We start from the raw sequence: 56,448 nt of genomic DNA on the forward strand, positions 1-56,448 counted from the left end.
GGTCGGCTACTTCTACGACGGCCTGTCGGACACCCGTCGCGAGACGACCAGCGAGTCGGCCGAGGGCGGCGAGATGTTCGCCCGCAAGGAAACCCTCGACCTGATCCGGGCCTACTACCTGCTGGGCGAGCGTCCGCGCCGTCGCCTGCTGGATCTGGCCAAGTCGCTGAATGGCGGCGCCGAACACGCCGACGCTTAAAGTCGGCGAACGCGGACAGTCACTGGTAGCGTACCTGCGGCGGGGAGGTTACATCCCCGCCCATGACGCTCTCCGCTGACCGGCTCGCGGCGCTTGACGCCTTCATTCTCGACCTCAATCGGGCTTCCGCCGAGGTCATCCTGCCGCTGTTCCGGGCCGACCACGGCCTTGAGGACAAGGGGGCGGGCAAGAACCTGCCGCGCGACACCCACGCCGCCTTCGATCCGGTCACCGAAGCCGATCGCGGGGCTGAGGCCGCTATCCGCGCGTTGATCGCCGAGCGCTTCCCCGACCATGGCGTGATCGGTGAGGAGTACGGTGAGGATCGCCCCGACGCCGAGTTCGTCTGGGTGCTCGATCCGATCGACGGCACGCGCGCGTTCATCGCCGGCCTGCCGCTTTGGACCACCCTGATCGGGCTGCGCCACCAGGGTCGTCCCGTGCTGGGTTCGATCGGCCAGCCGTTCATCGACGAGGTCTTTGTCGGCCACGCCGGCGGGTCGCGTCTTGTCGCTGGCGGCCAAGAGCGCGCGATCCGCGTTCGCGAGTGCGCCAACATCAATGACGCCGTCATCGCCACCACAGATCCCGACGCCTGTTTCGACGGCGCCGAGCGCGGCGCCTGGCTGCAGGTCCGCGCCGCCGCCAAGTTGGCGCGCCTGGGCTGCGACGCCTACGCCTACGCCATGGTCGCCATGGGCAAGATGGATATGGTCATCGAGGCCGGCCTGAAATCCTGGGACATCGAGGCCGCCATCCCCGTGGTCGAAGGCGCCGGCGGCCTGGTCACCAACTGGCGCGGCGAGGCTGTCGGCCCCAACGGCGGCCAGATGGTGATCTCTGGCGACCGCCGCCCGTTGGACGAGGCGCTGGTCAGTCTGAGACGTTCGGCGAAATAAGCGGCTCGCGCGGCGTCAGCGGATCGACGGTCTCGTTGAACGCCTGCCAGAACAGCGCGCGGCGCGCGTCGGTCTCGACCAGGATCTCGTGGAACGCGCCCGGGACCTCGATATAGCGGCCTTTGGGAATGCGGGCCGCGATGGATTGGGAGTCGCCGTTCAAAACCCGGTTGTCTAGCTCAGCGCCCAGGATGACCACCGGGATGGCGATCTTCTCGACCGCCCGGGTCCCCCGCAGCCAGGCGCAAGCCGAGATGGCGAAATCGGCCCAACCCCAGGTCATGCCGCCAAGCGCGATCTCGGGATGGGCGCGCAGTTGCGCCTGATAGCGATCGTAGCGCGTCTCATCGTGGGTCAGGCCGTCGCCCTGGAAGGTCTGGGTCAGCGGATCGTATGGCGTTTGCACATACTCGCCCGCCAGCCCGATCCGCGACATGACGAAGGCCAGGGGCCGCGCGAGCCATGGCGGCACGCCGGCGGTGTTCAGCCCCAGCATCGGCGCGGACAGCACGGCGGCGGCGAAACGTGTCTCACCGTGGGCCAAGGCCAACATCGTCAGGCACCCGCCCATCGAGTGGCTGACCGCTATCCAGGGCTTTGGCATCCGCGCCTCGAACGTGTCGAGCAGCGCCTTGTGATCGTAGACGAATGTCCTGAAGCCTCGGGCGTGGCCCTTCAGGCGGTCCGGCAAGGCGCGGGCCGACAGCCCCTGCCCTCGCCAATCGTGTAGCAGCACGGCGAAGCCGCGCGCCAGGAGGTCCTGGACGACCTCGAAATACTTCTCCAGCGGCTCGCTGCGTCCGGGGCTCAGCACCACCGTCCCGCGCGCGGGCCCATCCGGGAAAAACGTCGCGGCGCGGAGGGTCACCCCATCCGCGCCGCGGAACCATTCGGCCTTGCCGCTGTCGGGAACCGGAGCCTCGGGAATCGAGAACAGAGGCGCCGGTCCCGCCATGGCTTAGCGGAGCTTGGCGAACAGCGCGCCCATCTTGGGCTGCAGGCCCATGGCCACGCCCATGTCCGACAGCTTCAGCTTGCCGGTCATGACGGCCATCGTCGGGTCCAGCTTGCCCTCGCCCATGGCGACCAGGTCGTCCAGCGCCAGGGTCATGGTCAGGTCGGCGGGCTTGTCTTCATTGGTGACCGAACCGCCGTCGATGTGGATGACACCGGCGTCCTTCAGGTCGAACTTCAGGGACTTGCCCAGGCCGCTGTCGTCGCCGACGGCGGTTTTGATCTTGTCGGTGAGTTCCTGGATGGTGGCCATGGCGCGATCTCCCTCTGCGCTTGTGAGTTGGCGAATAGCTAGACCGGCTGACGCGGGTAAGTAAACACCGTTCAGACGACTAAAATCATTTCTTCTTGCTGTTGAAGTCGGGGGCCGAAGGCGCCTTCGCAAGGCGAACCTTCACCGCGCCCTTGAGTTGATCAGGACGGAAAACAGGCATGCCGTCCGAAAGCGGTAAAGGCTGGGTGCGGCCGTCTCCAAAGATGGCCACGCCGGACTCAGACTTCGGGAACTCGATGCCCGTCATCTTGGGCGCCGCCATGGCCAGTACACCGGCCGCTTTGCCCATGACCCTGTTACCCTCCTCGACAACGCCGACGAGTTCTGAAGCATCGTAATCGGTGGCTGAACGCAGAACTGGCATGTAGCTCATGCCCAAGCTGAACTTGGAGCCCTTGGGCGCCCTCAACTCGACCGAAGACTTAGCCTGCAACTGAGCAAGGGTCGGAACGCGGGTGATCAACCCACCATCGTCGATCGGCAGGGGCGTTCTCGCGCCGCTAGGCTCGACGAGCGTGGCTTGGACGCCGCCCGCCCCATCGCCGCGAAGACGATAGATGAGCTTGACCTTGCGGCGCTCGTTAGGCGGCACCTTCAGAAACATCTCAAGATAAGGAAACAGCTTAGCTGCAGGAATGATCTTGGCTTCCTGCGCTTGGGCTTGGGAGGCGGCCGCGACAACGGTCATGGCGGCGACGATAGCAACGGGAGGGTGACGTAAGCTCATTTCGGCTTCGCGAATTTCAAGGTCATGCGGTCGCTCTCCCCGATCGCGTCGTACTTGGAATGATCAAAACCCGGCTCGGCCGGTTCGCCGCGCGGCGCCGAGAGGCGCGTCGGCGGCAGCGTCCAGACGCCGAAGGGGTGGTCCTTGGTGTCCTTGGGATTGGCGTTGATTTCGCTAGTCCCGATCAGGATGAAGCCGGCTTCCTTGGCCATCTGGATCACGTAGTCCTGCTGGACGTAGCCGTCCTCAGCCAGGACGTCCTGCACCCGCCCGGGTTGCCCGCGATGCTCTTCGATGCCGAGGATCCCGCCGGGCTTGAGCGCCGCCAAGGCGTCCTTGAACGCCTTCTCGGCGATGCCGCCGGCCATCCAGTTATGCAGGTTGCGAAGGAACAGCACCAGGTCGGCGCTGCCGTCTGGCGCGACAGGCCCGCTGGTGGGGCCAAAGGCCGTGAAGGCGACCTCGCCATAGACCTTTTTCTTTTCCGCCAGCTTGCGCTGGAAGCCCTCGACAATCCCGGCCGCCGCAGGATCGGCGGGTCCGGTGGTCTCGAGCATGGCTTCGTAGAGCTTGCCGCGCGTATCGGCCAAGAACGGCGCCAGGATGTCGGTGTACCAGCCCGCGCCGGGCCAGAACTCGACGACGGTCTGCCCCGGCTTGAGCTCCCAGAACTTCAGGCTCTCGACCGGATGGCGCCAAACGTCGCGAGCGCGGTCAGCCGGCAGGCGCCAGCCGCCCGCCACCGCCGCCTCGATCGTGTTCGGCCCAGCCTTGGTGGCGGCCTTGACCTCCGCCTTCGCCGGGTCGTCCTTTTTTCCGCACGACGCCAGGGTCAGAGCCCCCGCGCCGGCCAGCAAGCTTCGCCGCGACCAGAATTGAACTGGAACCATCATTTCCCCACTGCGCGGGTCAGCTTGCCGGCGGACCTTGGCGAAAGTCAGGCCGGCTTGCGGAAGCGCAGGGTCATGCGGTCGCTTTCACCGATCGCGTCGTACTTGCTGCGGTCAAAGTTGGGATCGGCGGGCTGGCCGCCCGGCGCCGTGCGCTTTACTGGCGGCAGGGTCCAGACGCCGAACGGGTGGTCCTTGGTGTCCTTCGGGTTGGCGTTGATTTCCGACTGGGCGTCCAGCTTGAAGCCCGCCTTCTCCGCGATGGCGATCACCGTGGCGGTGTTCAGGTAGCCGTCAGCGCCAGCGGCCTTTTCAGAACGGGGATCGGCGCGATGCTCTTCGACGGCCAGCACGCCGCCGGGCTTCAGCACGGCGAAGAAGTCGGCGAACACCTTGTCGGCGACGCCCGGCTGTACGGTCCAGTTATGGACGTTGCGGGCCGTCAGCACGATGTCGGCCGAACCCGGCGCGCCGAGCGGGCCCGACACCGGGCCGAAGTTGGCGAACTGCGGCTTGCCGTACTTGGACGCGTCGGAAAAACGCGCCTCGAAATCGGCCCGTCCCTTGCGCGCGCCCTCCGAGATCTTCGGATTAGCCAGGTCTGCGACCCCGGCCACATACGTGCCGCCCGTGGCCTTGGCGTAAGGCACCAGGATTTCGGTCCAGTAGCCGCCGCCGGGCGAGACCTCGATCACGGTCTGCTTAGGCTTCAGTCCCCAGAAGATCAGGCTCTCATAGGGGTGGCGAGCGCCGTCGCGGGCCACGTCGGCGGCGGGACGGGTCGGCGAGGCGATCGCGGCCTTCAAGGCGGCGTCGGTCGCGGCGAAAGCGGCGGGCGCGGACAGGGTGAAGGCGGCGGCCAGGAGCAGAACTTGGCGACGAAGCGGCATGGGGAAGTGTCCTTCGGTCAAATTTGAGCGGCGACCTTAACCGTGCTTGTCGGCGCGTCAAACGATTCACGTTCGACGAGTTGGAGCCCCCTTGAACTGAAAAATCCGCTCACCAACTAGTTCAACGAAGGCGCTGGATGACCGGGCCTTCCGGACCGCTGGCGACGCCGATCTCGGGTCGCCGAAGGGACGAAACCTATAGACCTTGCTTGATAAGAAGGATCTGACCCTATGCGTACGATCGACCTTTCGCCCCTGTACCGCTCGCTCGTCGGCTTTGACCGCCTCGCCGACCAGCTGGACGCCGCCGCGCGCAACGAAGCGGCCTCGGGCTATCCCCCCTACAACATCGAACGCACCGGCGAGAACGAGTACCGCATCGAGATCGCGGTGGCGGGCTTCAAGCCGGACGAGCTGAACGTCGAGGTGAAGGAAAACCTGCTGACCGTCACCGGCCGTAAGGCCGCCAATGACGAGGCCAAGCAGTACCTGCATCGCGGCCTGGCCGAGCGTAACTTCGAGCGCAAGTTCCAGCTGACCGACTACCTGGTGGTGGTCGACGCCGATCTGTCGAACGGCCTGCTGTCGATCGCGCTGAAGCGCGAACTGCCCGAAGCCCTGAAGCCCCGCACGGTGGAGATCAAGACGGCTCCCGCCTCGACCCTGATCGAAGGCGAAAAGGCCGCTTAACGCGCGGCCCTGTTTCTGTCTCCCAATCCCCTCTGAACTTGGGCGGCGTCGAAAGGCGCCGCCTTTTTCATGGGATCAGTCCGGCATCGACAGATCCAAACCCTGGACCTGGCTAAGATCGACATCGCGGAAGCTGGCCTTGACCACCCTGGCTCCAGTGAAGTCGGCCCCGCGAACGTCCGCGCCGTCGAGGACCGCCTCACTGAGATCGGCCGTTTGCAGCATAGCATACCGCAGGCGCGCGGCCTGCAGGCTCGCCGCGGTCCGACGATCCGGGCCCAGCGGCAGCGGTGACAGATGAGCCTGCCGCAGGTCGGCTTTGGTCAGATTGGCCCCGGCGAGCTTGGCTCCCCGCAGATCAGCGCCGCGCAGATTGGCCGCGCGAAGATCGGCGTTCTGAAGATTTGCGCCCTGTAGCTGAGCGCCCGAGAGATCCAGGCCCACCATGCAGGCCCCCTTGGCGCTCATCGCCGTCAGCCGAAGCCCCTTGAGCTTGTCGCCCAGCGGGCGCAGGTCTTCGCCGTCTAGGCGGGCGGGCGAACCCTCTTTGCCGCCGGTTTGACACCAGCTTTGATTGCCCGCGCAGCGGCGCAGCAATTCATCGACGCGCGCCAAAGCCTCGCGGCTCGCGGCCTGGAGGGTCCCGTTCATATGAGCCCCGGCGACCCGCGCGGTTGACGTGTCGACCCCAGCCATGACCGCGCCCGAGAGGTTGGCCCCCTCAAGGTTGGCCCCCTTCACGTCGGCGCCGTCCAGGATCGCGCCCGACAGGTTCGCTTCCTTGAGGTTCGCCCCCGAAAGCTTAGCGCCCTTCAAGGAGCAGTCGCTGAAGTCGGCCTTGAAGGCCGACACGCCCTCGAACTGTGAGCCGTCCAGCGTGGCGCCGGAGAAGTTGACTTCGTCGACCTCGCCTTGGCGCGTCTCGTGACGCAAGGTCTCAAGGCCTTTACGGGGATGGGGAATGGCGATCTGGCCTTCCCGGAAGTCGGCCTGGGTCAGGTCGGCCTGAGCGAGGTTGGCGCCGCGCAGGCACGCGCCGCGCAGATCGGCGCGGACCAACGAGGCCTGACGCATGTCGGTCTTCCGCAGATCGCAGCCGAACAGGCTCGCCCGATCCAGCTTGGTGCGAACCATGCGGCAGCCGTCGAGCGCCGAAGCGGAAAGATCCGCATCGACGAGATTCCGAAACGACAGATCAAGGCCCGACAGCTGAACGAAACGAAGCGAAGCCCGCTTACCGCCCTGCTTGCCGGTAACGAATTTCTCGTGCGCCGTTACGATCATGTCGAGCTCGGCTTGGCTTAGGCGACGACGCCCAGCCACGCTCTGCGCGGCGTTCATAACGAAATTCCCCGTATGAGTTTTTCTCTTGGTTACGCGAACTCTAACGGCGACTGACGAGCGAAGCGTTAAGGCTGCGTCGGATTGTCGCAAAATATTTCTCAGATGACATCATCCAGGCCGCGCGCCGCCAGACGGATGGCCCCGGTCAGGTCCACGTCCCGCAGCTGGGCGCTGGTGAAGTTTGCGCGCGAGACGTCGGAACCCGCCATACGAGCCTGCCTGAGGTCGGCGCGCGCGAGGTCGGCGTTGGTCAGGATCGCACCTGTGAGGTCGACGGGCAAAAGCCGATCCGCCGCGATCAGCAGCGGGCCCAACTGGGCGTCACGCAGGTCCGCGCCTGTCAGCTTCGCGCCCTTCAACCGGGCGCCGCGCAGGTCGGCGCGACGCAGGTTGCAACCGCGCAGGTCCGCGCCATCCAGCTGCGCGCCCTGCATCTGCACGCCCTCCATGTCGAGGCCGTAGAAGACCGCGCTCTTGGCTGACAGCGCCGTGAGGTTGAAGCCGCGGACCGAGCGCAGGTTGCGCAGATCCGCGTTGTCGAACACCGAGGGCTTGCCCTCGGCCCCGCCGGTCTCGATCCATCGCGCATGATCGGCGATCATCTGCTCATAAGGCAGATCCGAAACGCTGGTGCCCGACGGCTTGTCGGTCAGGGCGCCGTCCATGTTGGTGTCGTTGACGTTCCAAGACAGGGTCTTGGCGCCGACCAGAACAGCGTTGCGCAGATCCGCGCCAGCGAGATTGGCGCCCGAGAGATCGGCTCCGGCCAGGTTGGCGCCGTTGAAGTTGGCCTGTTTGAGGTTGGCGCGGACCAGCTTGGCGTCCTTCAGGATCGCATCGCTGAAGTCGGCCTTGGTGGCGACAATGCCGGAAAGCCGCGAGCGCTCGAGATTGGCGCCTGACAGGTTCGCCCCGGAAGCGAAGGCCTCGCGCTGGGTCGGCTCGATGACGCGGTAGCCTTCCTTGCGGTCGGCGGCCGCGATCGTGCCCTCCCGAAGGTCAGCTTCGAACATATCGGCGCCGGTCAGATTGGCTCCGCGCAGACTGGAGCCCCGCAGGTCCGCCCGCCGCAACGAGGCGTCGGTCAGGTCGGCCCCTTGCAGGTCCGCGCCGTAGAAGTTGGCGTTGTCGAGCTTGGCCTTTCTAAGGTCGCAGCCGACCAGGACAGCGCCGGTGAAGTCAGCGTCGCAGAGATTGCGCCCGGGCACGGACAGGCCCGACAGGTCGCAGAAGGCGAACACGGCGCGTGCGCCGCCCATCCGCGCCGACCACAGGCGGTCGTGCTTGGCGCAGATGACGTCCACCTCGTACTGCGTCAGACGCTTGTATTCTTGTGGTGTGCTGGCGGCGCCGCTCATGGCTCGCTGGGTGTCCCGAGTTAACGGAACACCTTGCGCAGAGCAAAATTAACGCCGTGTTTCCAACACCTTCCGCTTAAGCCTGAGGGCTTTTAACCAACCTTGGGAAGCGCTTCGGCGCGACTTTCGTCCAGGTAGCGCGCGCCCGTCGGCTTCAGGGCCGCATCGAGCTCGATCACCAGCGGATTGCCGGTCGGGATCTCTACACCCACGATCTGGTCGTCCGGCACGTTGAACAGGTGCTTGACGATCGCGCGCAGCGAGTTTCCGTGCGCGGCGATCAGCAGGGTCTCGCCAGCCTTCAGGTGGGGGGCGATGTCGCTCTCCCAATAAGGCAGGACACGAACCAGAGTGGTGGCCAGGCTTTCGGTCGACGGCAGGCTCGCGCCCTTGTAGCGGCGGTCCTTGCTGAAATCGTACTCACCACCCGGGGCGAGCTCCGGCGGCGGAATGTCGTAGGAGCGACGCCAGATCGTCACCTGCTCGACCCCGTGCTTCTCGGCGGTCTCAGCCTTGTTGAGGCCCGTAAGGCCGCCGTAGTGGCGCTCGTTCAAGCGCCAATCCTTGGTCACCGGCACGAAGCTCTGCTTGGCCGCGTCCAGCGCCAGGTTCCCCGTGCGAATGGCGCGGGTCTGCACCGAGGTGAACAGGCGGTCGATCTCGATGCCGGCTGCGGCGATCAGCTCGCCGCCCTTCTTGGCCTGGGCTTCGCCCTCGGCGGTCAGGTCCACATCGACCCAGCCGGTGAAGCGGTTTTCCAGGTTCCACTGGCTTTGGCCATGGCGGAGCAGGACGAGCGTCGGCATCGGGCTTCCTTCGGAGATCAGGGGAATGTCAGCGCGGGCTAAGGCCAGCCCGCGCCAGCGTCAAGCGCGGAAGCACGCGGGGAAGCGATCCGTCACCCCTCCCCCGCGCCGCAGCTCATGCTATAGGCTGGCCATGCCTGATCGCATCTTCATGCCTCTGATGGGGCTGATCGCCGCTGCGCTGATCACCCTGTCCCTCGTGTGGCCCCAAGGCCAGGGCGACCGTTCCTGGGGCCCCTTTGGCCATACGCCGGTTCAACAGACGCCGGAGATGAAGGCCAAGATCCAGAAGGAAAAGGACTCGGCTCGCCGTCGGGACGAGGCCGCAAAGAAGGCCGTCGAGGCCGTGGACCAGCTATCGCGATGAGCGCCTTCGACGCTGTTCAGGTTGGCCGGCGCGTCCTGGCCGTCGAGGCGGACGCCCTGCGCGCCCTATCCGAGTCGCTCGGCGATGCGTTCGCCCGGTCGGTAGAGACGATCTTCCACGCCAAGGGGCGTGTAGTCTGCACGGGCATGGGCAAGTCAGGGCACGTGGCGCGCAAGATCGCCGCCACCCTCGCTTCGACCGGCACTCAGGCGATGTTCGTCCACCCCGCAGAAGCCTCGCACGGTGACCTGGGCATGATCGGTCCCGACGACGTCGTGCTGGCCCTGTCGAAGTCGGGCGCTGGCCGCGAGCTGGCCGACACCCTGGCCTACGCCAAGCGTTTCGCGATCCCGCTGATCGCCATGACCGCTGACGCCGACAGTCCGCTGGGTCAAGCGGGCGACATCGTTTTGTTGCTGCCCGATGCGCCCGAGGCGACGGCTGAGGTCAATGCGCCGACGACCTCGACGACCCTGCAGATCGCCCTGGGCGACGCGATCGCCGTGGCTCTGCTGGAGCGCCGTGGCTTCACCGCAAGAGACTTTCGGGTGTTCCACCCCGGCGGCAAGCTGGGCGCGATGCTGCGCACCGTCGGCGACCTGATGCATGGCGACGATGAACTGCCCCTGATCGCTTCGGACGCCGCCATGCCCGACGCGCTCCTGGTCATGAGTGAAAAGCGCTTTGGCGCGGTCGGTGTCGTGGATAGCGCGGGCCGCCTTGCGGGCATGATCACGGACGGCGATCTGCGTCGACATATGGACGGCTTGCTTGGCCATAGGGCGGGCGAGGTCATGACCCATGCGCCCCTGACGATCAGCCCCGGGGCCCTTGCGGCCGAAGCCCTGAAGGTGATGAACGAGCGACGGATCACCGTGCTGTTTGTCGTCGAAGGCGAGCGTCCGGTCGGCATTCTGCATGTGCACGACCTGCTTCGCGCCGGTGTGATCTAGGTCACATCGAAACTTTGTAAAACCTTGTCATGCAAACGCGCTAGCCGTGCGTTCTTCGCGCGTCTAAAGCCACACGACCTTAACTGAAACGAGCCCTCGATGTTCTCCGCGCCGCGCGCCGATCTGGTTCCGAATACGGCAGCCTATGAAAACGAAGCCCTGGTCAAGCCGACCGGCTTTCGCGAGTACGATGCGCGCTGGCTGTTTGGACCGGAGATCAATCTTCTGGGCGTGCAGGCGCTGGGCCTGGGTCTGGGGACCTACATCCACGAGCTGGGCCAGTCGAAAATCGTCGTCGGCCACGACTTCCGCTCGTATTCGTCCTCGATCAAGAACGCCCTGATCCTGGGCCTGATCAGCGCCGGCTGCGAAGTGCATGACATCGGCCTCGCCCTGTCGCCGACGGCCTATTTCGCCCAGTTCGACCTCGACATTCCCTGCGTGGCCATGGTCACGGCCAGCCACAACGAGAACGGCTGGACCGGCGTGAAGATGGGCGCTCAGAAGCCGCTGACCTTCGGTCCCGACGAGATGAGCCGCCTGAAGGACATCGTGCTGAACGCCCAGTTCGTCGAGCGTGACGGCGGCAAGCTGATCCGCGTGCAGGGGCAGGCCCAGCGCTATATCGACGACGTCGCCAAGCGCGCCAGCGTCACGCGCCCCCTGAAGGTGATCGCCGCCTGCGGCAACGGCACGGCTGGCGCCTTCGTGGTCGAGGCGCTGCAGAAGATGGGCGTCGCCGAGGTGGTCCCTATGGACACCGACCTCGACTTCACCTTCCCCAAGTACAATCCCAACCCCGAAGACGCCGAGATGCTGCACGCGATGGCCCATGCCGTCCGCGAAACCGGCGCGGACCTGGCCTTCGGCTTCGACGGCGATGGCGATCGCTGCGGCGTGGTCGATGACGAGGGCGAGGAGATCTTCGCCGACAAGATCGGCCTGATGCTGGCGCGGGATCTGGCCCCGCTGAACCCCGGCGCGACCTTCGTCGTGGATGTGAAGTCCACAGGCCTCTACGCCACCGATCCGATCCTGAAGGCGCACGGCTGCGAGGTGGTCTACTGGAAGACCGGCCACAGCTACATCAAGCGCAAGAGCGCCGAGCTGGGCGCCCTGGCCGGCTTCGAAAAGAGCGGCCACTTCTTCATGAACGGCGACCTGGGCTACGGCTACGACTGCGGCCTGACCGCCGCGGCGGCCATCCTGGCCATGCTGGACCGCAATCCCGGCGTGAAGCTTTCGGACATGCGCAAGGCCCTGCCCGTGGCCTTCACCTCCCTGACCATGAGCCCGCACTGCGGCGACGAGGTGAAGTACGGCGTCGTGGCCGACGTGGTGAAGGAATACGAGGATCTCTTCGCCGCCGGCGGTTCGATCCTGGGCCGCAAGATCACCGAGGTGATCACCGTCAATGGTGTGCGCGTCCACCTGGATGACGGCTCGTGGGTGCTGGTCCGCGCCTCGTCGAACAAGCCCGAGGTCGTCGTGGTCGTCGAGAGCACCCAGTCGGAAGACGACATGCGCGCCCTCTTCCGCCAGGAGGTCAAGCCGCGCCTGGGTGACCGCGTCGGCAAGTACAATCAGGAAATCTGAGCGCCCGACGCCGTCCTCGCCCTTCGATAAGCTCGGGGTGAGGTCCATGCTCGGCGCCGCAGTAGAAAACCTCACCCTGAGCTTTTCGAAGGGCGAGGTTTTCGGACCCAGACAGGGACCATGATCAAGCTCCGCCCTTCTCGCCCAGACGATGGTTCACGGGTGGTCGCAATCTGGGCCGCCGCCGTGGACGCGACGCACGACTTCCTGGCGCCCGAGGACCGCGTCGCGATCGGCCGGGAGGTCGAGGCTTTCCTGCCCTACGCCCCGCTGACAGTGGCCGTGGATCGCCGCGACCGCCCCGTCGGCTTCATGCTGATCGACGGCGCGCATATGGAGGCGCTGTTCATCGACCCGGAGCATCGCGACGCTGGCGTCGGCCGCATGCTGATCGAGTACGCCCTGGCGGTGCATCCCATCCTGACGACCGACGTCAACGAACAGAACCTCCAGGCGCTAGGCTTCTACGAACACATGGGCTTTGAACGGACGGGCTGGTCGGCCACGGACGGACAGGGACGGGCCTATCCGCTGATCCATCTTCGCTTTGGCGTTTGACGCGAACTCGGCTTAGCTGCGGCGTCCCAGACCAGAGTCTCCGATGCGCCGTCTTCTCACCGCCCTCGCCCTCCTGTTCAGCCCCGGGCTCGCGTCCGCAGGGCCGTCGATCCTCCTGAAGCCCGCCAAGGTATGGACCGCGGAAAACGCCGGGCCGCCGCGCGAGGGCTGGGCCGTGCTGGTCAAGGACGGAAAGATCGCCGCCGTAGGCCCGGCCGCGCAGATGGACGCGTCCGACGCCGAAGTTGTCGACCTGCCGGGCGCGACCTTGATCCCAGGATTGATGGATCTCCACAGCCACCTGTTCCTGCATCCCTACAACGAGACCTCATGGGACGATCAGGTTCTGAAGGAAACGCCGACCTACCGAACCCTCCGGGCGGCGGTGCAGGCCAAGGCGACGCTGGAGGCCGGCTTCACGACCCTGCGGGATCTCGGCACCGAAGGCGCGGGCACGGCGGACGTTCCGTTGAAGAAGGCCATCAACGACGGCCTTATCCCGGGTCCCCGGCTGTTCGTGACCACCAAGGCGATCGTGGCGACCGGGGCCTATGGCCCGGCGCGCAAGAACTACAACCCCGAGGCGGAAATCCCCCAGGGCGCCGAAGAGGCCAGCGGCGTGCTCGAGGTGGTCAAGGCGGTGCGCGAGCAGGCCGGCGCGGGCGCGGACTGGATCAAGGTCTATGCCGACTATCGCGTCGGGCCCGATGGTTCGACGCAGCCGACGTTCAGCGTCGATGAGCTGAAGGCCCTGGTCGAAACGGCGCACTCGAGCGGCCGCCCGGTCTCGGCCCATGCTTCGAGCGACGAGGGCATGCGCCGCGCGATCCTGGCCGGTGTCGATACGATCGAACATGGCTATGGCGGCTCGGAGGCCACCTTCAAGCTGATGGCCGAAAAGGGCGTGGTGTTCTTCCCCACCCTGACAGCCGTCGAGAGCACCTCGACCTATTTCGGCGGCTATGTCGCGGGAAAGACAGCGCCGACCCCGGCGATGCAGGCGGCCGAGCGGGCGTTCCGTCTCGCGGTCAAGGCCGGCGTGACTATCGGCATGGGCAGCGATGTCGGTGTCTTCAAGCACGGCGACAATGCGCGGGAGCTGGTGTGGATGGTCCGCTACGGCCTCACGCCCGCCCAGGCGCTGCTCACGGCCACGGCGGTCGACGCCAAGGTCCTGGGCCGGGCCAACGATCTGGGCCAGATCAAATCTGGTTACCTGGCCGACCTCGTCGCGGTGAAGGGCGACCCGAGCCAGGCGATCGAGGCGACGCGCGATGTCGTTCTGGTGATGAAGGCCGGAAAAATCGTCGTTCGGCCCTGATCGTCGAAGCGAACGCCTTGTTGCTCTTGGGACCAGCCGCGCCGCCCGCTAATCAGGGCCTCGCCGCCTGAAGGAGTCACTATGCGCCTGCCCGCCCTCGTCCTGGCCTGTCTTTGCCTTATCGCCTCGCCCGCCCTGGCGCAGAAGCTGGACGAGACGCCGCGCGTGGCGGTCATCTCGGCCTTCCCGCCCGAGATTGGCGCGCTGAACGCCGCGACCGCCGAGCAGAAGGCCTATGAGATCAACGGCGTGCGGTTCATGACCGGCCAACTCGAGGGCAAGCCGGTGGTGGTGTTCCTGAGCGGCGTGTCGATGGTCAACGCGGCCATGACCACCCAGATGGCGCTGGATCGCTTCAACATCACGCGGATCGTCTTCTCCGGCATCGCCGGCGGCGTTGATGAGGGCCTGGATATCGGCGACGTCGTGGTCGCCGACCAATGGGCCCAGAACCTTGAAAGCGCCTTCGCGCGCGAGACCGACAAGGGCTTCGAGGTCTCGCCCAGCATCCGCACGAAGACCCTGGCCAACTACGGCATGATCTTCCCGCGCGGCATCCACATGCCCGGCGACGCCCTGGGCGCGCCGGCCCGCGTCTGGTTCCCGGCGGACGCCGCCCTGCTGGACACCGCCCGCAAGGTCGCCGCGCAAGTAGCCCTGCAACGGTGCGCGGCCGACAAGTGCCTGGTGCACCCGCCCAAGGTCGTTGTGGGCGGCAACGGTGTCTCAGCCCCGGTGTTCCTCGACAACGCCGCCTATCGCAAATATCTGCGCGCCACCTTCGAAGCCCGTGTGGTCGACATGGAAAGCGCCGCCGTCGCGCATGTGGCCCTGGTCAACAAGACCCCGTTCATCGCCTTCCGCAGTCTGTCGGATCTGGCCGGCGGCGGCACGGGAGGCAACGAGATGCACACCTTCATGGCCCTGGCCTCAGACAATTCCGCGACCGTGGTGAAGGCGTTCGTGAAGGCGCTACCCTAGGCGGTTCTAGCGCGTCCCGAACGTCCGGTCGCCCGCGTCGCCGAGCCCCGGCACGATGTAGCCGTGCTCGTTCAGCTGGGCGTCAATCGCCGCCGTCCAGATCGGCACGTCAGGGTGCGCCTCGCGCAGGGCGTCGACGCCCGCCTGGGCGGCCAAAAGGCAGACGAAGCGAAGGTTGGTGACGCCGTAGTGCTTCAGGCGCGAAATCGCCGCGATGGCCGAGTGGCCGGTGGCCAGCATCGGATCGACCACGATGACCAGCCGGCCGGAGATGTCCTCCGGCGCCTTGAAGTAGTATTCGACCGCCTCGAGCGTCTCGTGATCGCGATAGAGGCCGATGTGCGCCACCCGGGCCGAGGGCACCAGGTCCAGCATCCCCTCGCACATGCCCAGGCCCGCACGTAGGATCGGCGCGAAGACCAGCTTCTTGCCGGCGATCTCATAGGCCGTGGTCGGCGCGACCGGAGTCTCGATCTGGACCTCGTCCATCGGCAGGTCGCGCGTGACTTCGTAGCAGATCAGGGTCGCCGTCTCGCGCATCAGGGCGCGGAAGGTCTTCGTCGAGGTCGCCTTGTCCCGCATCTTGGTCAGCTTGTGCTGAACGAGCGGATGGCTGACGACAGTGACGTTGGACATGGGAGGGCCTTGCTAGGAGCGTGTCGCCACGCTCCTAGCAGCCAGCCGTAAATCAGGCCAGTTGGTCGCCGATCGGCAAGGACCGGATCCGCTTTCCGGTCGCCGCGAAGATGGCGTTGCACAGGGCCGCCGGCGCCGGCGGATAGGCCGGCTCGCCGAGTCCCGTCGGATTGTTGTCCGACAGCTTGAAGCGCACCTCGACCGGCGGGGCGTCGGCCATACGCAGCAGCGGGAAATCCCCGAAATTGCTGTTCACCGCCGCGCCGTTCTCGAACGTCATGCCCTGGTAGAGGGTGCTGCTGATGGCGTCGAGGATCGAGCCCTGAACCTGCTGTTCGGCGCCGTTCGGATTGACGATCTGGCGGCCGACGTCGGCGGCGGCCCAGACCTTGTCGATCTTCACCGCGCCGTCCTTTACCGTCACCTGCATGACCACCGCCACATAGCCCAGGTGGCTGTAGTGGCAGGCCACGCCCAGGCCCGTGCCCTTGGGAACCTTGCGCCCCCAGCCTGACATCTCGGCTGCGAGATCCAGCACGCCGCGCATGCGGCCAGTGTGGAAGCTGTCGCCCTTGCCCGGCTCACCCAGCAGGCGCGGTTCGCCCAGAAGCTCGCGACGGAAGGCGACAGGGTCCTTGCCCGCCGCCAGCGCCAGCTCGTCGGTGAAGCTCTGGATCACGAAGCCAAAGGCGTTGTTGCCCGGCGCCCGCAGGAAGCCGGTTGGGAAGCCCAGCGGCATCACCGACACGTCGTGACGATAGTTCGCCACGGCCCGGCACGGGAACTGGGTCGAGTTCATCGCGGCGGCGGTGTTGAAGCTCTCGCCTTCGCCAAAGGTGACGAAGTGGTTCTTCCAGGCGGTCAGGCCGCCCTTGGCGTCGAGGCCAGCGGTCAGGCTGTGCCAACCGCCCGGGCGATAGAAGTCGTGCTGGATGTCGTCCTCGCGGGTCCAGATCAGCTGGACCGGCGCATTGACCTTGGCGGCGATGGCGGCCGCCTCGACCATGTAGTCGTTCATCAGACGCCGACCAAAGCCGCCGCCGCCACGGATCAGATGGATGGTGATCGCCGACGGATCGACATTCAGCGCCCGCGCGACCAGGGCGCGGCCGGACTCGGGGTTCTGGGTCGGGGCCCAGATCTCGACCTTGCCGTCCTTGACGTGCGCCGTGCAGTTCTGCGGCTCCAGCGCCGCGTGGGCGATGAAGGGATAGCTGTAGGCCGCGCTGACGGTCTTGGCCGCGCTTTTCAGCGCCGCCTCGACATCGCCGTCATTGTGCAGGTTGCGATGCGGCGGCGCGGCCGATAACTCTGCCGCCTTGGCGGCGAAGCTGGCGGTGCTCTGGCTGGTCGTCGGATGCTCGGCCCACTGGATCTGCAGCGCCTCGCGGCCCTTTCGCGCCGCCCACCAGCTGTCGGCCACAACCGCGACACCGGGCAGAAGGCCCTGCAGATTGGTCCCGCCCTCGATGACGAAGGCGTCGCGGACGCCCTTCACCGCCTTGGCCGGCGCCAGGTCGACCGACGCGACCTTGGCCCCATAGACCGGCGCCTTGGCGAAGGTGGCGAACAGCATGCCCGGCAGGCGGACATCGATCCCGTAGGTCGGCTGCCCCGTCACGATCGCGTCGAGGTTCTGGCTCTTGTGGCTCTTGCCGATAATCCGGAAGGCCTTGGGGTCCTTAAGCGTCAGAGACTTGGGGTCAGGCGGCGTCAGCGCGGCGGCGGTCTGCGCCAGTTCCCCGTAGGACGCGCGGCGCTTGCTGGCGGCATGGACCACGACGCCCGGCTCTGTCGTGAGGCTGTCGGCCGGGACGTTCCAGCGGGCGGCGGCGGCGGCGATAAGCAGGGCGCGGACCGTGGCGCCGACGCGGCGCAGGCCGTCATACTCCAGCGTCGTGGCCATGCTGCCGCCGGCCACTTGGCGACCATAGATCTTGGTGTCGGCGATGGCCTGCTCGACGGTTACCGCCGACCAGTCGACGTCCAGCTCCTCGGCGATCAGCATCGGCAGCGCGGTCTTGATGCCCTGCCCCACCTCGGGAACCTTGGAGGCGATCGTCACCTTGCCGTCGGGCGCGATACGCACATAGGCGTTGACCTTGGTGTCGCCCGCGGCCTGGCCTTCCGACGCCATGGTGAAGCTCAGTAGCAGGCCGCCGCCTAGGGCCGCCCCGGACTGCAGGACAAAGCGACGGGTCGGGTCGCGAAGGATCTCGCCGTCCATGATCAAGCCTTCTCCAGACCGGCGGCGACCTTGATCGCCTTCTTGATGCGAATGTAGGTGGCGCAGCGGCACAGGTTGCCGTTCATCGCCGCGTCGATCTCCTCGTCGGTCGGCTTGGGCGTGGTGGTCAGCAGCGCCGTGGCCGACATGATCTGACCAGCCTGACAGTAGCCGCACTGAGGCGTGTCGACCGCCTTCCAGGCCGCCTGGACCTTGGCCCCGACCGGCGTCTTGCCCACGCCCTCGATGGTGGTCACTTTCTGCTGCCCCACGTCGCTGATCAGCGTGACGCAGGCGCGAACCGGAACGCCATCCAGATGCACCGTGCAGGCGCCGCACAGCGCCGCCCCGCAGCCGTACTTGGCGCCGACTAGGCCCAGCGTATCGCGCAAAACCCAAAGCAACGGCGTGTCGCCGTCGACGTCCGCCGTACGGCGCTCTCCGTTGACGCTCAGCGTGAAGGCCATGGTCAAAAGCTCCTGCTTCGGGACGAAACCTCGCCGGGGCGGCGACATGATCGATCTGGGCGGGCAATCTGACCTGACGTCTCGGATTTTGGAAGCGGCATCCCCCCAACCTAGAGCCGCCAAGCGGGGCAATTCGTCCGCCTAAAGACAATTTTCGCGACAAACCCCGCGCCGTGCCGTAAGGGGCGCTCGACTCGTCACGCGCAAGGGGAAAGTCGCGACATGTTGGGCTTGTTCAAGGCGATCATGCCGAAGGAAGACGCGTTCTTTGACCTGTTCTCGGCCCACGCCAAGACTTTGGTGGCCGGGGCCGAGGCGCTGCACGATCTGACCGCCGGCGGTGACGCAGTCGAGGCCGCGAGCGCCCGCGTGTACCAGTATGAGGACGAAGCCGACGAGATCACGCGTCAGGTGATGGTCGCCGTCCGCCGCAGCTTCATCACGCCGTTCGATCGCAGCGACATCCAGCTTTTGACCACCTCGCTGGACGACGCCATCGACCAGATGCGCAAGACCGCCAAGGTCGTCTCGCTGTTCGAGGTGAAGAGCTTCGAACCGCAGATGCGCGAGATGACCAAGATCATCGTCGAGGCGGCCAAGCTGACCGAGGAAGCCGTCGCCCTGCTGCCGAAGATGCGCCAGAACGCTCATCACCTGAGCGAAATCGCGGTCAAGATCACGCAGATCGAAGAACAGTCCGACCAGATGTACGACCAGGGCCGAAAGGAACTTTTCGTCGCCCACCGTAACAGCGATCCGATGGCGTTCATTGTCGGCATCGACATCTACAGCCACCTCGAAAAGGTCATGGACCGCTTCGAGGACGTGGCCAATCGCATCAGCGGCATCGTCGTCGAGCAGGTCTGATCGCCGTGGACCCCACGTTCCTCATCCTGGTCTTCCTGATCGTCGTGGCTTTGGCGTTCGACTTCCTGAACGGCCTTCACGACGCCGCCAACTCGATCGCCACCATCGTCTCCACCCGCGTGTTGTCGGCCAAGTGGGCGGTGATCTGGGCGGCCTTCTTCAACTTCATCGCCTTCCTGTTCTTCGGCACCAGCGTGGCCAAGATGGTCGGATCGGGGATCATCGACCCCCACGTCATCAGCGACCGCCTGATCTTCGGCGCTCTGGGCGGCGCCATCACCTGGAACCTGCTGACCTGGTGGGCCGGCATTCCCTCGTCCAGCTCGCACGCGCTGATCGGCGGACTGGTGGGAGCCTCGATCGCCAAGGTGGGAGGCCTGGGCGCCATCAAGTGGGCGGGCTTGTCCAAGACCGCCGCCGGCATCGTGGTCTCGCCCACCATGGGCTTCATCCTGGCCCTGCTGCTGGTGCTGATCGTCTCCTGGCTGTTCGTCAGGAGCTCACCATTCTTCGCCGACAAGGTGTTCCGAAAGCTGCAGTTCGTCTCGGCGGCCCTCTACAGCCTTGGCCATGGCGGCAATGACGCGCAGAAGACCATGGGTATAATCGCCGCCCTGCTGTTCGCTCACGGCGTCACCGGCAAGCCCGGCGACATCCCATTCTGGGTGGTGATCACCTGCCAGATGGCGATGGGCTTGGGTACGCTGTTCGGCGGCTGGCGCATCGTGCACACGATGGGCAGCAAGATCACCCGCCTGACCCCCATGCAGGGCTTCTGCGCGGAGACGGGCGGCGCGATCATGCTGTTTATGGCCACGCATATCGGCGTACCGGTCTCGACGACTCACACGATCACGGGCGCTATTGTCGGCGTCGGCGCATCGCGCCGAGTCTCGGCCGTGCGCTGGGGCGTGGCCAAGGACATCGTGACCGCCTGGATCGTCACCCTCCCGGCGGCGGCCGTCTCGGCGGCGGTGTTCTACTATCTCGGGTTCTGGATGCAGTGAGCCAAGCGGGCGGCAAGTCGGAAGGACGCAAGGGCGGCAAACGTCGCCAGGTCGCCGCCCTGCCCTGGCGCGGCGCGGGCGAAGGCCTGCGCGTGCTGTTGGTGTCCTCCCGCGAAACCCGCCGCTGGGTGATCCCCAAGGGCTGGCCGATGAAGGATCGTTCCGATCCCGAGGCCGCCGCCCAGGAGGCCTATGAGGAGGCGGGACTGAAGGGCGTCATCGCCGCCCAGCCTTTTGGCGAATACCCCTATCTGAAGCGGCTTAAGAACGGTCAGGCGCGGCTGGTGAAGGTCGACGTCTACCCGCTTGAGGTCACGGCGCAGCTCGAAACCTGGCCCGAGCAGGGCCAGCGAACCCTCGAGTGGATGACTCCGGTGGAGGCCGCCCTCGCCGTTCAGGAGCCAGAACTGCGCGATCTGATCGCCTGCTTCGCCGGCGTAGACCTGGCCAGCGACCACGACACGCCCGCCAAGGCCCCGACGCCCGTGCGCGTGGCCTTCCAGCGCCTGCGTCGCCGTGTGACGGCGCTGTGGGGCCGCTACCGCTCCTAGACCCCCTAGCCAACAAGCCTGTGGACAAGTCTTCGTCGCGCGCATAATGTTCTTGTTATGTTCTGACGCAGCGAGATCCTGATGCAGCTATCCCTCGCCCTGGCCCGATCGCCGCTGGAAAGCGTTCGCGACGCCCTGCTCTGCGAGTTCGGGCCCCAGCGGCCGGTGGCCCGCATGGACCCCATCTCGCAGCTGGTGAAGTCGTCCATCAGCGGCCGAACACCGGACGCTGTGTCCTGGGCGGCGTTCCTGCGGCTACGGTCGGAATTCAAGTCGTGGGAAGACTTGGCGCGCGCCAAGGTCGCCCACGTCGCCATGACCATCCAGGACGTGACCTTTCCTGAGGACAAGGCCCGCCGGCTGATCACCGCCCTGCGGATGATCGAGGAGAAGGTGGGCTGGCTCTCGCTCAGCCATCTGAAGACCCTAGAGGTCGATCAGGCGCGCTGGGAGCTGCAAGCCTTGCCCGGCGTCGGGGTGAAGGTCGCCGCCTGCGTCCTGAACTTCAGCGACCTGGCGATGCGGGCCCTGGTGGTCGACACCCACGTCGATCGGGTGGCCAAGCGGATCGGCCTGGTCGGCGCGGGCGACACGACCAACACATATCACGCCCTGATGGCGATGGCCCCGGCGATCTGGACCGCCGACGACCTCTTCGAGCTGCACTGGCTGATGAAGCGGGGCTTGGGTCAGATGCTATGTCCGCACGAGGGGCCCAAGTGCGGGGCGTGTCCGGTCAAGGCGATGTGCGCCAAGGTCGGGGTCGGGCACAGCGCCGAGGTGCTGGCCTGGCGGCCGAGGGGGTAGCGGGGGCGGTGCGCGAAGGCGACGAAGGGCAGATTTCGACCCAGCCTTGCCCCTCCGCGCCTTCGGCGCTCCTCCCCCTGAGGGGGAACAAGGAGCGCGCACCTTCTGCCCCCTATGGGGGCGGACGACCATGCAAAGCATGGTCCGGTGGGGGCCTGCGGCCTGTCCGACTTCCCCCCTTCACAGACCTTCCGACATCCGTCCCCTACCCCGCCGCGAGTTCCGCAAACGTCTTCGTTCCGATCGGGTAGCGAGCGTAGTCGCGGTAGTCGAAGTGCCACCATTCATCAGGCAGGACCATGAAGCCGTCCGCCTCCATGGCCTGGCGCAACACACTGCGTAGCGCCCGCTGCTTGGTTGTCCCGCCGACGAAATCCGCATAGGCGCGGGTCGAGAACTCGTCGTAGCGGCTGGGCATCTCGACCGGCTGGCCGGTCTTAAGATCGTACAGCGTCAGGTCCACCGCGCAGCCACGGTTGTGGCGAGAGCCCTGGGCGGGATCGGCCACGAAGATGCGGGCCTCCGGCGGCGTCGCTTCCCAGAACATCCAGGTCACGGACCAGGGCCGATAGGCGTCATGGACCAGAAGGCCGTAGCCCTGGGGCGCCAGGGCGCGATGGATGCGCGCCAGCGCCTCGGCCGCCGGGCGCTGCAGATAGGCCGCCGGCCTTTCATAAAGCGGGACGCCCATGAAGTTGTTCGAGCCCGCATAGCGGATGTCGCGCTTGATACCGGGCTCGAGGCTGGTGATCTCCACCAGATCCGAGGGCAGCTTGTCAGCCGTCTCAACCGGCGGCGCAGCCGCTAGCGCCCGTTGGCGCAGCAGGACCGGATCGGCCCGGACGGCCTTGCGGATCGCCGCTTCGACCTCGGCGCCGAAGTCGTGAAAGGCCAGCGGCTTCCCGTTCAGGCGAACCGCGCCCGCCTCCAGGATCAATTCGCCGCCGCCCACGATGGCGTAGCGCCCTCCGCCGAGCGGGCTTAGGCGCGCGGACGTGAAGCCTTCGCCGTCGATGTGCAGCGCGCCGTCCTTCTCGAAGACGGTGAAGGGGGCGACCTTGTCGCCGTATTGTCCGATAGCGGCCAGCTCGGTGCGGCTCTGGGCGAAGGCAGCGGGCGCGGCCAGGCCCGCGGCGGAGAGCGCCAAGAAGGATCGTCGCGCAAAATCACGCATCACAGCAAAGCCCTCACACCCTCTATCGTATCATCCCGGCCGCAGCGTAGCGGAGAGCCGGGACCCAGGGGGGCGAAGAAAAGCTATGCGAACCGCCCCTGGGTCCCGGATAGCCTCTCCGAGGCTTCCGGGATGACAAAGGTGATCGCTACTTCATCGTCGGGATGACGAAGCTGCTGTCGGTGACCTCGCCCTCGGGCCAGCGGGCGGTGACCGTCTTGACCTTGGTGTAGAACTTCACGCCCTCGACGCCGTGCTGGTTGGTGTCGCCGAAGGCCGAGCGCTTCCAGCCGCCGAAGGTGTGGTAGGCCACCGGCACCGGGATCGGCACGTTAATGCCGACCATGCCGACATTGACGTTAGCCGCGAACTCCCGCGCGGCGCGGCCGTTGCGGGTGAAGATGGCGACGCCGTTGCCGTACTGGTGCTCGGACGGCAGGGCCATGGCCTCCTCAACGCTCTCGGCGCGGACGATCTGCAGCACCGGGCCGAAGATCTCCTCGTGATAGGTCTTCATGCCCTTCTTGACGCCGTCGAACAGCGACGGGCCGATGAAGAAGCCTTTCTCGAAGCCCTGCAGCTGGAAGTCGCGGCCGTCGACGACGAGCTCGGCGCCCTCTTCCTGGCCGATGCGGATGTAGTCGGCGATCTTGTCGCGGTGCTGGGCGCTGACCACCGGGCCGTAGTGGGCGTCGGGATCGGTGGAGACGCCGACCTTCAGGGAGGCGATCTCGGCGACCATGCGCTCGCGCAGCTCGTCGGCAGTCTTCTGGCCCACGGGGACCACCACCGGCAGGGCCATGCAGCGCTCGCCGGCCGAGCCGAAGGCCGCGCCCGACAGGTCCTTCACCACCTGGTCCATATCGGCGTCGGGCAGGACGATGCCGTGGTTCTTGGCCCCGCCCATGGCCTGGACGCGTTTCCCGTGCGCCGTGCCCGTCTGGTAGACGTAATGGGCGATGTCGGAGCTGCCGACGAAGCTGACGGCGCGGATCAGCGGATGGGTCAGGATGGCGTCGACGGCGCTCTTGTCGCCGTGCACGACGTTCAGCACGCCAGCGGGGGCGCCCGCTTCCATCATCAGTTCGGCCAGCTTGACCGGCACGGTCGGATCCTTCTCCGACGGCTTGAGGATGAAGCTGTTGCCCACCGCGATGCTGATGCCGAACATCCACATCGGGATCATGGCCGGGAAGTTGAACGGGGTGATGCCCGCGCAGACGCCCAGCGGCTGGCGCATCGAATAGACGTCGATACCGGGACCAGCGCCTTCGGTGTACTCGCCCTTCAGGATGTGAGGGATGCCGCAGGCGAATTCGATGACCTCGAGGCCCCGCTGGATGTCGCCCTTGGCGTCGGCGATGACCTTGCCGTGCTCGGATGACAGGATCTCGGCCAGGGTGTTCATGTCGCGCTCGATCAGGCGCTTGAACTCGAACATCACCCGGGCGCGACGCTGGGGATTGGTCTGAGCCCAGCCGATCTGGGCCTTGGCGGCGACCTGGACGGCGGCGTCGAGCTCGGCGTCGGTCGCGAACTGGACGCGGGCCTGGACCTCGCCGGTGTTGGGATTGAAGACGTCGCCGAAGCGGCCGGAGGCGCCGACCAGGGTCTGACCGTTCACGAAATGGGCGATGTCTCGCATGATGCGCTCCCTAACGCTGTTTTGCGCGTCAATAGCACCCCGGGTTCGCGCCGTATCCAGCAAAATTCGGCCAACCGCCCTGTCATCCCGGGCGAAGACCCGGGACCGCCGCAAGCGCCAGCGCCCGCTACGGTCCCGGATCGGCGCGCTAAGCGCTTGTCCGGGATGACAGTTTAATCGGTGTCGACGTGTACGCGGCGGAACCGCCCTTGCAGATAGACCAGCGGCTCGTGGTCGGGGTCATATCGTAGCTTCACCACCCGCCCGACATAGACGCGATGATCGCCAGCGTCGAAGGCGTGATGCGTTTCGCATTCGAAATTGGCCATGCATTCGGGCAGGATCGGCACACCGGTGCGCCAGGTCTCGGTCTCGAGGCCGGCGAAACGGTCGGTGTCCTTCTGCACGAACTGGCGGGCCAGCTGCTGGTGCTCGGCGTGCAGGACGTTGACAGCGAAGCGCTGGGCGGCGTCCAGCGCCGGCAGGCTGGACGACTTCAAGTCGACGCAGATCAAGGCCAGCGGCGGATCCAGTGAAACCGAGGTGAACGAGTTCGCGGTCAGGCCCACCCGGCGACCGTCGGGGGCCAGTGTGGTGACGACGGTCACCCCCGTCGTGAAGCATCCAAATGCATTGCGCAGGGCCCGGGCGTCATGCTCGGCGCCCTCCCCCAATTCGATCGTAACCGCCTGACTCATGGGGCTAGCAGTGGGGCAAAGCGTCTCGACGGGCAAGCTTTAGGGTCGTGGCGGCTCGATCAAAACGCCCGGCCGGCTCGCATCCAGGCCAAAGGTGACCGGCAGGTGGCGCACATGCGGCGTCTGCAGGCCCAGCGCCTTGGCGCCGCGGGCCACAGCCAGCTTCCCAAGGGCGGTGGGGCCAAAGCCCTCCTGAATCCGCGGATTGGCGCCGAGACGCCGCCGCAGCACGCCGTTGGCGTAGATCACATTGGCGCGCATCAGGGCCGGCGGGGTCATGAACTCGATCGAGATCGAGACGTTCAGCATCGGACCGTTCTCGATCCGGTGCGGCGCGTTCTGGCGCCAGGTGACCATCTTGCCCGGCGTCAGGTCGACCTCCTGCGCGCCCTTGTCCCATTCGGGATCGAAGGCGAACTGCTCGGCCGTCTCGCGCAGCACGATCTTCTCTAGAGCCAGGTCGCCGACATAGGGGTCGGCTACGGGATAGACCCAGACCTTCTTCTGGCCGCGGATCTGCCACAGCGACACCAGCGGCACGTCGAGATGGTAGAACACCTGCGCATTGGCGCTGGAGATCAGCATGCCAAGGTCGCGCTTGAAGGTGCGCAAGCCCGGCACATGCGCCTCCTTGTCGGCGAAGATCTCGTCGGCCAGCGCCGCGTACTCGGGCACATGATCGTTGGTCTGCCGCAGGTTCAGCCAGATGCGGCCCGTCTTGGCGGCCTCCAGAAGCTGGTCCCCGGTCAGATTCCCCGCCGAGCCCTTGCGCCAGGTAGTCCAGGCCTTCGGATCCTCGCCCATGGTGAAGACGCCCAGCTTGTCCCGGGGATAGAGGTCCAGAAGACGCGCCAGCCCCTCGTCGTCGAACATCGGACGCTCATGCAGCGCGTGCTGGAACATCAGGTTCTCTTGGCCGAAGGCCTTGGCCTTTTCCGGCGTCCAGTCGGTGATCACGCTCACGCGGTCCTCCCGTAGAATTGGATCTTGAAAGGTCCCCACCACAGGGTCTTGCCCAGGCCCCGGGCGGCGCGATCCAGCCACTCGGCGCGGTCCTTGGCGCGCACAGCCCATTTCAGCGCCGCCACCACGCCGAAGGCCACCGCCTGTCCGAGCCCGATCACCATCCAGCGGACAACGCCGACGGTGTCGCGAGGCTCGGCGGCCGCGCAGTGCGCCGACGGTCCCTGGCCGTAGGCAAAGGCGCGCTGGATCGTGTAGCCAAGGTTCAACCGCGACGGCACGGGATCTTCCCAGACCCATGCGGCGGGCTCCCAGGCGAAACGCTTGCCCGCAGCGCCCATGTGGCCAAACAGCAAGTCGTCCTCGCCGCCGATATGATTGCGTTCGGCGGCGAACGGCGCGACCGGATCGGGCAAGGCCGAGCGACGGATCAAACTGTCGCCGCAGCCATAGTGACGGTCGATCACGCCGGCTTCAGCGGGACCCTCGCGCGAGAAGAAACGCTCCAGATACTCCCGGTGTTGGTCGATATGCTCCGGAGCGCGAGCTCTGACGGGACCAAACACGACGTCCGCATCGTAACGCGCCTGAGCGGCCAACAGCGCCGCGAGCCAGCCGCTGGGCGCTTCTTCGTCGTCATCCAGGAAGGCGATGAAGTCGCCCGAGGCGCGGGCCATGCCGGCGTTGCGGGCGAAGGCGACGCCCGGCCGCCTTTCGTTGACATAGATCACCGGGCACGGCGCGCCCTTGCTCAGCGCATCGACGACCGGCTTGGCCGAGGGGACCTGGTCGTTGTCGACGATCACAAGCTCAAGTTCGGCGAAGTCGACGCCGATTTGGCCGAACACTGAACGCGCCGCGACGGCCAGGCCATCGGGGCGTCGCTGGGTTGGGATCATGACCGTGACGCGCGCCATCAGGCCTCCGTGTGCTCTCCGCGCCCGCGCTGCGCTCGCGCCGCAACCGCCTCGACAAAGCCGCGAACCCGACCGGTGACCGTCAGTTCGGTGCTGGCGATCGCGTCCATTCGGCGCCGCAACTGACCCACGGGGCCCGCGCCATGCGCGCCCGCCAGGCTCCAGACGCTTTCCATCGAGTGGGCCACGCGGCCAGCCACGCTGGCGGCCGTCGCCGCGCCTTCGCCGATCTGAATGGTGCTGAGACCGTAGGCGCGCTTGTAGTGATCGTGTCCGGGACCAAGATCGTAACGCGTCAGGCCCAGCTCAGGCATCGCGGCGATGGCCCGCAGGAAGAAGATCTGTCCCGGAGACCAGGCGGCCATCTCAGGATTGGTCGAGGCGATCCAGGGGTGGTAGGTCGCGCCCTGACGGACGCCGAAATGGCCGCCCACCAGTGTGTCGCCAGCGTAGAGGTTGATCATCAGGCCGCGCATCGGGCCGTCGCGGGTGGTGAACAGGTCGGCCATCAGCTCGCGCGTCCAATCGGCGCGCAGGAAGTCGTGACCACCGGTGCGGGCCAGTTGATCGCGCTTCCAGTCGATCAGCAGGTTGAAGGCGTCGCGGGACATGTCGCCCGCCACCAGACGCACCTCGCCGACCTCTCGGTCCAGCTTGTTGTCCAGGCGGCGATAGTTCTTGATCTTCTTGGGGCTCTCGGCGCGCACGGCTTCGAGATAGGCTTCGGCGGTCGTCCCGTTGAGGTCGATCAGGTAGGCGGTGCGATCCGTTTCCGGCGAAGCTGGAAACACGGCGTGCGGGTCGATCAGACCCGAATAGCGGAAAACGCTGACCTCGGCGGCGCGCAGGACATCGGCGATCCGCAGTCCCGCATCGGGACGCGAGACGAGGCCATGATAGTCAGACAAGGGCGAGCCGATCGGGCGCGCCAGACCGCCCGGACGGCGATGGAACGGCAGGAATCCGACGGTCTCGCCCCCGCGGCGGACGACAGAGACACGCGCGTCTTCTCGAACCTTTCCAACGGCTTGGGCGAAATCCGGGCCAAGCAGCGGGTTTCCAAAGCCATCTTCCGACACAGCAAGGCTTCGCCACAGCGCCGCATCGGCGGGGCTTAAAAGGCTCGGATGGATGGTCTCGACGTCCAGCATGTCCACCTGTCCTACTCCGACGCGGGTTAGGGAAAGATGGATTGCAGGCTGCAATCGGCAGGCCACAGGGTGGCCTGTCTCCACAAAATGGGTATCAGCCGAAGGTCGCCTTGAGGATCTTTTCCAGCCACTGCTGGTCGATCTCGTCAAACGACGCCGGCTGGTCGGAGTCGACGTCGAACACGGCGATCAGCTGGCCATCCGGACCAAAGACCGGGACCACGATCTCGCTCTGCGAACGTCCGTCACAGGCGATGTGTCCCGGGAAGGCGTGAACATCGGGGACCAACTGGGTCTGGCCTGTCGCCGCCGCCGCGCCGCAGACGCCGCGACCAAAGGCGATCCGCAGACAACCCAGGGTGCCCTGGTACGGCCCCACCACCAGCTCGCGCTCCTTGGCGGGGTCGACGACGTAGAAGCCGGTCCAGAAGTAGGTGTCGAAACTGTTGGCCAGCATCGAGGCCACGGTGGCCATACGAGCCGTCAGGCTCGGCTCGCCCTCCAGAACGGACGCGATTTCATCGGCCACCTCGGCGTAGCGGGTGGCCTTGTCGGAGGAGAGGGTAAGGTCGTTGAACGCTTCAGCCATGGCGCGGATATAGCGCGGCCGGGGCGATATGTCAGAGGGCGCGAGGCAATTCGTGCATGGCCGCGCCCCGCGTTGGGGCCCGGTCACGTCCCTGTGGATGGTCTGAAGCGCGCCCTTCCGCCTGCGCCGCGAATCCCACGACGGTGGCGACTAGGCAGTGAACCGGGCGCCGCCCGGACAGTTCAAAGAGGTGGAGCATGGCCGACGGAACGAGCGCTTCTGGCGAGCGAAACGTACGCTTCGTGAGCCTGTACCATCATGATGGCCGGTTCGTGCGCCGCGAGGGCGCTTTCGCCTTCTGCCGCCGCGACGCCGACGGCGGACGCACCGTTTTGCATCTGGAGTCCGCATCCGACATCAGCCGGGTCGCCACTCCGGGTCACGCCCATTGGGACTGGGCGGTCGCCAACGGCATGAACGAGCTGCTGGTCAGCGTACGGGAAGCTGAAGCAGCCGAAGCCGGGATCGCGCTGTCGGATCTACGCTTCGCGCTGCGCTCGGCCGAAGGCGGCCAAGTCTAGACTAGAACTCTTCCCATTCCCCGGGCCGCGAGCTCGGCTCGACCTTGAGAGCGTTGGCGCCGTGGACATAGCGCTGACGGAAGCTTTCGCGCGTCGGCGCGGTGGCCGGACGGGATGCGGAAATAGCCGGGCGATCGGCGCGCGTCGGCAGCTCGCGCACCTCAGCGCCGACCTGGAAGCGAGCGATCAGGCGTTCCAGCTGCGCGGCTTCGTTCGAAAGCGCGTGGCTGGCGGCCGTGGATTGCTCGACCATGGCGGCGTTCTGCTGGGTGACCTGGTCCATCTGATTGACGGCTTGGTTCACCTCCGCCAGTCCCACGGCCTGCTCCTTCGAGGACGAGGCGATCTCGCCGACCAGTTCGTTGATCTCGGCCACCTGGACCAGGATTTCGCGCAAGGTCTCGCCGGTCTCGCCGACCAGCTTCACGCCCTTGCCCACTTGCTGGGTAGAGGCGCTGATCAGGGTCTTTATCTCCTTGGCGGCGTCCGCAGAACGCTGGGCCAACGCCCGAACCTCTTGTGCGACCACGGCGAACCCGCGTCCCGCCTCGCCCGCGCGCGCCGCCTCCACGCCCGCATTGAGCGCCAGAAGGTTGGTCTGGAAGGCGATCTCGTCGATAACGCCGATAATCTGAGTGATCGACTGCGACGAGCGCTCGATGCCGCCCATGGCCTCGACCGCCTCCTCGACCACCGCGCCGCTGCGCTCGGCGGCGGCCTTGGCGGTCATGGTGACTTGCCGAGCCCGCTCAGCACCTTCCGAACTGCGACGCACGGTGGCGGTGATCTGGTCTAGCGCCGCTGCGGTCTGCTCCAGGCCAGCGGCTTGCCGCTCGGTGCGCTGAGCCAGATCGTCGGCGGCGATGCTGATCTCCGCGCAGCCGCTCTTGATGCTGCGCGCGGCGTTGAGGATGCCGGCCATGGTCGCCTGAAGGCTCTCGACCGCCGCGTTGAAGTCGCGCGGCATCTTGACCGCTTCGCCGTGGAAATCATCCTCGCGCATCCGCCAGATCAGGTCGCCGTCGGCGAGACGCTCCATGCCCTCGCCAAGATTGGCCACGCTCCTGGCCTGGGCGCGAGCAAAGGCTTCCGCTTCCTCGGCGTGCTTTTGGCGCTCGATCTCGGCGGCGGCGCGTTCAGCTTCCTGCTCGGCGCGCCGACGCTGACCGTCGGCCAGATCGTGTCGGAAGCCGTCAAGCGCGCGCGCGATCGCCCCGATCTCGTCACCGCCATCGATCCCCGGCACGGCTTCGTCATAGCGGCCGGCGCTGAGCTTATCGACGGACCGCGTCAGACCGGTCAGCGGCTTCTTCACAAGGGTCGCGCTGGCCAGGAACAGGGCGGCCAGAACAGCCAGGGTGATCAACACGCCGCCGACGAACAGGATCTTGGCCAGCCGGTCGGCGGGCCCCGTGATCGCCGCCGCTGGAACGTCCATGACCAGCGCCCAGCGGGCGTTCAGGTCAGGAATTGCGATCGGACGCACAATGCGGATCATCGCCGTGTCGCCGTCCGTAACGCCCTTGACCTCGATGGCTTCGCCGCCGGCCAGAACGCCGCGCACGGCGTCAGCGCCGGCGTCAGCATAGGACTTCATCCGCAGATCAGCGTTAGGGTGCGCCACCCATTGCCCCGCCGACGACAGCAGCATGACTCGACCGCTCTCGAGCGGACGCATCTGACCGAGCGCCGTCGACAGGTTGTCCAACGACATGTCGAGGCCCGCGACACCGATCAAGCGCCCGCCGGACTTCACCGGGTAAGCCACGGAGGTCATCGCCACCTGTTTGCCGGCGATGCTGTCGAAATAGGGCTCGGTGAGGCGCGCCTCGCCGCTCTTGGCGGTGTCGTTGTAGTAGTCCTCGGCGAAATCCGAGCCGTCGGATTGCAGCTCAAGCACGGGCTGCCCGCCGTCATTGACCCAGTACACCGAGAAGCGCCCGTCCTTGTTGGACGCGGTCGCCGCGTCGCCGATGTGATCGGCGTCCTTGCCGTCGAGCCCGTTGGGCTCGGCCATCAGCCAGGCGCCCATGACGCTCTTGGTGGCGAGGGCGTTCGGCTTGACCAGAGCCATGAACTTGTCGCGGTCCGTCAGCCCGGCCTCATGCGCTGCGGATATCGAGCCCTGCATGGCCTTGGCGGCGGCCGCCGCCGCATTGATATCCGCCGTGACCTGCTCGATGGCCTCGTCGGCCACGGCTCCGGCGTACTGGTTGGTCAGCTGCGAGACAATTGAGCTGGTGTGGGATGACACCGCCGCCGCTGCGGCGAGCAGCAACAGCCCAATCGCCAAGCCGGCCACCAGGATCAGTTTCCAGGCGATGGTCAGTCGACGGAACGCTGTCATGACATAAGGCCTCCGGCCGCGAGCTAGGCGATTACGCTCAAGTTCGCGGCCGAATGCCTAAAGGCGCGTTAACCACGTCCGAGGAAGCGCGCGCCTGCGACATCAGCGCGCACCCCTGTCAGCCTTAGCGGCCGTAACGCGCCTTCACGGGCGCATAGTTGTCCCAGACCTGCCCGTCGCTGACAGATCGCAGCAGCTTAATGTACTCCGCGTGGCTCCAGGCGAGCGGCGTCGCCGAATCGGTGCCTTCGCCTCGGGCGTAGGCGTGCGGGCTTTCCGCTCCGACGCCGTCCCAGACCTGTTCGGGGATCATCAGGCCTTCGTTGGCGAACAGCTCCATCGCCTTGACGTAGGTCTGCCGGATCTTCGTGACGGCGGCGGGGTCGGGCTTGCCCGAGAGGCCCGCCAGCGCGAGTTCGTAGTGACCGCGCTCCCCCGTGAAGATCGGCCACACGCGCCCGCGCTGACCAGGACGCATCTGGTTGTCAGCGCCATAGTTGGCGCCGGTTTTGGTGTCCTCGCCGTAGCCGTCGACGCCGTACCGGCGCCAGCCGGGGAAGCTTCCCTCTACGCCCGGGAACGTGAAGCTGTAGCGAACGCGGTAGAGGTCCTCGAGCGCTTCGTCGTCCAGCTCAGGCAGGCTGGCGAGGATCGCCGGATCATCGGCGCGTCGTACGCCATAGCGCACCAACTCCAAGAAGCCGGCGTCCAGCATCTTGTCCTCGGCCACGGGGGCCTGGCCGTTGCGCTCCTCAACCGGGCTCTTGTTGTTCGGATCCTGGTCGCTGTTGAGGCGCAGATAGTAGTGACCGTCGCCGAACGCGCCCTTGGTGGTGACCATCCGGGCCTCGAGCTTGCCGGCATAGTCGTCGGCGGTCTTGCGATAGAGTTCGGCCGAGCCCGCGTCGCCAGCGGCGTCCGCGATGTCGCCGGCGACCACCAGACCCGCGATCACGGCCGCGGTCGTCGAGGGCGAGTGACCGCCCTGCTCTTCCCAGCGTTCCTGCTGGGTGAAGGGCGGGGTGATGGTCGCGGTGTTCCAGCCCAAATTGACCTTGCCGCCCTTCACCAGGAAGTCCGCCGCCGGCTTCAGCATCTTGCCGTAGAACGCTTTAAGCTCAGCGTCCGGCAGCCAGCCCAGCTTCCAGAGCTTCCAACCCAGCATGATCGGCATGGCCGTCTGGTCGAGCTGGACGCCGACCCACTCGGGCGTTCCGTCGACATGCGACTTCTGCAGGAACCAGCCGCCATCGCCCTTGTTGCCTGGCGTCTTGGGCCCGACCTGGACCGTCGGCAGATAGTGGAAGGCCGCCAGCGGCGTCTCCCTGTCGCCAAGGGCCGCCAACGCCATGGCGCACTGATAGAAGTCGCGGGGCCAGACGGCCTTGTAGCCGGTCGAGGACTTGGTGGCGTCGACCGTGTCGCCCCACGGGTTGGACAGCGAGGCGATCAGCGCGCCGGCGTGGGTGCGGTCTTCCTGCACCTTCAGCATCAGGGCGCTGGCCTGCAGCAGCTTGCCGCCGTCTTCGGACGCTTCGCGCAAACGCGGCAACTCATTCAGAGAGGCCAGATAGTCCTCCCAGCCCACATGCGCGCCCTCACCGTTGTAGCGCGCCAGCACTTCGGCATAGCCGGTCTTCAGCGTCGCGGCGGCGGTCTTATCGGCGGCCTTCGCGTCGGCGCCGAAACCGATGACGACGTCAAAGGTCTCGGACTTGGCGACCTTGGGCAGTTGTCCGGCCAGGACGATCGCCCCTTTAGCCGAGGTCGTGGTCGCCTTCAGCGCGCTCAGGGCGTCGCCGTCCTTCAGCACACTGGCGGAGGCCTTGGCGAACGGCTTGCTGGCCTTCAGGCTGAGAAACGCCTTGCCCTCGCTGGCGGTAAGCGCCGAGGCCGACGCGCCCCCTACGTCGCCACCGCCGGTGTTGCCCATATGCGGCTCCAGCAGCAGGGTCGGCGTCACCGCGCCCTTCAACGCAGTCACCGTCACGCGGACGAACAGGGCGTTGCGGTCGGGATCGGTGAAAATCCGCTTCTCGATCACGAAGCGGCCTTGGCGGTCGGTGGTGGTGATCTTGTAGGCCGGCGACAACGGACGGCCCGCCGCATCGACATGCAGATACTCGGTCTTTGAGGTCGTGTCGGCGCCCTCGACGGCGACGCCGGTCGCTGTCTCGACGGCCACCCGCATCTGCTTGATCTGCGCCTCGTGGATCAGGCCGTACATGGTCTCGGTCAGCACGCCGTCGGCGATCGAGAACCAGACCTTGGACACCGCCCCAGTCTTGCCGCCGGGCTTGTAGGCGCCGTCGACATAGGCCTCATAGGACGCGCCGACACCGGTCTTGGCGGAATAGGCCCAGGTCGTGGGCGCGGCGTTGGCGGCGGTCGCGATCAGGGTCGCGGCCGAGGCCAGGGCGAGAGCTTTCAGGGTCGTCATGGGGTACGGCCTCTTCAAACGGGGCCCGCGGAGGGCGCGAGCAGAAACTGCAGGGGAAGGGCGAGACGAGCCCGCCAGGACGGGTCTTTGTGCGCGGTCACGTCCGATCCTCGACCGCAAATGTGGCCAGGGCGGCGGCGACGAAACCGGCCGCGCCCAGCGCCAGCGCATAGATCGCCTGTCCATCGAAGAAGGTCTTGAGCAGCAGGCCCAGCAAGGTCGCCGCCAGCAATTGCGGGATGACGATGAAGAAGTTGAAGATGCCCATGTAGACGCCCATTTTCCGCGCCGGCAGGGCCCCGGCCAGGATCGAGTACGGGGCCGATAGGATCGAGCTCCAGGCGAATCCGACGCCCACCATGCCGATCAGAAGCAGCTTGGGGTCGCGGATCACCAGGAAAGACATCAGACCCAGCGCGCCAAGGCAAAGGCAGATGGCGTGACTGACACGTCGGTTGGTGATCTTGACCATCAGGGGAATGAGCAAGGCCGCCAGCGCCGCCACGCCGTTGTAGACGGCGAACAGCACGCCGACCCAGTCCGCGCCGTCGTTGTAGGCCTTGGACGCGGTGTCGGCCGCCTGGAAGTGGACAGTCGCCACGGCCGGCGTCGTGTAGATCCACATGGCGAAGAGACCAAACCACGAGAAGAACTGCACCAACGCCAGCTGGCGCATGGTCTTGGGCATACGAAAGGCGTCGGCCAGTACTTCCGAGAAGCCGTTGTCGGTGCGGCCGATACGCTTCAACCCCGCCCCCGCCACGCCGGCGACGCCGAAGCCGAACAGCAGGGCGGCCAGGACATAGAGCTCCTTCTCCAGACCAGCGCTCCAGACAACCAGCGCGAGAGCAAGACCGAGCACGACGCCACCAACCCCCAGCGTGACGTAGGCCTTGCCCGAGGGTTCCGCCTCCACAGACGCGCTGAGCCCGGCGGCCTGACGCTCCGCAGTCTCAAAGGCGGAAAGCTGTTCGGGACTATATTCGCGGGTGGTGAATACGGTCCACAGCACCGCTAGCAGAAGACCCGCTCCGCCGGTGTAGAAGGCGATCCGCACCGAATCCGGCACCTGTCCGGCGGGCGCGGTGTTGGCGACGTCGAACCAGTTGGTCAGCATCCACGGCAAGGCCGAGGCGAACACGGCGCCCAGCCCGATGAAGAAGCTCTGCATCGCATAGCCGGTGGCGCGCTGCTCGTCGGGCAAGTTGTCGCCGACAAAGGCGCGGAACGGCTCCATGGTGATGTTGATCGAGGCGTCCATGATCCAGAGCGCCGCCGCCGCCACCCACAGCGTCGGGGAGTTGGGCATGACCAGCAGCGCCAGGGTGGTCAGGATCGCGCCCCAGAAGAAGTAGGGCCGACGACGTCCAAAACGCCCCCAGGTCTTGTCGCTGAAATGGCCGATGATGGGCTGAACCAGCAACCCGGTGGCCGGCGCGGCGATCCACAGGATCGCCAGGTGGTTCACATCCACGCCGAGAGACTGGAAGATGCGGCTGGTGTTGGCGTTCTGCAGGCCGAAACCGATCTGGATTCCGAAGAATCCAAAGCACATGTTCCAGATCTGCAGGAAACTGAGCCTCTGCCTGGCCATCGGTCCTCCGCCGCCCCGACCGCCGGTTGGCCCGGCTGGTTCGCAAAATTTTTCATTGCGCTTTGCGGGCGACATTTGCGCATGCGCCGCCGCCACACGCAACGCCAAATGCATGACTGATTGAGTAATTTTGATATCTATGAATTACCGCAAAGCGCCAGATCACCCGTAGCGCCGCAAGGATCTCGTGAATCTTTGCAGTAGTTTTCAATATCGAATTTCGCCTCTAAGTCGCCCAGGCGCGCTTGCAAACAGCGCCGAAGCGCGTCTTATGGGGCACTGAAAATATTTGCAGAAATCTTTGCATTAGGGGCGAGTTCGGGGTGAGCAAGGGCGCGACGCGACTGGAAGACTTGGCCAAGTTGGCGGGCGTTTCGATCTCGACCGCCTCGCGCGCCCTCAACGACAGCCCGGCGGTCAACAAGCGCACGAAGCAGCTGATCTGGAAGCTGGCGCGCGAGATGGACTACCCCTTCCGCCGCTACATGCCCGCTGGCCCGATCGGCGCCGAGGCGACCATCGCCATCGTCACCCCACGCCCCCAGGGTCGGGGCAGCAGCATGTCCGACCCCTTCTTCCTGGAACTGCTGGCCGGCGTCGGCGAGGCGGCCCGCGAGCGCGGCTGCGACGTGATATTGTCGCACATCGCCCCCACGAATTTCGACGACCTCTCCGAGGCCATGACCACCAGCCGCGCCGAGGGCGTGATCTTCCTGGGTCAGAGTTCGCTGCACGCCGCCTTCAATCGCCTAGCCGAGACCGAGAACCGCTTCGTGGTCTGGGGCGCGCAACTGCCGGACCAGAACTACTGCTCGGTGGGCTCCGACAACGTCATGGGCGGCCGTCGCGCGACTCTGCATCTGCAGCGTCTGGGCCGGAAGCGGATCGTCTTCCTAGGCGACACCGAAGCCCCCGAAGCCATGCAGCGCCATCGCGGCTATCTCGACGCCCTGGAGCACGTCAAGCTGGGCGTCGATCCCGATCTGATCGTACCGGCGCACTTCGAGGTCGAGTCGGCGGAGGCCGCTGTCGACAGCCTGATCCACAACGGCGTCGCGTTCGACGGCGTCGTCGCAGCTTCGGACCTAATCGCCCTGGGCGCGATCCGCGCGCTGAAGCATGGCGGGCTGTCCGTCCCGGGCGACGTCTCGGTGATGGGCTTCGACAACGTGCCCTTCAGCCGCTACGCCAGCCCCGCCTTGTCGACCATCGCCCAGGACACGACCAAGGCCGGCAAGCTGATGGTCTCCAAACTGCTCGACAGCGGCGAGCGCGCCAGCCGCTCTGAACGCGTGCCCACCGATCTGATCATCCGGGAAAGCTGCGGGGGCTAGCTCCGCCGCGCGATCAGTCCGGCGCACACCGGCATCCGCCCCTCACCGCCCAGGTTGACTCCGTCGACCAGCGCCCAACCGTCGGGCAAGGACCAGGCGACAGCCTCTTGACCCAGATTGAAGGCCAGGAGCACCGCGTCCGCGCCCTCCCCGCGCTGGAAGATCAGCAGCGGACTGTTGGTGTCGATAAAGCTGATCTTCCCGGTGCGCAGCGCCGAATAGGCGCGACGCAGACCGATCAGGCGGCGGGCGATGTGCAAGGTCGAGGTCGGATCAGCTTCCTGCGCGTCGACCGCCAACGGCAGATGCTCCGGATCGACCGGCAGCCAAGGCTCCACCGCCGAGAAGCCCGCATTGAGCGCGCTGGCCGTCCAAGGCATCGGCGTGCGGGCGCCGTCGCGACCCAGGGTCTGAGGCCAGTTGGCGATGGCCTCGGGATCCTGCAGGCGCTCGAACGGCACATTCGCTTGAGGCAGGCCCAGCTCCTCACCCTGATAGACGAAGACATTGCCGCGCAGGCCCATCAGCAGCAGCAGGCACATCTCGGCGAAGGCCTTGCGGTCGCGCCCCTCGGCCCAGCGGGACACCGCGCGCGGCGCGTCGTGGTTCGAGAACGTCCAGGACGGCCAGCCCTCGCCCGCCTCGCCGGGCCAGATGGCCGAGCCCTGCGGGACCATCTCGCGCGTCAGCTTGTCGGCATAGAGATAGAGAAAGCCGTAGGCGCTGTTCAGGCGATCATCGCCGGCCGTGAACAGCTTCATTTCGCGCTCGGCGTAGTCGCCCCCGACCTCGGCCACAGAGAACCGCCCCCCCGCGGCGTCCGTCAGCGCCCGCAGGCGGCTGAGGAACTTCGGGATGTCGGCATGACCCTGATTGTAGATCTTGTCCTGGAAGTCGAAGGGGCGCGTCCGCTTGCCGCCCGGCGGCAGGGGCGGGTTATCCTTCAGGTCCGGGTCATGCATCGAGAAGTTGATGGCGTCGAAGCGGAAACCGTCCACGCCCTTGTCGATCCAGAACTGGGTGATCGCCAGCAGGGCTTCCTGAACCGCCAGGTTGTGCAGGTTTAGCTGCGGCTGGCTACTGAGGAAGTTGTGCATGTAGTACTGGCCGCGCCGGGCGTCCCACGTCCAGGCCGGGCCGCCGAACACCGACTGCCAGTTGCTGGGCGGACTGCCGTCCGGCTTGGCGTCGGCCCACACGAACCAGTCCGCCTTGGCGTTGGTCCGATCCTGGCGGCTCTCCGCAAACCAGGGGTGCTCGTCCGACGCGTGCGAGAACACCAGGTCGATGATGATCTTGAGGCCCAGGCTGTGGGCCTTGGCGATCAGGGCGTCGAAATCGGCGAGCGTCCCGAAGATCGGATCGACGTCGCGATAGTCCGAGACGTCGTAGCCGAAATCCTTCATCGGCGACTTGAAGAACGGCGACAGCCACACACCCTCGACGCCCAGCGAGGCGATATGCTCCAGGTGGGCGGTAATGCCGGGGAGATCCCCGACGCCGTCGCCGTTCGAGTCGGCGAAACTGCGCGGATAGACCTGATAGATGACGGCGCCGCGCCACCATTCGGCGTTCATCGACGTCTCCACACCGGGGCGCTCTAGAGCCTGTACTGTCACGATCGTCCCTCGGAAACGCAAATCATGTAGTCGAACGGCGCCAGTTCGACGCGGTAGCTGCCCGGCGCTGCGGCGCTGGAGACGCAAGCTCCGTGCAGGCTCTTCCAAGCCGCCGAGCCCATCTCGACCGGCACGCGCGCCTCAATCGGCTTGTCGCTGGTATTGAAGACGGCCAGCACCTCGGTTCCCGCCATCAGCCGGGAAAAAGCCAGCAGGCCGGGTTCGCCCTCGGCGACGCGGATCACCTGCCGTCCCTCGCGCAGCGCAGGCGTTGTTGTCCGCAGCCTCGCGAGCGCGGCGATACGGCGGTACAGCACGCTGTCTGTCTGGAAGGCCGACCTTGCCCCTTGGGCGCTTGAGCCGACCAGGCGGTTGTCGTTGTAGCTGGCCACCTGGCTCGGGAACATGTCCTCCCGACTGTCGGCGTAGTCGCCATCGCCCGTGAAGCCCTGCTCGTCGCCGTAATAGATCGTCGGCACGCCGCGCGCGCTCAGCATAATGGCGTTGGCCAGGGTGACCCGCGCCAGCAGCTCGTCGTCGCTGATCTGCGGCCGGGCTTTCAGCACGAAGTGACCTATGCGGCCCATGTCGTGGTTGCCCAGAAAGGTCGGCAGCTGGCGCGCCGTGGCCTCGCCACCTTCGTAGACAACGTCGCCGGCGAAAACAGTGGCCAGTCGGTCAGGCCCGGCGCGCCCGGTGACGACATCCGTCACCGCCGCCTGGAAGGCGAAGTCCAGCACCGCCGGCAACTTGTCGACCTTCACGTGTCGCGCCAGGGCGGCGACGTCGGGGTCGAAAACCTCGCCGAAGATGTGGAAGTTCTCGATTCCCCGGGCCTTGGCCCGCGCCAGCATGGCCGGGACGAAGGCCTGCCAGAACTCGGGATTCACGTGGCGCGCGGTGTCGATGCGATAGCCGTCGATCCCGAAGTCGTCGATCCAGCGCCCATAGACCTCGATAAAGCCCTCCACCACGCGGGGGTTGGCCGTGAACACGTCATCGAGCGTGGCGAAATCACCCAGCAGTGAGCTCTCGCCAGAGAACGTACTGTCACCCCGGTTGTGATAGTAGATCGGATCGTTCAGCCAGGCGGGGGTCTTGGCGCGCTCCTGACCGGCCGGCACGAAGGGCGTATAGGCCCAGTCCGCGCGCTTGAGCTTGCTGAAATCCTTGCCGTCGAAGCCGTCGTTGATCGCTGAGCCACCGATCCCGCCTCGCCGCACGTAGGGATAGTCGGCGACGCCCCGATAGGCGCAGCGGCTGTCCGGGCATTCCTTGTACTGGATGACGTCGGCCGTGTGGTTCACGACGATGTCCATGTAGACCTTCATGCCGCGCGCATGGGCGGCGTCGACCAGGGCCTTGAAGTCGGCCTTGGTTCCGAGATGCGGATCGACGTCAGTGAAGTCGGTGATCCAGTAGCCGTGATGCGCGGCCGACTCCTGGCCCGGCGGCCCCTGCACGGCCCGGTTCACGAAGATCGGCGCCAGCCAGACGGCCGTCGCCCCCAGACCTTGAACATAGTCGAGACGACGCGTCACGCCCTTGAGGTCGCCGCCGTGGTAGAAACCGGCGCGCTTGGGATCAAAGCCATCGACCAGCGCCCCCAAGGCGGGGCCGCCGTGATCATTCGTCGCGTCGCCATTCTCGAAGCGATCAGGCAGGACGAAGTAGATCACCTCGTCTTGCGGTTTGCGCTGCAGATGGGAATCGGGAGCGGCCGAGGCCGTCGCCGCCACGCCCATGCCGAGCGCGCTCAAGGCCGTCATGGCCAGCAGCGTTCGCCGCCAAGGCGTCAAGGCCGACATCGCTCCCCTCCCCTCAATGCGCGCCCCGACTTGCGGGTCGCATTGCAATTCTTTGCAAGAATTTGCAGTCCGATTGGCAAGCTGTCAATCCGTCAACTTGAGGGGATTTGCGCGCCTCGCCGCAGCTTTAACGGCCTCCAAGTGGCGCAAAGAAGCCACACATGGCCCATTCCGAGCCGGCGCGTCGCACTCAGCGATCCCCGTTTGCATATTTTTGTGTTGATTACGTCCCGTTAATTTGCAGTAGTTTGCACCAACGGCCCGCCGCACGACTTCAACAGCGCAGAGCCGGACAGGGAGGGAACTCGTATGAACACCCAATTTTCGCGCCGTCGCGCTTGGCTGATGGCCGGCGGGGCCACGGGCCTGGCGCTCGCCTTCGCCGTCGCTGGTTCGGCTCAAGCCCAGACCGCCGCCCCCGCTGCGGATGACACCAAGGTCGAGGAAGTCGTCATCACCGGCATTCGCGCCGGTCTCGAAAACTCGATCGCGCTCAAGAAGCAATCGACCTCGATCGTCGAAGCCATTTCGGCCGAAGATATCGGCAAGCTGCCGGACACCTCGATCGCCGAATCGCTGGCCCGCCTGCCAGGCTTGACCGCGCAGCGCCTCGACGGCCGCGCCCAGGTCATCTCGATCCGCGGCCTTGGCCCGGACTTCACCTCGACCCTGCTGAACGGTCGCGAACAGGTTTCGACCGGCGACAACCGCGGCGTCGAGTTCGACCAGTATCCTTCGGAAATCCTGTCGGGCGTCGTGGTCTACAAGACCCCCGACGCCGGCCTGATCGGCCAAGGCCTGTCGGGCACCGCCGACCTGCGGACGATCCGCCCGCTGAGCTACGGCAAGCGCATCCTGTCGGCCAACGCTCGCTACGAAATGAACAGCGAGAAGAAGCTGAACCCGGACGCCAAGGACTCGGGTCACCGCTTCAGCGCCACCTACGTCAACCAGTTCGCGAACGATACGGTTGGTCTGGCTCTGGCCATCTCGGACATCTCGACCCCGACCCAGAGCAAGCGCTTCAACGCCTGGGGCTATCCGACCATCAACGCGGCCAATGATCGCGTGATCGGCGGCGCCAAGCCTTACATCCAGTCCAACAACCTCGAGCGCTTCGGCGCCATCGGCGTCCTGGAGTACAAGCCGAACGACAAGGTTACGACGTCGCTGGACGTCTACTACTCGGAGTTCAACGAAGAGCAGATCCTGCGCGGCATCGAGCTGCCGCTGCAATGGTCGTCCGCGACGCTGCAGCCGACGCGCACCACCAGCGCCGGCCTGATCACCAACGGCACGTTCTCGGGCGTCAAGGGCGTGATGCGCAACGACCTGAACACGCGTGACACCACGCTGAAGTCGGCCGGCTGGAACCTGAACTACCTGACCGACAACGGTTGGTCGCTGACGGCGGACCTGAGCTACTCCTCGGCCGACCGCACCGACGTGATCTTCGAATCCTATTCGGGCACTGGCCCGAACGGCGTCGGCGCGACCGACACCCTGGGCTTCACGACCACGCCGGGCGCAGGCACGATGTTCGCCTCGACCCTCGACTACACTGACCGCAACCTGTTCAAGCTGACCGACCCGCAAGGTTGGGGCGGCGGCGCCTCCGGCGGCGCTCTGACCCAGGCCGGCTTCTACAACACCCCGTCGATCACCGACGAACTGACGGCCGCCCGGTTCACCGCCAAGCGCGACCTGGAGTGGGGTCCGGTCAAGTCGGTCGAGTTCGGCGTCAACGCCAGCCGTCGCGAGAAGGACAAGGAAGTCCACGAAAGCTTCCTGACCTTTGGCGGCCGGATCGCTGACGGCGCCCCGACCAGCCGCGCCATCCCGCAAGAAGCCATCATCGGCGTCGCCAAGCTGGACCTGATCGGCATCAAGGCCATGCTGGCCTACGACCCGACCTACCTGCTGAAGAACGGCTTCTACACGCTGATCGCCGACGCCAACCCGGCCGTGCAGACCCGCAACTGGTCGGTCCGTGAAGACGTCCAGGTGGCCTACGCCAAGTTCGGCGTCGACTCCCAGGTCGGCTCGATCCCGGTGACCGGCAACTTCGGCCTGCAGGTGGTTCGCACCGACCAGTTCTCGAAGGGCGTTGCGGTCAATCCTTCCGCGCCGGCCAGCCCGACGGTCACCGATGACGGCGCCAAGTACACCTACGCCCTGCCCAGCGTGAACCTGACGTTCGACGCGGGCAACGAGCTCTATATCCGCGTCGGCGCGGCCCGCACCCTGGCCCGGGCCCGGATGGACGAACTGCGCGCCAGCCAGTCGTTCAACCAGAACACCTCGCGCCTGACCTCGACGGATCCGAACAACTCGTACTTCAGCGCCAACGGCGGCAACCCGAACCTGCGGCCCTACATCGCCGACGGCGTCGACGTTTCGGTTGAAAAGTACTTCGGTCGCTCGGCCTACCTGTCCGCCGCCGTGTACCACAAGGAGCTGTCGAACTTCGTCAACTCCAACTCCTCGTCCTACAAGGACTTCTCGGACTATCTGTTCCTGCTCAGCACCGCGCAGCAGGCTCAGCTGGGCACCAAGATCGGTCTGGTGTCGGGCCCCGACAACGGCGACGGCGGCTACATCCGCGGTCTGGAACTGTCGGCCTCGCTGCAGGGCGACCTGCTGTGGGAACCGCTGAAGTCCTTCGGCCTGATCATCAGCGGCTCGTTCACCGACAGCAAGGTGACGCTGGAAAAAGGCACGAACCCGATCACCATCCCGGGTCTGTCCAAGACGGTCGTCAACACCACGTTCTACTATGAAAAGAACGGCTTCAACGCCCGGATCAGCAACCGCTATCGCGGCAAGTTCCTGGGCGAAGTCGCCGGCCTGAGCGCCGCGCGCGTCTTCCGCACGGTCGACAAGGAGTCGGTTGTCGACGCCCAGATCGGCTACGAATTCCGCGACGGCCCGATGAACGGTTTGTCCCTGCTGCTGCAGGCCAACAACATCACCAACGAGCCCTTCAAGACCTACGACAACAACGATCAGCGCCAGACGATCGACTACCAGAAGTATGGCGCGACCTACATGGTCGGCGTGTCGTACCGCTTCTAATCCCCAAGCCTCCTCCTGCAGTCTTGGAGCCCCGCCGGATCATTCCGGCGGGGTCTTTTTATGAGAGCCTCCGAGCAGAGAGGCAGGCTTGGGCAGGACGCGAATGACCGATACGGCGATCAAGGCCGTGACCATCGTGGGCGGGGGAACCGCCGGCTGGATCAGCGCGGCCCTGCTCTCGCGCACGCTCGGCCCCTCCGTCGCCATCACCGTAGTCGAGTCCGACGAGATCGGCATTGTCGGGGTCGGCGAGGCCACCATCCCGGCCATCCGGTTGTTGAACAGCCTGCTGGGCCTCGATGAGAACGACTTCCTCGCGGCCACGCACGGCACCATCAAGCTGGGAATCGAGTTCGTCGACTGGCACACAGTCGGCCAGTCCTATCTTCACGCCTTCGGCCCCATCGGCCGCCCCCTGGGCATGGCGCCGTTCCATCACTACTGGCTGCGTCGACGCCAGGCCGGACATGATGAGAGCCTGTGGGACTATTCCCTCAACGCCCGCGCCGCGAAGGCCGGGCGCTTCGACCGCGTGGCCCAGGTCGGCGGCGGCTATCTGGACGGGCTTGCCTACGCCTTCCACTTCGACGCCGCGCTCTACGCCCAGTACCTGCGCCGCTACAGCGAGGCGCAGGGCGTCACCCGCGTTGAAGGGCGCATTGTCGGCGTCGACCAGGACGCCGAAAGCGGCTTCGTCACGGGCCTGACCCTGCAGGACGGCCGGAAGGTCGGCGGCGAGTTCTTCATCGACTGCTCGGGCTTCCGGGGCCTGCTGATCGAGGAGACCCTGAAGAGCGGGTATGAGGACTGGCGCGCGTGGCTGCCGATGGACAGCGCCATCGCCGTCCCCTGCGCCTCGGTCACGCCCCTGACGCCCTATACCCGCGCCACGGCGCGCGAGGCCGGCTGGCAGTGGCGCATCCCGCTGCAACACCGTACCGGCAACGGCCACGTGTTCTGCAGCGACTATATCGACGCCGCCCAGGCGACCGACGTGCTGATGGCCAACCTGGACGGCGCGCCCCTCGCCGAGCCGAGGCAGCTACGGTTCATGACGGGCCGCCGCAAGCAGTTCTGGAACCGCAACGTCGTCGCCCTGGGCCTGGCCAGCGGTTTCATGGAACCGCTGGAGTCGACCAGCATCCACCTAGTCCAGTCCGCCCTGAACCGGCTTCTGGCGCTCTTCCCCGACCGCGGCTTCAATCCGATCGAGATCGCCGAGTACAATCGCCAGACGGCCCTGGAGTACGAGTACATCCGCGACTTCCTGGTGCTGCACTACAAGGCCACCACGCGCGAAGACACGCCGTTCTGGCGGGCGGTGCGCCAGATGGACATGCCCGACAGCCTCAAGGCGCGGATCGCGCTCTTCTCCCAGTCGGGTCGCCTGTTCAACCAGGACGACGACCTCTTCAAGGAAGCCAGCTGGATCCAGGTCCTGATCGGCCAGGGCGTTATCCCTGAGGCTTTCCATCCCCTCACCGGCGTCGTCACCGACGCCCAGCTCGACGAGTATCTGGCCAATCTGCGCCAGATCATGAGCCGGGCGATCGACGCCCTGCCCGCCCACGGCGACTTCATCGCCAAAAACTGTCCTAGCCGGCCTGCGCGCGCCTGACCCAGCAGGCGCGCGCGCTCACCGCATCAGGGGCGCTCCAGACGTTCGCGGGCCCGCCGGCGCACCGCGCGGAACACGATCGGCAGCAGTTCCCAGCTGAACGCGCCGATGACGAAGCCGAACAGATAGGCCTCGCGCAGCGGCGGCCAGGGAATGACCGGCAAGCCGACCCGCACCAGAAACCCGGCCAGGATCATCGCCGAAGCGGCTGCGCAGGCCAGCCGCACCAGAAGGCCGCGCTCGACGACGCCCAGCGCGCCGATCTGCACGCAACCATAGACGGCCACGCCGCCCAGAGCGCCCACGATCGCGCGCAGGCGGTCGGGATCGATGTCCATCGAGGCCTCCTCTAGCCCGGGATCGAGGGAATGACGGCTCAAGGGCGTCCCGATCCCCGCGTCGCGGCCGCGACAGCGCTCCGGAACAACCCCGCCGTTAAGAAATGTGCCTGCGGAGCGGCGCGGAGTCGACGGGGCAGAACCAGTGATACGTCCGGTTCTGACGCCGGATCATCATCATTCTGGAGCTGCAAACTGGAATCGGAACAAAAATAGAACATATTATTGCGACGGATCATGGGCGCGCAGACCGGACACGATATTCTCTCGCCAGACTTGGAGAGGCCGCAGAGTCCGAAGAGCCAACATAATTCCAAATTTTACAATTACTTACTCTCAATTATCACCTCTAAGCGCCGCCTTTCAGATCAAAAGCTCATACCCGCTGCGTCGAACCGGGTGAGTTCAGCTAGGCCATTGCCTGAACACCTCGACGCATGGCTACTTGCGTCGCTCAGCGATCTTTGGGGGACACATGCTCAAGCGATGGAATGGCGCAGCCTGCGTAGCGGCCCTGTTGGCGGCGACAATCGCGCCTCCGGCTCTGGCTCAGCCCGAGCCGCTGCGGTCAGCGCCCGCGCCGGCAGCCCCCGAACGGACGGCCGTAACGGCCCTGAAGATCTTGATCGACGAGCACTGGGCCTGGTGGCTCAAGGGCGCGCCGGTGCAGGCCACCCTGCTGGGCGTTCGTGACTATGACGACCAGCTGGACGATCCCTCGCTAGCCTTCGCGGATCGCCGCGCCACCGAAGCGGGAGTCTTCCTCCGGCGACTGGACGCCATCCCTGACGCTGACCTTGCACCGGCCGACCGCGTCAACAAGGCGATCCTGCGACGGATGCTCAGCGAGCAAATCGAGGGCAACGGGTTTGGCCAGCGCACGATGTTGTTCTCGAGCATCAGCAGCTGGCATCAGAACTTCGCAGCCCTACCCGACGTGCTGCCGTTTTTCACCAAGAGCGACTACGAGAGCTATCTGAAGCGGCTGGAGCTCTACCCAACCTACAACGCCGCCTCGATCGCCACGGTGCGCGAGGGGCTCGCCAAGGGCTATGTCCAGCCGTGCGCGCCCATGAAGGCGTTCGGCGGAACGATCACCGCCAGCATCGCCCAGACCCCTGAAGCCTCGACCTTCTACAAGCCCTTCAAGAAACCACGGCCGCAGTCGATTTCGGAAGCCGACTGGAGCGCTATCCAGACGCGAGCCAAGGCTAGCATCACGGGCAAGATCAATCCGGCCTATCAAGCCTTCTCCGACTTCTACGAAAAGGAGTACGCACCGCGCTGCCGCAAGGACGTCGCGGCCAGCGCCCTGCCCCAGGGAGCAGCCTGGTATGCCTACCAGGTGCGCGTGATGACCACGACCACGAAGACGCCCGAGGAGATCCACCAACTGGGCCTTTCGGAAGTGGTCCGCATCCGCGCCGAGATGGACGCAGTCACGGCCAAGAGCGGGATCGCCCCCGATCGCAAGGCCTTCATCGAAAAGCTGCGCACCGACCCGAAGTACTACGCCAAGACCCCATCCGAACTGATGCGCGAGGCGACGTTCCTGGCCAAGACCATTGATGGCTGGATGCCCAAGCTCTTTGGAACCCTTCCGCGCCTGCCCTATACCGTGCGCGAAATTCCGGCCGAGATCGCCGAGGGCAACACCACGGCCTACTACAATGCGGGCTTCGCCAGCACCGGCTCGCCTGGTGTCTACTTCGTCAACACCACACACCTGGATCAGCGGCCGCTCTACGAGATGCCAGCCCTGACGGTGCACGAGGCCGTCCCCGGGCACCACCATCAGATCGCGCTTCAACAGGAATTGGACCTTCCGGAATTCCGCAAGAACGCGGCCTTCTTCACCGGCTTTGTCGAGGGCTGGGGCCTCTATTCAGAGCGACTCGGCATCGAGATGGGCCTGTACGACACGCCTGAGAAGGACATGGGCCGTCTGTCCTATGAGATGTGGCGCGCTTGCCGGTTGGTGGTCGACACCGGAGTCCATGCCAAGGGCTGGACGCGCGACCAGGCGATCGCCTTCATGCTGGATAATACGGCGTTGTCGCGCACCAACATCGAGGCTGAGGTTGACCGCTACATCACCTGGCCCGGTCAGGCCTTGGCCTACAAGCTAGGCGAACTGACGATCCGCGAACTACGGACGCGGGCGGAGAAAACGCTGGGCGACAAGTTCGATCTGCGCGGCTTCCACGACGTGGTGCTTAAAAACGGCGCCGTGCCGCTCGACGTGCTGGAAACACAGGTCAACACCTGGATCGCCGAGCAGAAGGCGCCATAGAGGCTCAGACAAAGCCGCTCCGGTAACCGCCGGAGCGACTTTCGCTTGGCCAGACCATGCGAACGACGTTCGCATCCGCCGCGCCGCAGAACGTAGCGGGAATAAAAACTGTCTAACCGAGCGACGAATGCAAGCTAGGGCGCTGTCTTTGCAGCAGTATTTGAGGCAGGTGGTAGGCCCGGAGGGACTCGAACCCCCAACCAGACCGTTATGAGCGGTCGGCTCTAACCATTGAGCTACAGGCCCGCGCGGAGTCGCGCCGAAGCGCACGCGAGGGGGCGGATTAGCATGAGCCGAACGCGGCTTAAAGCTCCGGTTCAGGTTGGAGCTGTCACGAAGGAACCCTAGCCGTGCGGCGACGCTTTTCTGCGCCGGACAGCCTTGGAGAAAGATCAATGACCCACACTGCTCGCCGCCCCGCCAAGCTAATGCCCGCGATCGCCCTGCCCGCCCTGCTGGGCGGCGCGCTGCTGCTGGGCGCCGCCGCGCCGGCGCTGGCCCAAAGCAACGACGCGGCCTTCAAGGCCACGACCTTCAACCTGTCGGCCTTTGGCGAGACCCTGGTCGCGCCGGACATGGCGACGATCAATCTGGGCGTCCAGACCGACGCGGCCAAGGCGGCGGAGGCGCTCAAGGCCAATGGCGCGCGGATGAACCAGGTGATGGCCGCCCTGAAGAAGGCCGGGATCGCCGCGCGCGACATCCAGACCTCGAACCTGAGCCTGAACGCCCAGTACGCCTATGAGCAGAACCAGCCGCCCAAGCTGACCGGCTATCAGGCCTCGAACCAGGTGACGATCACGGTCCGTGACCTGGCCAAGCTGGGCGCGGCGGTCGACGCCACGGTGGGCGCGGGGGCCAACACGGTCCACGGGATCAGCTTTGGTCTCGCCAACCCGCAGGTGGCCGAGGACGCCGCGCGCCTGGAGGCCGTCAAGGCGCTGCAGGCCAAGGCCGAGCTCTATGGCCGCGCCACGGGCTACAAGGCCGTGCGGCTGGTCAATCTGAGCGAAGGCGGCGGCTACACGCCCGCCCCGCAACCCATGCCGGTGTTCGCCATGGCCAAGCGCGAGATGGCCGACGCCACCAGCATTTCGGCCGGCGAGCTGAAGGTCCGCGTCGACGTCAGCGCGGTCTACGAAGTCAGCAAGTAAGCGTGTGAAAACGCCGCCGTCGGGATGTCCCGGCGGCGGCTATTTTCTCGGCCTAGAAGCCTGCCTTTTCGAAGGCCTGCTCGACGCGATCCTTGATCTCCAGGCCCGGCAAGGCGCGTTCACCCTCCATGACCGCGACATAGGTCAGGTTCCGGGCCGGCTTGCCCGCGCCGGTCGGCACCGGGCCGATCGCCCAGCCCACCGTGTTTCCCGGCGCCGAGCCGCTCTCGCAGCTGAAGAAACGCGCGGGCTTGCCCAGGTTGGCCTGCAGCAGCTTCTCGGCCGTCGTGATGACGCCGTCGCAGGTCGGCAGGTCGCGCGCGCAGGTGACATAGCCGCCGCCGCGCCAGACCAGCTTGCCGCTGGCGGCGTCGGCGATCACCACGCAGGTCGAGCCCGAGCCGATCTGGCGGCCGATGGACTGGGCCAGCACGGTCTCGTCGATCCCGTCAGGCAGCTTGGGCGAGCAGGCGGTCAGGCCCGCCAGGGCCAGAGCGACCAGCGCCCCGCTCTTCATCCAGGGGCGCATCATCGGTCAGGCCGCCTTCTTGATCAGGTTGCCCTCGTCCAGCAGGACGACGGTCGGAGCGTAGTTGCGCGCCTCCTCGGCGGGCAACTGGCAGTAGGTGACCACGATCACCAGGTCGTTCTTCTGAACCAGACGGGCGGCCGCGCCATTGACGCCGATCACTTTCGAGCCGCGCGGGGCCTCGATGGCGTAGGTCGTGAAGCGCGCGCCGTTGGTGATGTTGAGCACGTCGACCTGCTCGTTGGGCAGGATGCCCGAGGCGTCCAGCAGGTCGCGGTCGATCGCGATCGAGCCTTCGTAGTCGAGATCGGCCTGGGTCACCGTCGCGCGGTGCAGCTTGGCCTTCAGCATGGTGAGCAGCATGGCGGGGAAGTCTATCCCTTTGAATGAACTGGAATCTTCTGGGCCGCCACACACAAGGCCCCTCAACAGGTCCCGCCATATAGCCACGAACCCGCGCCGGTTCAATCGCACCGCAACATAGCGACAAAGGTTAACAACCCACCGGTTTCGCGTTAAGGTTTGAAATAACGCGGTTCGGTGGGAACTATCATGCGTTACCCAAGAGGCTGGGCGGTGGCGGGTCTCGTCACCGTCTCACTGGTCGCGGGAGCGGCCTGGATCTCAACAGGCGAAGCCCAGACGCGGCAGGATCCGGGCGCGGCGGCGCCGCCCCCTCGCCCGTCGATCACCGCGCTGGTCGCCCGCCCTCGCGGCGCGGTGGACTGGCAGGCGGCCGTCGGCGGCCTTCGCCAGTCGGCCAATGTCGGGGAAAGCCTGGCGGCCAATCTGAACCGCGAACAGGTCGACAAGACCGCCGTGCCGATCCTGCTGCCGCGCGATCCCAAGCTGACGGCTGGGGCGCGGATCTACAGCTTCGGCGACTACTACACGATCACCGCCGATACCCTGGGCGGCGGCGTCTCGCTCAGCGGCACGACGACGACCGTGCCGGCCGGCAAGCCCCTGAAGGTCGAGAGCGGTCCGGAGATGTTGACCGTACAGCGCACCGTTGACGGCCAGTTGGCCAGCTTCGTGCGCTTTGGCGTGCTCTACACCGTCGAGATCCGCTGCGACGCCGCCGGCGACCCGCGCTGCGCCGACGACAACTATGTGCTGGGCCTGGTCGGCAAGACCACCGCCGTGGTGATGGGCAAGGCTGCGCGGCAAGCCGCCGGGCTGGGAGGCTGAGATGCGCGTTCCTCCCCTCCTGCTGATCGCCGCCCTCGCCCTGGCGCCGCTGACCGCCTGCGGCGACACCACCAAGCCGCCGGCCGGCGAGACGCCGCAGCCGCCCTCGCCTGAACCCGGACCACCGCAACCCGACGACTCGCCCGCCGACGGCGGCGCCGAGCAGCCGGCCAGTGAACCGATTCCGCCAAGCCCGGATCCGGCGCCCAAGCCCGACGAGCCACCCCCGCCCTCGGCGAGCTTCGATCATCAGCCCGCCGGCGCGATCCCCGCCGGTCAGGGGCCCGGCTATCTGGACCGCACGGTCTGGTCGCCGAACATGTGCTGGCCGCTGGCCGAGGCCGGCTTCCCCAACTCGCAGGTCTATGGTCCGGGCGGCGGCATGGGACCGCCCGGCAAGCCCAGCCAGTGCGACACCCTCAACTACACCCTGCCCTGGCGCGACACCTTCTGCGAGGCGCGGTCGCGGTCCAACCCGCTTTGCGCGGGCTCCGGCACAGGGCATCAGGGGCAGGACATCCGCCCGGCAAGCTGCAAGAAGAACCAGCACTGGGCTGTCGCCGCCGAGGCCGGGACGATAACCGACATCGGCTCATATTCGGTGACGCTCGTCGGCCAGGCCGCGCCGCACTACACCTACCGCTACCTCCACCTGCAGATGGCCACCCTGGCGGTGAAGGAAGGCGACAGCGTCGCCAAGGGCCAGCAGCTGGGCAAGGTGTCCAACGACTTTGGCGGCACGCCGACCACGATCCACCTGCACTTCGAGATCCGGGCGGGCGTCGCCGGGACCACGACGGATGGCAAGCCCGTGGCCCTGCATACCTTCCTGCCGCCCTATCTGAGCCTGGTTCAGGCCTATCAGCGCAAGCTGAGCGGCCAAACCTGTGGTTAGGCGGTAGCGGCCTTCAGGAAGGCCGTCATGTCGGTCAGCAGCGTGGCCTTGCGCCGGAACGGGCGTGAGAGCGCCAGCACCGCGCCCGCATGGTCAACGCCCGGATAGTGCCGCTCCTCGACCTTGGCGCCCTTGTCGCGCAGGGCGGCGGCCAGCTTGCGGGTGTTGCGCGGATAGACCGTTGTGTCCTTGTCGCCCGTCGCCAGGAAGGCGGCCGGCGCATCGGCGCGGGCGAAGGCGATCGGCTGCGTCGCCGTCAGGTCCGCCGCGTCCCCGAAGGTCCGCTCGGTGATCGCGCCCTTCAGGGGCAGGAAGTCATAAGGCCCAGAAAGGCCCGCGAAGGCGCGAACCGCCTTGGGATCGACCTGGACGCTGCGCAGATATCGCGGGTCCAGCGCCAGCATGGCCGCGTTGTAGGCTCCCGCCGAATGGCCGACCAGCACGATCCGCTCCGGATCGCCGCCAAGGGCCGCGGCGTTGTCCACGGCCCAGCGCACCGCCTTGGCGCAGTCGTCCAGGAAATCGGGAAACCGCACCTCGGGATACAGGCGATAGTCCGGCGCGAGGGTGAGAAAACCCTGCGCGGCGATCGCTCGGGCGGCCCAGCCATAGTCGCCCTTGCGGCCGCTGTCCCACGATCCGCCGTAGAAGAACACCGCCACCGGCGCCGGACCGTGCGCGATCGGCGGCGCATAGATGTCCACCCCGCCGCGCGGGCCGTCCATGTAGCGCGCGCCCCGCGCCTCGCGGCGGGCGGCGTCCTTCGGGGTGAACGTAGCGAAGACCGAGAGCGGCGAACACGCCGCCGTCACCGTCGCCGCCAAGACCGCCAACCCCGCGCGCCGGCTCATCCTTGTCTCCGCCATGCCCTGATCTCCAACGCTGCGCTCATTGAGCGTACGGGCGCGGATCGGGTTCGGATGCGGGGAACCGCCGTCATCGCGTCTCACCGCAGGTTACAGCTTGAAGCCGCCGCCCTCGATCTTGGCGCAGAGCGTCTTGGTGATCTTCACATAGCCCTTGGCCGGATCGCGGAAGTACAGCGGATCCTTGGTCTTGGACGGGTCGAAGCCCTCGTTGACGAGATCGATCTTGCGGTACTTGAAGGTGCCCGTGGTCTCGATCGCCTTCTGCAGGCGCACGAACACCGGCCGGGCGTAGCTGGGCAGGGTCTCGTCGACGTACTTGGCGAACGCCTCAAGGTCGAAGTCGCCTTCGGTGACCAGCGAGGCCATGCCCGCCTTGCCATCAAGGTCGCCAACCTTGACGCCATAGACATTGACCTCGAGGACGCCGTCGAAGCCGGCGATACGCTCGGCGACCTCAGAGGTGGCGACGTTTTCGCCCTTCCAGCGGAAGGTGTCGCCGATCCGGTCGATGAAATAGATATAGCCGTCGTGGTCGACCTTCATCAGGTCACCGGTGCGGAACCAGGCGTCGCCCTTCTCGAAGACGTCGTGCAGCACCTTCTTCTCGGTCGCGGCCTTGTCGGCGTAACCGGTGAAGTTCGAGCGCGCGTCGCTGCCGATATGGCCAATGCACTCGCCGACCTCTTCGGGACCCGCCTCGATGCAGCACCCGTCCGACCCACGGATCGGGGTTTCGGTCTCGACGTCGAACTTGACGATGCGGAAGTTGAACTTCTTGCGCAGATAGCTGGGGATGCGTCCGATGGCGCCACGCTTGCCGTCAAAGTTGAAGAACGAGACGTTGCCTTCGGTGGCGCCGTAGAACTCCAGAACATCGCCGACCTTGAAGCGGTCCAGCATGTCGTCCCAGACATCGGCGCGCAGGCCGTTGCCGAAAATCATCCTGATCTTGTGGGCGCGCTCCAGCTCATGCTCGGGCTGGTTGGCGAGGTAGCGGCAGAGCTCGCCGATGTAGACGAACATGGTGCACTGCTCGGCCACGATCTCAGGCCAGAAGTGTGTCGCCGAGAACTTCTTGCGCAGCACGATCGAGCCGCCGGTCAGCAAGCCCGCGCCCATAGCGCACAAGCCGCCGGTGGCGTGGTAGAGCGGCAGTGTGACGTAGATACGGTCGGTGTCTTTGGCGCCCGTCGAGCCGGCGAACCCGCGCATGTAGAGCTGGGCGCGCATATGGGTGATGCGCGCGGCCTTCGGCAGGCCGGTGGTGCCGCTGGTGTAAATGTAGAGCGCCGTATCGGAGGCGGTCAGGCCCTCCCGGGCGGTCTCGCGATCAGGACGCAGCTGGCTGCAACTCTTCAGAGCTTTCAGCAGGTCGCGCTGGTCGTCATGGACGGGCCCTAGCACCCACTGCTGCACATGGCGCTCAAGCTGGCCTTTCACATCCTCGAAGCAGGGCGATGTCTCGGTGTCGACGATGCAGTGCAGCGCGTGGGAGATGTTCAGACAGTGGGCCAGCGCCGCGCCGGTCAGCTGATTGTTGATCAAGGCGGTGGCGACCCCGACCTTGGTCAAGCCGTACCAGATCGCCAGATACTCGATGCGGTTGGGCATGAAGAGCGCGACAGTCTGGCCGCGCGTCAGACCCAGGCCCTTGGCCCAGTGCGCGTAGCGGTTCGCCATCGCGTCCAGCTCGGCGTAGCTGATCGTCTTGCCTTCGAAGGTGATGGCCGGACGCGGCCCCCATTTGTCGACGGCGGCCTCCAGATCATCACAGATCAGGTTGGGACTGTCCGGAGCGATCGTCTTCACGCGTTTGAGGGTCCGGGAGAGCCCCTTCAGAAACCGGATTTCCCGCTTAATCTTATGGCTCAAACGCATTCTTCTCTCCCTTGATGCAACCATTGGAGAGCCCCGCGCGGCGGGTCAAGACGCCGCGTGCTGCATTGCAAACCTATCGATGTTCTTGGAAGACGGCGCTGCGGCGCCTGGACTTACGCTTCCGCTACGGCGCCTTGATCGGCTCAAGTCGCCCTCGGCGGACCGGCTTGTCGCGCGGCCGCCGAGGGCGCTTGTCAGCCGGCCGCCAGACGACGCTGATCGTCGCGGGCCGCCTTCAGCTTCTCAGCCACAAGGAACGCTAGTTCCAGCGCTTGCTCGCCGTTCAGGCGGGGATCGCAATGGGTGTGATAGCGATCCGCGAGCTCGGTCTCAGAGACGGCGCGAGCGCCACCCAGGCATTCGGTGACGTTCTGGCCCGTCATCTCCAGGTGGACGCCGCCGGGGTGAACGCCCTCGGCCTGGGCGATCTCCACAAAGCTCTTCACTTCGGACAGGATCCGGTCGAACGGGCGGGTCTTGTAGCCCGTCGAGGCCTTCAGCGTGTTGCCGTGCATGGGATCGGTGGCCCAGACCACCGAGCGCCCCGCCGACTTGGTCGCCTTCATCAGGCGCGGCAGACGGTCGGCGATCTTGTCCGAGCCGAAGCGGCCGTAGAGGGTCAGCCGACCCGGCTCGTTGTGCGGGTTCAGCACATCGATCAGGCGCAGAAGGTCGTCGCCCTCCATCGTCGGACCGCACTTTAGGCCGATCGGATTCTTCACGCCGCGCATGAACTCGACGTGGGCGCCGTCCAGCTGGCGGGTGCGCTCACCGATCCACAGCAGGTGGGCGCTGGTGTCGTACCAGTCGCCCGAGGTGCTATCGACGCGGGTCATGGCTTCCTCGAAGCCCAGCAGCAGGGCCTCGTGGCTGGTGAAGAACTCCACGCGACGCAGGTCTGGCTGGGTGTCGGGCGTCACACCGACCGCCGCCATGAAGGTCAGGGCCTCGCTGATTTTTTCCGACAGCTCGCGGTAGCGGGCGCCCTGCGGGCTGTCGCCCACGAAGCCCAGCGTCCAGCGGTGGATATTGTAGAGATCGGCATAGCCGCCGCTGGCGAAGGCGCGTAGCAGGTTCAGGGTGGCGGCCGACTGGCCATAGGCCTTCAGCAGGCGGTCCGGATCGGGAACCCGCTCGGCCTCATTGAAGTCCATGCCGTTGATGATGTCGCCGCGGTAGGACGGCAGGGTCACGTCGCCCTGGACCTCGGTCGGCTCCGACCGCGGCTTGGCGAACTGGCCGGCGATGCGACCGACCTTCACCACGGGCTTTCCGCCGGCGAAGGTCAGGACCACCGCCATCTGCAGGATCAGACGGAAGGTGTCGCGGATATTGTCCGCATGGAATTCCTTGAAGCTCTCGGCGCAGTCGCCGCCCTGCAGAAGGAACGCCCGTCCTTCGGCCACCTCGCCAAGTTGGCTCTTGAGGCGACGCGCCTCGCCAGCGAACACCAGAGGCGGCATCTGACGCAGCGTCTGCTCCACCCGTTCAACCGCGCCCATGTCCGGATAGTCGGTGGGCAGGTGCTTGGCGGGCTTGGCTCTCCAGGCGGCGGGGGTCCAACGGGCGGTCATGTCGAGGCTCGATTACTACAAAGGGCGCGGTAGATACCGCAAATGGATGGAAAAGGCAAAATCGTGCGGCAGAGGGCCACCGATCCGCCACGCGGGAACATTCGTTGTCGCCTTAGGCGCGTACTGCGCTGGATTTTTGCGCTACGCCACAGGCGATGACGGCCAGCGCGCCCAGCGCGAGCCACCACTCCTGCCAGACGCCGAAGCTGAGCCCCCCGATGACCAGATAGGACACTGTCACCGCCGCCGCCATGGCGCCGTCGCGCCTGTTTTCGCCCGTCCAGCCGACAATCCGGTAGAGAACCCAGGCGAAGAACGCCGCCGCCATGGCCGCGCCCATGGCTCCCAGCTCGAGCCAGAGCTGCAAGGCGGCGTTGTGGGTGTGCAGCGGGATGGCCGGCCCGAAATTGCGACTGGCGTCGACCCCCCAGCCGCGAAGAGCGTGCTCGACGATCTGATTGCCGGTGAACGCCCAGATGTTGAGGCGGTGATCCCAAGACGCCGGCGCGATCACGTGCAGCCAGGCGAAAAGACCCGAGCGCACGCCCCAAAGCACGACCATCGGCGCAAAGATGAACAGGACCGACACGGCCGGGATCAGGCCGCGCACAAACGGCTTGCCGATCGTACGGGCTCCCAGCCAGGCGACGCCGCCGAGGATCAGCGCCGCTATGGGTGCGTCGGCTCCCGTGAGATGCGCGCCGGACACGAGACACACGGCGATCAGAGCGATGGCGATGTTCCGCCCTCGAAAGTTCCAGGCGTCCAGGATCCTGACGCACGGCCAGAACAGCAGGATCGCCGG

At 66.2% G+C, this 56,448-nt stretch carries 50 protein-coding genes, 1 tRNA gene and 2 pseudogenes (2 of these 53 cut by a window edge); 21 read left to right on the top strand and 32 right to left on the bottom strand.

Translation table 11 applies throughout. From position 1 onward, the window contains the following. Window positions 1–199 carry the 3' portion of a helix-turn-helix domain-containing protein gene (locus tag ACT53N_RS17550; RefSeq protein WP_010920112.1) on the top strand. It extends 197 nt beyond the left edge of the window, so only the last 199 of its 396 coding nucleotides appear in the window; the start codon falls outside the window, past its left edge; it ends in the stop codon at window positions 197–199. Window positions 200–261: 62 nt separating this feature from the next. After that, window positions 262–1,098, top strand: a complete 837-nt coding sequence (gene hisN / locus ACT53N_RS17555; protein ID WP_476065080.1) for a histidinol-phosphatase — start codon at window positions 262–264, stop codon at window positions 1,096–1,098. Here hisN and ACT53N_RS17560 read toward each other — a convergent pair. The 5 genes from ACT53N_RS17560 to ACT53N_RS17580 all read right to left on the bottom strand — a co-directional run bounded on the left by ACT53N_RS17560 (window position 1,073) and on the right by ACT53N_RS17580 (window position 4,893). Continuing rightward, the gene (locus ACT53N_RS17560) at window positions 1,073–2,053 is read right to left on the bottom strand and encodes an alpha/beta fold hydrolase (protein WP_476065081.1); all 981 of its coding nucleotides are present in this window, start codon (window positions 2,051–2,053) and stop codon (window positions 1,073–1,075) included. The genes hisN and ACT53N_RS17560 overlap by 26 nt on opposite strands. 3 nt (window positions 2,054–2,056) lie before the next feature. Continuing rightward, entirely contained in the window at window positions 2,057–2,365 is a 309-nt protein-coding gene (locus tag ACT53N_RS17565) for an SCP2 sterol-binding domain-containing protein (protein WP_010920115.1), read from the bottom strand. 85 nt (window positions 2,366–2,450) lie between these two features. Further along, complete coding sequence (locus ACT53N_RS17570) at window positions 2,451–3,074, bottom strand: hypothetical protein (RefSeq protein WP_476065082.1); 624 nt, start codon at window positions 3,072–3,074, stop codon at window positions 2,451–2,453. Between the two features lie 35 nt (window positions 3,075–3,109). Continuing rightward, complete coding sequence (locus ACT53N_RS17575; protein ID WP_476065083.1) at window positions 3,110–4,006, bottom strand: class I SAM-dependent methyltransferase; 897 nt, start codon at window positions 4,004–4,006, stop codon at window positions 3,110–3,112. 44 nt (window positions 4,007–4,050) lie between these two features. Then, window positions 4,051–4,893 carry a class I SAM-dependent methyltransferase gene (locus tag ACT53N_RS17580; protein WP_476065084.1) on the bottom strand — a complete coding sequence of 281 codons (843 nt, stop codon included), beginning with the start codon at window positions 4,891–4,893 and terminating at the stop codon, window positions 4,051–4,053. A gap of 231 nt (window positions 4,894–5,124) precedes the next feature. On the opposite strand from ACT53N_RS17580, the gene ACT53N_RS17585 reads away from it, so the two are divergent. Next, the gene (locus ACT53N_RS17585; protein ID WP_476065085.1) at window positions 5,125–5,583 is read left to right on the top strand and encodes an Hsp20 family protein; all 459 of its coding nucleotides are present in this window, start codon (window positions 5,125–5,127) and stop codon (window positions 5,581–5,583) included. 75 nt (window positions 5,584–5,658) lie between these two features. On the opposite strand, the gene ACT53N_RS17590 is transcribed toward ACT53N_RS17585, so the two are convergent. The 3 genes from ACT53N_RS17590 to gpmA all read right to left on the bottom strand — a co-directional run bounded on the left by ACT53N_RS17590 (window position 5,659) and on the right by gpmA (window position 9,091). Further along, a complete protein-coding gene (locus ACT53N_RS17590; protein ID WP_476065086.1) occupies window positions 5,659–6,924 on the bottom strand; it encodes a pentapeptide repeat-containing protein in 1,266 nt (421 codons plus the stop codon). 101 nt (window positions 6,925–7,025) lie between these two features. Next, complete coding sequence (locus ACT53N_RS17595) at window positions 7,026–8,285, bottom strand: pentapeptide repeat-containing protein (RefSeq protein WP_476065087.1); 1,260 nt, start codon at window positions 8,283–8,285, stop codon at window positions 7,026–7,028. A 92-nt stretch (window positions 8,286–8,377) separates the two neighbouring features. Next, window positions 8,378–9,091: a 2,3-diphosphoglycerate-dependent phosphoglycerate mutase gene (gene gpmA, locus ACT53N_RS17600; RefSeq protein WP_310212392.1), complete on the bottom strand. Its 714-nt coding sequence runs from the start codon at window positions 9,089–9,091 to the stop codon at window positions 8,378–8,380. Window positions 9,092–9,242: 151 nt separating this feature from the next. Here gpmA and ACT53N_RS17605 point away from each other — a divergent pair, with 151 nt between their 5' ends. The 6 genes from ACT53N_RS17605 (at window position 9,243) to ACT53N_RS17630 (ending at window position 14,867) form a co-directional block, all read left to right on the top strand. Further along, on the top strand, window positions 9,243–9,458 hold the full coding sequence (locus ACT53N_RS17605) for a hypothetical protein (protein ID WP_476065142.1): 216 nt from the start codon (window positions 9,243–9,245) through the stop codon (window positions 9,456–9,458). Continuing rightward, entirely contained in the window at window positions 9,455–10,411 is a 957-nt protein-coding gene (locus tag ACT53N_RS17610; protein ID WP_476065088.1) for a KpsF/GutQ family sugar-phosphate isomerase, read from the top strand. The genes ACT53N_RS17605 and ACT53N_RS17610 overlap by 4 nt, the downstream gene beginning before the upstream one ends. 99 nt (window positions 10,412–10,510) lie before the next feature. After that, window positions 10,511–12,007 (top strand): phosphomannomutase/phosphoglucomutase, encoded by a 1,497-nt coding sequence (locus ACT53N_RS17615; RefSeq protein WP_476065089.1) that lies wholly within the window; start codon window positions 10,511–10,513, stop codon window positions 12,005–12,007. 120 nt (window positions 12,008–12,127) lie between these two features. Next, window positions 12,128–12,565, top strand: a complete 438-nt coding sequence (locus ACT53N_RS17620) for an acetyltransferase (RefSeq protein ID WP_476065090.1) — start codon at window positions 12,128–12,130, stop codon at window positions 12,563–12,565. Between the two features lie 43 nt (window positions 12,566–12,608). Further along, entirely contained in the window at window positions 12,609–13,886 is a 1,278-nt protein-coding gene (locus ACT53N_RS17625) for a metal-dependent hydrolase family protein (RefSeq protein ID WP_476065091.1), read from the top strand. Between the two features lie 81 nt (window positions 13,887–13,967). Beyond that, the gene (locus ACT53N_RS17630) at window positions 13,968–14,867 is read left to right on the top strand and encodes a 5'-methylthioadenosine/S-adenosylhomocysteine nucleosidase (protein WP_476065092.1); all 900 of its coding nucleotides are present in this window, start codon (window positions 13,968–13,970) and stop codon (window positions 14,865–14,867) included. A gap of 6 nt (window positions 14,868–14,873) precedes the next feature. Here the strand turns inward: ACT53N_RS17630 and upp are convergent, their stop codons facing one another. From upp to ACT53N_RS17645, 3 genes are read right to left on the bottom strand one after another with little or no spacing between them, the layout of a single operon-like run. After that, the gene (upp, locus tag ACT53N_RS17635; RefSeq protein WP_476065093.1) at window positions 14,874–15,503 is read right to left on the bottom strand and encodes a uracil phosphoribosyltransferase; all 630 of its coding nucleotides are present in this window, start codon (window positions 15,501–15,503) and stop codon (window positions 14,874–14,876) included. A gap of 52 nt (window positions 15,504–15,555) precedes the next feature. Further along, window positions 15,556–17,730 (bottom strand): xanthine dehydrogenase family protein molybdopterin-binding subunit, encoded by a 2,175-nt coding sequence (locus tag ACT53N_RS17640; protein WP_476065094.1) that lies wholly within the window; start codon window positions 17,728–17,730, stop codon window positions 15,556–15,558. 2 nt (window positions 17,731–17,732) lie between these two features. Then, a complete protein-coding gene (locus ACT53N_RS17645; RefSeq protein WP_476065095.1) occupies window positions 17,733–18,197 on the bottom strand; it encodes a (2Fe-2S)-binding protein in 465 nt (154 codons plus the stop codon). A gap of 222 nt (window positions 18,198–18,419) precedes the next feature. On the opposite strand from ACT53N_RS17645, the gene ACT53N_RS17650 reads away from it, so the two are divergent. The 4 genes from ACT53N_RS17650 to ACT53N_RS17665 all read left to right on the top strand — a co-directional run bounded on the left by ACT53N_RS17650 (window position 18,420) and on the right by ACT53N_RS17665 (window position 21,429). After that, window positions 18,420–19,064: a DUF47 domain-containing protein gene (locus tag ACT53N_RS17650; protein ID WP_476065096.1), complete on the top strand. Its 645-nt coding sequence runs from the start codon at window positions 18,420–18,422 to the stop codon at window positions 19,062–19,064. Between the two features lie 5 nt (window positions 19,065–19,069). After that, on the top strand, window positions 19,070–20,071 hold the full coding sequence (locus ACT53N_RS17655; RefSeq protein WP_476065097.1) for an inorganic phosphate transporter: 1,002 nt from the start codon (window positions 19,070–19,072) through the stop codon (window positions 20,069–20,071). Beyond that, window positions 20,059–20,622 (top strand): NUDIX hydrolase, encoded by a 564-nt coding sequence (locus tag ACT53N_RS17660; protein WP_476065143.1) that lies wholly within the window; start codon window positions 20,059–20,061, stop codon window positions 20,620–20,622. The genes ACT53N_RS17655 and ACT53N_RS17660 overlap by 13 nt, the downstream gene beginning before the upstream one ends. Before the next feature lie 81 nt (window positions 20,623–20,703). After that, window positions 20,704–21,429: an endonuclease III domain-containing protein gene (locus ACT53N_RS17665; protein ID WP_476065098.1), complete on the top strand. Its 726-nt coding sequence runs from the start codon at window positions 20,704–20,706 to the stop codon at window positions 21,427–21,429. A 205-nt stretch (window positions 21,430–21,634) separates the two neighbouring features. On the opposite strand, the gene ACT53N_RS17670 is transcribed toward ACT53N_RS17665, so the two are convergent. From ACT53N_RS17670 to ACT53N_RS17700, 7 genes are all read right to left on the bottom strand, one after another. Further along, window positions 21,635–22,603: a M15 family metallopeptidase gene (locus ACT53N_RS17670; RefSeq protein WP_476065144.1), complete on the bottom strand. Its 969-nt coding sequence runs from the start codon at window positions 22,601–22,603 to the stop codon at window positions 21,635–21,637. 148 nt (window positions 22,604–22,751) lie between these two features. Beyond that, a complete protein-coding gene (locus tag ACT53N_RS17675; protein WP_476065099.1) occupies window positions 22,752–24,248 on the bottom strand; it encodes a CoA-acylating methylmalonate-semialdehyde dehydrogenase in 1,497 nt (498 codons plus the stop codon). A gap of 173 nt (window positions 24,249–24,421) precedes the next feature. Then, the gene (locus tag ACT53N_RS17680) at window positions 24,422–24,946 is read right to left on the bottom strand and encodes a flavin reductase family protein (protein WP_476065100.1); all 525 of its coding nucleotides are present in this window, start codon (window positions 24,944–24,946) and stop codon (window positions 24,422–24,424) included. Window positions 24,947–24,985: 39 nt separating this feature from the next. Next, complete coding sequence (locus ACT53N_RS17685) at window positions 24,986–26,020, bottom strand: hypothetical protein (protein ID WP_476065101.1); 1,035 nt, start codon at window positions 26,018–26,020, stop codon at window positions 24,986–24,988. Beyond that, a complete protein-coding gene (locus tag ACT53N_RS17690; protein WP_476065102.1) occupies window positions 25,906–26,826 on the bottom strand; it encodes a glycosyltransferase family 2 protein in 921 nt (306 codons plus the stop codon). Before ACT53N_RS17690 ends, ACT53N_RS17685 begins: the two co-directional genes overlap by 115 nt. Next, the gene (locus ACT53N_RS17695) at window positions 26,826–27,977 is read right to left on the bottom strand and encodes a GNAT family N-acetyltransferase (RefSeq protein ID WP_476065103.1); all 1,152 of its coding nucleotides are present in this window, start codon (window positions 27,975–27,977) and stop codon (window positions 26,826–26,828) included. The genes ACT53N_RS17690 and ACT53N_RS17695 overlap by 1 nt, the downstream gene beginning before the upstream one ends. A gap of 94 nt (window positions 27,978–28,071) precedes the next feature. Next, entirely contained in the window at window positions 28,072–28,566 is a 495-nt protein-coding gene (locus tag ACT53N_RS17700; RefSeq protein WP_476065104.1) for a GAF domain-containing protein, read from the bottom strand. A gap of 197 nt (window positions 28,567–28,763) precedes the next feature. Between ACT53N_RS17700 and ACT53N_RS17705 the strand changes: the two genes are divergently transcribed. Further along, complete coding sequence (locus ACT53N_RS17705; protein ID WP_476065105.1) at window positions 28,764–29,087, top strand: hypothetical protein; 324 nt, start codon at window positions 28,764–28,766, stop codon at window positions 29,085–29,087. Window position 29,088: 1 nt separating this feature from the next. Here ACT53N_RS17705 and ACT53N_RS17710 read toward each other — a convergent pair whose 3' ends face one another. From ACT53N_RS17710 to ACT53N_RS17720, 3 genes are all read right to left on the bottom strand, one after another. Beyond that, a complete protein-coding gene (locus tag ACT53N_RS17710) occupies window positions 29,089–31,434 on the bottom strand; it encodes a methyl-accepting chemotaxis protein (protein WP_476065106.1) in 2,346 nt (781 codons plus the stop codon). Window positions 31,435–31,558: 124 nt separating this feature from the next. After that, window positions 31,559–33,874, bottom strand: coding sequence for a glucan 1,4-alpha-glucosidase (locus ACT53N_RS17715; protein ID WP_476065107.1), 2,316 nt, complete (start codon window positions 33,872–33,874; stop codon window positions 31,559–31,561). A gap of 97 nt (window positions 33,875–33,971) precedes the next feature. Then, a complete protein-coding gene (locus ACT53N_RS17720; protein ID WP_476065108.1) occupies window positions 33,972–35,468 on the bottom strand; it encodes an MFS transporter in 1,497 nt (498 codons plus the stop codon). Window positions 35,469–35,713: 245 nt separating this feature from the next. On the opposite strand from ACT53N_RS17720, the gene ACT53N_RS17725 reads away from it, so the two are divergent. Beyond that, window positions 35,714–36,802: a LacI family DNA-binding transcriptional regulator gene (locus tag ACT53N_RS17725; RefSeq protein ID WP_476065109.1), complete on the top strand. Its 1,089-nt coding sequence runs from the start codon at window positions 35,714–35,716 to the stop codon at window positions 36,800–36,802. On the opposite strand, the gene ACT53N_RS17730 is transcribed toward ACT53N_RS17725, so the two are convergent. Then, window positions 36,799–38,442, bottom strand: coding sequence for an alpha-amylase family glycosyl hydrolase (locus ACT53N_RS17730; protein WP_476065110.1), 1,644 nt, complete (start codon window positions 38,440–38,442; stop codon window positions 36,799–36,801). The genes ACT53N_RS17725 and ACT53N_RS17730 overlap by 4 nt on opposite strands. Beyond that, entirely contained in the window at window positions 38,418–40,229 is a 1,812-nt protein-coding gene (locus ACT53N_RS17735) for an alpha-amylase family glycosyl hydrolase (protein ID WP_476065111.1), read from the bottom strand. The genes ACT53N_RS17730 and ACT53N_RS17735 overlap by 25 nt, the downstream gene beginning before the upstream one ends. Window positions 40,230–40,538: 309 nt before the next feature. On the opposite strand from ACT53N_RS17735, the gene ACT53N_RS17740 reads away from it, so the two are divergent. Together ACT53N_RS17740 and ACT53N_RS17745 are read left to right on the top strand one after the other, a co-directional pair. Next, window positions 40,539–43,304 carry a TonB-dependent receptor gene (locus ACT53N_RS17740; protein WP_476065112.1) on the top strand — a complete coding sequence of 922 codons (2,766 nt, stop codon included), beginning with the start codon at window positions 40,539–40,541 and terminating at the stop codon, window positions 43,302–43,304. A gap of 103 nt (window positions 43,305–43,407) precedes the next feature. Continuing rightward, entirely contained in the window at window positions 43,408–44,922 is a 1,515-nt protein-coding gene (locus ACT53N_RS17745) for a tryptophan halogenase family protein (protein WP_476065145.1), read from the top strand. Window positions 44,923–44,948: 26 nt separating this feature from the next. Here the strand turns inward: ACT53N_RS17745 and ACT53N_RS17750 are convergent. Together ACT53N_RS17750 and ACT53N_RS17755 are read right to left on the bottom strand one after the other, a co-directional pair. Beyond that, window positions 44,949–45,056 (bottom strand): annotated as a pseudogene (locus ACT53N_RS17750) (hypothetical protein); the annotation flags it as partial. Then, window positions 45,042–45,302: pseudogene (locus ACT53N_RS17755) on the bottom strand (hypothetical protein); the annotation flags it as partial. The pseudogenes ACT53N_RS17755 and ACT53N_RS17750, both read right to left, overlap by 15 nt. 433 nt (window positions 45,303–45,735) lie before the next feature. Here ACT53N_RS17755 and ACT53N_RS17760 point away from each other — a divergent pair. Beyond that, complete coding sequence (locus ACT53N_RS17760) at window positions 45,736–47,553, top strand: DUF885 domain-containing protein (protein ID WP_476065113.1); 1,818 nt, start codon at window positions 45,736–45,738, stop codon at window positions 47,551–47,553. A gap of 170 nt (window positions 47,554–47,723) precedes the next feature. Here ACT53N_RS17760 and ACT53N_RS17765 read toward each other — a convergent pair. Further along, window positions 47,724–47,799: transfer RNA gene (locus ACT53N_RS17765), tRNA-Ile, on the bottom strand. Window positions 47,800–47,948: 149 nt separating this feature from the next. Here ACT53N_RS17765 and ACT53N_RS17770 point away from each other — a divergent pair. Then, window positions 47,949–48,707, top strand: coding sequence for an SIMPL domain-containing protein (locus ACT53N_RS17770; RefSeq protein WP_476065114.1), 759 nt, complete (start codon window positions 47,949–47,951; stop codon window positions 48,705–48,707). 52 nt (window positions 48,708–48,759) lie between these two features. Here the strand turns inward: ACT53N_RS17770 and ACT53N_RS17775 are convergent, their stop codons facing one another. Then, window positions 48,760–49,239: a hypothetical protein gene (locus tag ACT53N_RS17775; RefSeq protein WP_476065115.1), complete on the bottom strand. Its 480-nt coding sequence runs from the start codon at window positions 49,237–49,239 to the stop codon at window positions 48,760–48,762. Window positions 49,240–49,242: 3 nt separating this feature from the next. Further along, window positions 49,243–49,599, bottom strand: coding sequence for an aspartate 1-decarboxylase (panD, locus tag ACT53N_RS17780; protein WP_476065116.1), 357 nt, complete (start codon window positions 49,597–49,599; stop codon window positions 49,243–49,245). Window positions 49,600–49,776: 177 nt separating this feature from the next. On the opposite strand from panD, the gene ACT53N_RS17785 reads away from it, so the two are divergent. Beyond that, a complete protein-coding gene (locus tag ACT53N_RS17785; protein ID WP_476065117.1) occupies window positions 49,777–50,427 on the top strand; it encodes a hypothetical protein in 651 nt (216 codons plus the stop codon). 1 nt (window position 50,428) lies between these two features. Further along, a complete protein-coding gene (locus ACT53N_RS17790) occupies window positions 50,429–51,322 on the top strand; it encodes a M23 family metallopeptidase (RefSeq protein ID WP_476065118.1) in 894 nt (297 codons plus the stop codon). Here ACT53N_RS17790 and ACT53N_RS17795 read toward each other — a convergent pair. The 4 genes from ACT53N_RS17795 to ACT53N_RS17810 all read right to left on the bottom strand — a co-directional run. After that, window positions 51,319–52,188 carry an alpha/beta hydrolase gene (locus ACT53N_RS17795; protein WP_476065119.1) on the bottom strand — a complete coding sequence of 290 codons (870 nt, stop codon included), beginning with the start codon at window positions 52,186–52,188 and terminating at the stop codon, window positions 51,319–51,321. The two genes, ACT53N_RS17790 and ACT53N_RS17795, sit on opposite strands and share 4 nt — an antisense overlap. A gap of 90 nt (window positions 52,189–52,278) precedes the next feature. Beyond that, a complete protein-coding gene (locus tag ACT53N_RS17800; RefSeq protein WP_476065120.1) occupies window positions 52,279–54,069 on the bottom strand; it encodes a long-chain-acyl-CoA synthetase in 1,791 nt (596 codons plus the stop codon). 194 nt (window positions 54,070–54,263) lie between these two features. Next, the gene (locus tag ACT53N_RS17805) at window positions 54,264–55,643 is read right to left on the bottom strand and encodes a class II 3-deoxy-7-phosphoheptulonate synthase (RefSeq protein ID WP_476065121.1); all 1,380 of its coding nucleotides are present in this window, start codon (window positions 55,641–55,643) and stop codon (window positions 54,264–54,266) included. A 112-nt stretch (window positions 55,644–55,755) separates the two neighbouring features. Further along, window positions 55,756–56,448 carry the 3' portion of an O-antigen ligase family protein gene (locus tag ACT53N_RS17810; protein WP_476065122.1) on the bottom strand. Its footprint extends 531 nt past the window's final position, so 693 of the gene's 1,224 nt are visible here — the last part of the coding sequence; its start codon lies off the right edge, out of view; its stop codon occupies window positions 55,756–55,758.

This window comes from Caulobacter sp. DMC95 (assembly GCF_056313785.1).

Coding starts and splice junctions, on each gene's coding strand:
- hisN (WP_476065080.1), top strand. CDS start 262: ATGACGCTCTCCGCTGACCGGCTCGCGGCGCTTGACGCCTTCATTCTC.
- ACT53N_RS17560 (WP_476065081.1), bottom strand. CDS start 2,053: ATGGCGGGACCGGCGCCTCTGTTCTCGATTCCCGAGGCTCCGGTTCCC.
- ACT53N_RS17565 (WP_010920115.1), bottom strand. CDS start 2,365: ATGGCCACCATCCAGGAACTCACCGACAAGATCAAAACCGCCGTCGGC.
- ACT53N_RS17570 (WP_476065082.1), bottom strand. CDS start 3,074: ATGACCGTTGTCGCGGCCGCCTCCCAAGCCCAAGCGCAGGAAGCCAAG.
- ACT53N_RS17575 (WP_476065083.1), bottom strand. CDS start 4,006: ATGATGGTTCCAGTTCAATTCTGGTCGCGGCGAAGCTTGCTGGCCGGC.
- ACT53N_RS17580 (WP_476065084.1), bottom strand. CDS start 4,893: ATGCCGCTTCGTCGCCAAGTTCTGCTCCTGGCCGCCGCCTTCACCCTG.
- ACT53N_RS17585 (WP_476065085.1), top strand. CDS start 5,125: ATGCGTACGATCGACCTTTCGCCCCTGTACCGCTCGCTCGTCGGCTTT.
- ACT53N_RS17590 (WP_476065086.1), bottom strand. CDS start 6,924: ATGAACGCCGCGCAGAGCGTGGCTGGGCGTCGTCGCCTAAGCCAAGCC.
- ACT53N_RS17595 (WP_476065087.1), bottom strand. CDS start 8,285: ATGAGCGGCGCCGCCAGCACACCACAAGAATACAAGCGTCTGACGCAG.
- gpmA (WP_310212392.1), bottom strand. CDS start 9,091: ATGCCGACGCTCGTCCTGCTCCGCCATGGCCAAAGCCAGTGGAACCTG.
- ACT53N_RS17605 (WP_476065142.1), top strand. CDS start 9,243: ATGCCTCTGATGGGGCTGATCGCCGCTGCGCTGATCACCCTGTCCCTC.
- ACT53N_RS17610 (WP_476065088.1), top strand. CDS start 9,455: ATGAGCGCCTTCGACGCTGTTCAGGTTGGCCGGCGCGTCCTGGCCGTC.
- ACT53N_RS17615 (WP_476065089.1), top strand. CDS start 10,511: ATGTTCTCCGCGCCGCGCGCCGATCTGGTTCCGAATACGGCAGCCTAT.
- ACT53N_RS17620 (WP_476065090.1), top strand. CDS start 12,128: ATGATCAAGCTCCGCCCTTCTCGCCCAGACGATGGTTCACGGGTGGTC.
- ACT53N_RS17625 (WP_476065091.1), top strand. CDS start 12,609: ATGCGCCGTCTTCTCACCGCCCTCGCCCTCCTGTTCAGCCCCGGGCTC.
- ACT53N_RS17630 (WP_476065092.1), top strand. CDS start 13,968: ATGCGCCTGCCCGCCCTCGTCCTGGCCTGTCTTTGCCTTATCGCCTCG.
- upp (WP_476065093.1), bottom strand. CDS start 15,503: ATGTCCAACGTCACTGTCGTCAGCCATCCGCTCGTTCAGCACAAGCTG.
- ACT53N_RS17640 (WP_476065094.1), bottom strand. CDS start 17,730: ATGGACGGCGAGATCCTTCGCGACCCGACCCGTCGCTTTGTCCTGCAG.
- ACT53N_RS17645 (WP_476065095.1), bottom strand. CDS start 18,197: ATGGCCTTCACGCTGAGCGTCAACGGAGAGCGCCGTACGGCGGACGTC.
- ACT53N_RS17650 (WP_476065096.1), top strand. CDS start 18,420: ATGTTGGGCTTGTTCAAGGCGATCATGCCGAAGGAAGACGCGTTCTTT.
- ACT53N_RS17665 (WP_476065098.1), top strand. CDS start 20,704: ATGCAGCTATCCCTCGCCCTGGCCCGATCGCCGCTGGAAAGCGTTCGC.
- ACT53N_RS17670 (WP_476065144.1), bottom strand. CDS start 22,603: ATGCGTGATTTTGCGCGACGATCCTTCTTGGCGCTCTCCGCCGCGGGC.
- ACT53N_RS17675 (WP_476065099.1), bottom strand. CDS start 24,248: ATGCGAGACATCGCCCATTTCGTGAACGGTCAGACCCTGGTCGGCGCC.
- ACT53N_RS17680 (WP_476065100.1), bottom strand. CDS start 24,946: ATGAGTCAGGCGGTTACGATCGAATTGGGGGAGGGCGCCGAGCATGAC.
- ACT53N_RS17685 (WP_476065101.1), bottom strand. CDS start 26,020: ATGGGCTGTGCGCGCCAAGGACCGCGCCGAGTGGCTGGATCGCGCCGC.
- ACT53N_RS17690 (WP_476065102.1), bottom strand. CDS start 26,826: ATGGCGCGCGTCACGGTCATGATCCCAACCCAGCGACGCCCCGATGGC.
- ACT53N_RS17695 (WP_476065103.1), bottom strand. CDS start 27,977: ATGCTGGACGTCGAGACCATCCATCCGAGCCTTTTAAGCCCCGCCGAT.
- ACT53N_RS17700 (WP_476065104.1), bottom strand. CDS start 28,566: ATGGCTGAAGCGTTCAACGACCTTACCCTCTCCTCCGACAAGGCCACC.
- ACT53N_RS17705 (WP_476065105.1), top strand. CDS start 28,764: ATGGCCGACGGAACGAGCGCTTCTGGCGAGCGAAACGTACGCTTCGTG.
- ACT53N_RS17710 (WP_476065106.1), bottom strand. CDS start 31,434: ATGACAGCGTTCCGTCGACTGACCATCGCCTGGAAACTGATCCTGGTG.
- ACT53N_RS17715 (WP_476065107.1), bottom strand. CDS start 33,874: ATGACGACCCTGAAAGCTCTCGCCCTGGCCTCGGCCGCGACCCTGATC.
- ACT53N_RS17720 (WP_476065108.1), bottom strand. CDS start 35,468: ATGGCCAGGCAGAGGCTCAGTTTCCTGCAGATCTGGAACATGTGCTTT.
- ACT53N_RS17735 (WP_476065111.1), bottom strand. CDS start 40,229: ATGTCGGCCTTGACGCCTTGGCGGCGAACGCTGCTGGCCATGACGGCC.
- ACT53N_RS17740 (WP_476065112.1), top strand. CDS start 40,539: ATGAACACCCAATTTTCGCGCCGTCGCGCTTGGCTGATGGCCGGCGGG.
- ACT53N_RS17745 (WP_476065145.1), top strand. CDS start 43,408: ATGACCGATACGGCGATCAAGGCCGTGACCATCGTGGGCGGGGGAACC.
- ACT53N_RS17760 (WP_476065113.1), top strand. CDS start 45,736: ATGCTCAAGCGATGGAATGGCGCAGCCTGCGTAGCGGCCCTGTTGGCG.
- ACT53N_RS17770 (WP_476065114.1), top strand. CDS start 47,949: ATGACCCACACTGCTCGCCGCCCCGCCAAGCTAATGCCCGCGATCGCC.
- ACT53N_RS17775 (WP_476065115.1), bottom strand. CDS start 49,239: ATGATGCGCCCCTGGATGAAGAGCGGGGCGCTGGTCGCTCTGGCCCTG.
- panD (WP_476065116.1), bottom strand. CDS start 49,599: ATGCTGCTCACCATGCTGAAGGCCAAGCTGCACCGCGCGACGGTGACC.
- ACT53N_RS17790 (WP_476065118.1), top strand. CDS start 50,429: ATGCGCGTTCCTCCCCTCCTGCTGATCGCCGCCCTCGCCCTGGCGCCG.
- ACT53N_RS17795 (WP_476065119.1), bottom strand. CDS start 52,188: ATGGCGGAGACAAGGATGAGCCGGCGCGCGGGGTTGGCGGTCTTGGCG.
- ACT53N_RS17800 (WP_476065120.1), bottom strand. CDS start 54,069: ATGCGTTTGAGCCATAAGATTAAGCGGGAAATCCGGTTTCTGAAGGGG.
- ACT53N_RS17805 (WP_476065121.1), bottom strand. CDS start 55,643: ATGACCGCCCGTTGGACCCCCGCCGCCTGGAGAGCCAAGCCCGCCAAG.